The 57,671-nt window shown below is 63.5% G+C and carries 44 protein-coding genes and 3 pseudogenes (1 of these 47 running past the window's edge); 32 read left to right on the top strand and 15 right to left on the bottom strand.

Annotated features, from left to right (window positions below; genetic code table 11):
• Window positions 1-1,816: the 5' portion of an MmgE/PrpD family protein gene (locus M3I54_RS02505; RefSeq protein WP_254332777.1), read on the bottom strand. It extends 32 nt beyond the left edge of the window; 1,816 of the gene's 1,848 nt are visible here — the first part of the coding sequence; it begins with the start codon at window positions 1,814-1,816; the stop codon falls past the left edge of the window.
• Window positions 1,809-3,542 (bottom strand): MmgE/PrpD family protein, encoded by a 1,734-nt coding sequence (locus M3I54_RS02500; protein ID WP_254332775.1) that lies wholly within the window; start codon window positions 3,540-3,542, stop codon window positions 1,809-1,811. Before M3I54_RS02500 ends, M3I54_RS02505 begins: the two co-directional genes overlap by 8 nt.
• Window positions 3,543-3,901: 359 nt before the next feature.
• Between M3I54_RS02500 and M3I54_RS02495 the strand changes: the two genes are divergently transcribed.
• Window positions 3,902-4,585 carry a GntR family transcriptional regulator gene (locus M3I54_RS02495; RefSeq protein WP_254332773.1) on the top strand — a complete coding sequence of 228 codons (684 nt, stop codon included), beginning with the start codon at window positions 3,902-3,904 and terminating at the stop codon, window positions 4,583-4,585.
• Window positions 4,586-4,746: 161 nt separating this feature from the next.
• On the top strand, window positions 4,747-6,081 hold the full coding sequence (gene argG / locus M3I54_RS02490; RefSeq protein WP_254332771.1) for an argininosuccinate synthase: 1,335 nt from the start codon (window positions 4,747-4,749) through the stop codon (window positions 6,079-6,081).
• A gap of 253 nt (window positions 6,082-6,334) precedes the next feature.
• Here the strand turns inward: argG and M3I54_RS02485 are convergent, their stop codons facing one another.
• Window positions 6,335-7,717, bottom strand: coding sequence for a replication initiation protein (locus tag M3I54_RS02485; RefSeq protein WP_254332769.1), 1,383 nt, complete (start codon window positions 7,715-7,717; stop codon window positions 6,335-6,337).
• 1,358 nt (window positions 7,718-9,075) lie between these two features.
• On the opposite strand from M3I54_RS02485, the gene M3I54_RS02480 reads away from it, so the two are divergent.
• The 3 genes from M3I54_RS02480 to M3I54_RS02470 all read left to right on the top strand — a co-directional run bounded on the left by M3I54_RS02480 (window position 9,076) and on the right by M3I54_RS02470 (window position 13,873).
• Window positions 9,076-10,284, top strand: a complete 1,209-nt coding sequence (locus M3I54_RS02480) for an AAA family ATPase (protein ID WP_028208684.1) — start codon at window positions 9,076-9,078, stop codon at window positions 10,282-10,284.
• Complete coding sequence (locus M3I54_RS02475) at window positions 10,281-11,279, top strand: ParB/RepB/Spo0J family partition protein (RefSeq protein WP_254332767.1); 999 nt, start codon at window positions 10,281-10,283, stop codon at window positions 11,277-11,279. Before M3I54_RS02480 ends, M3I54_RS02475 begins: the two co-directional genes overlap by 4 nt.
• A 2,351-nt stretch (window positions 11,280-13,630) precedes the next feature.
• Window positions 13,631-13,873 carry a hypothetical protein gene (locus M3I54_RS02470; RefSeq protein ID WP_254332765.1) on the top strand — a complete coding sequence of 81 codons (243 nt, stop codon included), beginning with the start codon at window positions 13,631-13,633 and terminating at the stop codon, window positions 13,871-13,873.
• Window positions 13,874-13,888: 15 nt separating this feature from the next.
• Here M3I54_RS02470 and M3I54_RS02465 read toward each other — a convergent pair whose 3' ends face one another.
• Window positions 13,889-14,224 carry a hypothetical protein gene (locus tag M3I54_RS02465; RefSeq protein ID WP_254332763.1) on the bottom strand — a complete coding sequence of 112 codons (336 nt, stop codon included), beginning with the start codon at window positions 14,222-14,224 and terminating at the stop codon, window positions 13,889-13,891.
• Here M3I54_RS02465 and M3I54_RS02460 point away from each other — a divergent pair.
• From M3I54_RS02460 to M3I54_RS02445, 4 genes are all read left to right on the top strand, one after another.
• Complete coding sequence (locus M3I54_RS02460) at window positions 14,210-15,460, top strand: DNA repair exonuclease (protein WP_254332760.1); 1,251 nt, start codon at window positions 14,210-14,212, stop codon at window positions 15,458-15,460. The genes M3I54_RS02465 and M3I54_RS02460 overlap by 15 nt on opposite strands.
• A 3-nt stretch (window positions 15,461-15,463) precedes the next feature.
• Window positions 15,464-18,934 carry a YhaN family protein gene (locus M3I54_RS02455; protein WP_254332758.1) on the top strand — a complete coding sequence of 1,157 codons (3,471 nt, stop codon included), beginning with the start codon at window positions 15,464-15,466 and terminating at the stop codon, window positions 18,932-18,934.
• Between the two features lie 233 nt (window positions 18,935-19,167).
• On the top strand, window positions 19,168-19,680 hold the full coding sequence (locus M3I54_RS44755) for an H-NS histone family protein (RefSeq protein WP_302058806.1): 513 nt from the start codon (window positions 19,168-19,170) through the stop codon (window positions 19,678-19,680).
• A 132-nt stretch (window positions 19,681-19,812) separates the two neighbouring features.
• Window positions 19,813-20,610 carry a sulfite exporter TauE/SafE family protein gene (locus M3I54_RS02445; RefSeq protein WP_254332756.1) on the top strand — a complete coding sequence of 266 codons (798 nt, stop codon included), beginning with the start codon at window positions 19,813-19,815 and terminating at the stop codon, window positions 20,608-20,610.
• Window positions 20,611-20,622: 12 nt separating this feature from the next.
• On the opposite strand, the gene M3I54_RS02440 is transcribed toward M3I54_RS02445, so the two are convergent.
• Both M3I54_RS02440 and M3I54_RS02435 read right to left on the bottom strand, forming a co-directional pair.
• Window positions 20,623-21,948, bottom strand: a complete 1,326-nt coding sequence (locus tag M3I54_RS02440; protein WP_254333010.1) for an MFS transporter — start codon at window positions 21,946-21,948, stop codon at window positions 20,623-20,625.
• 305 nt (window positions 21,949-22,253) lie between these two features.
• Window positions 22,254-23,663, bottom strand: coding sequence for a GGDEF domain-containing protein (locus tag M3I54_RS02435; protein WP_254332755.1), 1,410 nt, complete (start codon window positions 23,661-23,663; stop codon window positions 22,254-22,256).
• Between the two features lie 279 nt (window positions 23,664-23,942).
• On the opposite strand from M3I54_RS02435, the gene M3I54_RS02430 reads away from it, so the two are divergent.
• Genes M3I54_RS02430 through M3I54_RS02415 form a run of 4 tightly spaced genes read left to right on the top strand, consistent with a single transcriptional unit; the run spans window position 23,943 to window position 29,955 of the window.
• Entirely contained in the window at window positions 23,943-25,829 is a 1,887-nt protein-coding gene (locus M3I54_RS02430; protein ID WP_254332753.1) for an SPFH domain-containing protein, read from the top strand.
• A gap of 36 nt (window positions 25,830-25,865) precedes the next feature.
• Window positions 25,866-26,942, top strand: coding sequence for a protease modulator HflC (gene hflC, locus M3I54_RS02425; RefSeq protein ID WP_254332751.1), 1,077 nt, complete (start codon window positions 25,866-25,868; stop codon window positions 26,940-26,942).
• The gene (hflK, locus tag M3I54_RS02420) at window positions 26,939-27,973 is read left to right on the top strand and encodes a protease modulator HflK (protein WP_254332749.1); all 1,035 of its coding nucleotides are present in this window, start codon (window positions 26,939-26,941) and stop codon (window positions 27,971-27,973) included. Before hflC ends, hflK begins: the two co-directional genes overlap by 4 nt.
• Window positions 27,970-29,955 (top strand): cation-translocating P-type ATPase, encoded by a 1,986-nt coding sequence (locus M3I54_RS02415; RefSeq protein WP_254332747.1) that lies wholly within the window; start codon window positions 27,970-27,972, stop codon window positions 29,953-29,955. The genes hflK and M3I54_RS02415 overlap by 4 nt, the downstream gene beginning before the upstream one ends.
• A gap of 9 nt (window positions 29,956-29,964) precedes the next feature.
• On the opposite strand, the gene M3I54_RS02410 is transcribed toward M3I54_RS02415, so the two are convergent.
• Complete coding sequence (locus M3I54_RS02410; RefSeq protein WP_254332744.1) at window positions 29,965-30,873, bottom strand: LysR family transcriptional regulator; 909 nt, start codon at window positions 30,871-30,873, stop codon at window positions 29,965-29,967.
• 107 nt (window positions 30,874-30,980) lie between these two features.
• On the opposite strand from M3I54_RS02410, the gene mdlC reads away from it, so the two are divergent.
• The 5 genes from mdlC (at window position 30,981) to M3I54_RS02385 (ending at window position 37,865) form a co-directional block, all read left to right on the top strand.
• Window positions 30,981-32,624 (top strand): benzoylformate decarboxylase, encoded by a 1,644-nt coding sequence (gene mdlC / locus M3I54_RS02405; RefSeq protein WP_254332743.1) that lies wholly within the window; start codon window positions 30,981-30,983, stop codon window positions 32,622-32,624.
• A gap of 49 nt (window positions 32,625-32,673) precedes the next feature.
• Window positions 32,674-34,125: an aldehyde dehydrogenase gene (locus M3I54_RS02400; RefSeq protein ID WP_254332742.1), complete on the top strand. Its 1,452-nt coding sequence runs from the start codon at window positions 32,674-32,676 to the stop codon at window positions 34,123-34,125.
• 9 nt (window positions 34,126-34,134) lie between these two features.
• On the top strand, window positions 34,135-35,058 hold the full coding sequence (locus M3I54_RS02395; protein WP_254332741.1) for a ketopantoate reductase family protein: 924 nt from the start codon (window positions 34,135-34,137) through the stop codon (window positions 35,056-35,058).
• Between the two features lie 74 nt (window positions 35,059-35,132).
• Window positions 35,133-36,518, top strand: coding sequence for an MFS transporter (locus tag M3I54_RS02390; RefSeq protein ID WP_254332740.1), 1,386 nt, complete (start codon window positions 35,133-35,135; stop codon window positions 36,516-36,518).
• A gap of 210 nt (window positions 36,519-36,728) precedes the next feature.
• Window positions 36,729-37,865, top strand: a complete 1,137-nt coding sequence (locus M3I54_RS02385) for a porin (RefSeq protein WP_254332739.1) — start codon at window positions 36,729-36,731, stop codon at window positions 37,863-37,865.
• An 80-nt stretch (window positions 37,866-37,945) separates the two neighbouring features.
• Here the strand turns inward: M3I54_RS02385 and M3I54_RS02380 are convergent, their stop codons facing one another.
• Window positions 37,946-39,094, bottom strand: a complete 1,149-nt coding sequence (locus M3I54_RS02380; protein WP_254332737.1) for a branched-chain amino acid ABC transporter substrate-binding protein — start codon at window positions 39,092-39,094, stop codon at window positions 37,946-37,948.
• A gap of 401 nt (window positions 39,095-39,495) precedes the next feature.
• Here M3I54_RS02380 and M3I54_RS02375 point away from each other — a divergent pair, with 401 nt between their 5' ends.
• The 3 genes from M3I54_RS02375 (at window position 39,496) to M3I54_RS02365 (ending at window position 43,164) form a co-directional block, all read left to right on the top strand.
• On the top strand, window positions 39,496-40,326 hold the full coding sequence (locus M3I54_RS02375) for an intradiol ring-cleavage dioxygenase (protein ID WP_254332735.1): 831 nt from the start codon (window positions 39,496-39,498) through the stop codon (window positions 40,324-40,326).
• A 170-nt stretch (window positions 40,327-40,496) separates the two neighbouring features.
• A complete protein-coding gene (locus M3I54_RS02370; RefSeq protein WP_254332733.1) occupies window positions 40,497-41,711 on the top strand; it encodes an alpha/beta fold hydrolase in 1,215 nt (404 codons plus the stop codon).
• A 100-nt stretch (window positions 41,712-41,811) separates the two neighbouring features.
• Window positions 41,812-43,164, top strand: a complete 1,353-nt coding sequence (locus M3I54_RS02365) for an epoxide hydrolase family protein (RefSeq protein ID WP_254332731.1) — start codon at window positions 41,812-41,814, stop codon at window positions 43,162-43,164.
• A gap of 132 nt (window positions 43,165-43,296) precedes the next feature.
• On the opposite strand, the gene M3I54_RS02360 is transcribed toward M3I54_RS02365, so the two are convergent.
• Both M3I54_RS02360 and M3I54_RS02355 read right to left on the bottom strand, forming a co-directional pair.
• Window positions 43,297-43,599, bottom strand: coding sequence for a DUF4148 domain-containing protein (locus M3I54_RS02360; RefSeq protein WP_254332729.1), 303 nt, complete (start codon window positions 43,597-43,599; stop codon window positions 43,297-43,299).
• A gap of 305 nt (window positions 43,600-43,904) precedes the next feature.
• Window positions 43,905-44,672 carry a sulfite exporter TauE/SafE family protein gene (locus M3I54_RS02355; RefSeq protein WP_254333008.1) on the bottom strand — a complete coding sequence of 256 codons (768 nt, stop codon included), beginning with the start codon at window positions 44,670-44,672 and terminating at the stop codon, window positions 43,905-43,907.
• Window positions 44,673-44,761: 89 nt separating this feature from the next.
• On the opposite strand from M3I54_RS02355, the gene M3I54_RS02350 reads away from it, so the two are divergent.
• Window positions 44,762-45,643 (top strand): LysR family transcriptional regulator, encoded by an 882-nt coding sequence (locus tag M3I54_RS02350; RefSeq protein ID WP_254332728.1) that lies wholly within the window; start codon window positions 44,762-44,764, stop codon window positions 45,641-45,643.
• A gap of 49 nt (window positions 45,644-45,692) precedes the next feature.
• A pseudogene (locus M3I54_RS02345) lies at window positions 45,693-45,856 on the top strand (cell division protein FtsK); the annotation flags it as partial.
• 140 nt (window positions 45,857-45,996) lie between these two features.
• Here M3I54_RS02345 and M3I54_RS02340 read toward each other — a convergent pair.
• Window positions 45,997-46,338: a BON domain-containing protein gene (locus tag M3I54_RS02340; RefSeq protein WP_254332727.1), complete on the bottom strand. Its 342-nt coding sequence runs from the start codon at window positions 46,336-46,338 to the stop codon at window positions 45,997-45,999.
• Between the two features lie 756 nt (window positions 46,339-47,094).
• On the opposite strand from M3I54_RS02340, the gene M3I54_RS02335 reads away from it, so the two are divergent.
• Entirely contained in the window at window positions 47,095-47,301 is a 207-nt protein-coding gene (locus M3I54_RS02335) for an Lrp/AsnC family transcriptional regulator (protein ID WP_254332726.1), read from the top strand.
• Here M3I54_RS02335 and M3I54_RS02330 read toward each other — a convergent pair.
• Window positions 47,262-47,552, bottom strand: coding sequence for a hypothetical protein (locus M3I54_RS02330; RefSeq protein ID WP_254332725.1), 291 nt, complete (start codon window positions 47,550-47,552; stop codon window positions 47,262-47,264). The genes M3I54_RS02335 and M3I54_RS02330 overlap by 40 nt on opposite strands.
• Before the next feature lie 333 nt (window positions 47,553-47,885).
• Here M3I54_RS02330 and M3I54_RS02325 point away from each other — a divergent pair.
• Together M3I54_RS02325 and M3I54_RS02320 are read left to right on the top strand one after the other, a co-directional pair.
• Window positions 47,886-48,137 (top strand): annotated as a pseudogene (locus tag M3I54_RS02325) (hypothetical protein); the annotation flags it as partial.
• Between the two features lie 35 nt (window positions 48,138-48,172).
• Window positions 48,173-49,618 carry a DEAD/DEAH box helicase gene (locus tag M3I54_RS02320; protein WP_254332724.1) on the top strand — a complete coding sequence of 482 codons (1,446 nt, stop codon included), beginning with the start codon at window positions 48,173-48,175 and terminating at the stop codon, window positions 49,616-49,618.
• Between the two features lie 70 nt (window positions 49,619-49,688).
• On the opposite strand, the gene M3I54_RS02315 is transcribed toward M3I54_RS02320, so the two are convergent.
• Complete coding sequence (locus tag M3I54_RS02315; protein WP_254332723.1) at window positions 49,689-50,591, bottom strand: LysR family transcriptional regulator; 903 nt, start codon at window positions 50,589-50,591, stop codon at window positions 49,689-49,691.
• Between the two features lie 195 nt (window positions 50,592-50,786).
• On the opposite strand from M3I54_RS02315, the gene M3I54_RS02310 reads away from it, so the two are divergent.
• The 3 genes from M3I54_RS02310 to M3I54_RS02300 all read left to right on the top strand — a co-directional run bounded on the left by M3I54_RS02310 (window position 50,787) and on the right by M3I54_RS02300 (window position 52,910).
• Window positions 50,787-50,924 (top strand): DUF3563 domain-containing protein, encoded by a 138-nt coding sequence (locus M3I54_RS02310; protein ID WP_254332720.1) that lies wholly within the window; start codon window positions 50,787-50,789, stop codon window positions 50,922-50,924.
• 246 nt (window positions 50,925-51,170) lie between these two features.
• A complete protein-coding gene (locus M3I54_RS02305; protein ID WP_254332718.1) occupies window positions 51,171-51,527 on the top strand; it encodes an STAS/SEC14 domain-containing protein in 357 nt (118 codons plus the stop codon).
• Between the two features lie 507 nt (window positions 51,528-52,034).
• A complete protein-coding gene (locus tag M3I54_RS02300; protein ID WP_254332716.1) occupies window positions 52,035-52,910 on the top strand; it encodes a LysR family transcriptional regulator in 876 nt (291 codons plus the stop codon).
• 517 nt (window positions 52,911-53,427) lie between these two features.
• Here M3I54_RS02300 and argC read toward each other — a convergent pair.
• Window positions 53,428-54,357, bottom strand: coding sequence for an N-acetyl-gamma-glutamyl-phosphate reductase (gene argC, locus M3I54_RS02295; RefSeq protein WP_254332714.1), 930 nt, complete (start codon window positions 54,355-54,357; stop codon window positions 53,428-53,430).
• Between the two features lie 129 nt (window positions 54,358-54,486).
• On the opposite strand from argC, the gene M3I54_RS02290 reads away from it, so the two are divergent.
• Both M3I54_RS02290 and M3I54_RS02285 read left to right on the top strand, forming a co-directional pair.
• Window positions 54,487-55,371 carry a LysR family transcriptional regulator gene (locus M3I54_RS02290; protein ID WP_254332712.1) on the top strand — a complete coding sequence of 295 codons (885 nt, stop codon included), beginning with the start codon at window positions 54,487-54,489 and terminating at the stop codon, window positions 55,369-55,371.
• A 313-nt stretch (window positions 55,372-55,684) separates the two neighbouring features.
• Window positions 55,685-56,200, top strand: coding sequence for a DUF2867 domain-containing protein (locus M3I54_RS02285; RefSeq protein ID WP_254332711.1), 516 nt, complete (start codon window positions 55,685-55,687; stop codon window positions 56,198-56,200).
• Between the two features lie 73 nt (window positions 56,201-56,273).
• Here the strand turns inward: M3I54_RS02285 and M3I54_RS02280 are convergent, their stop codons facing one another.
• Entirely contained in the window at window positions 56,274-57,008 is a 735-nt protein-coding gene (locus tag M3I54_RS02280; RefSeq protein ID WP_254332710.1) for a GntR family transcriptional regulator, read from the bottom strand.
• A 516-nt stretch (window positions 57,009-57,524) separates the two neighbouring features.
• Here M3I54_RS02280 and M3I54_RS02275 point away from each other — a divergent pair.
• Window positions 57,525-57,671 (top strand): annotated as a pseudogene (locus M3I54_RS02275) (helix-turn-helix domain-containing protein); the annotation flags it as partial.

The following is a 57,671-nucleotide window of genomic DNA, read 5'->3' as shown; positions in this document are numbered from 1 at the left end:
CGTTCGCGACGTGCTCCAGCGCGTTGATCCGCGCGATCAGTTGCGCGGTCTTTTGCTGGCCGAGCACCGGCTCCATGAGATCGCGCGCCTTTTCGTTCACCTGGGCGACGCTCAGCGGGTTCTCTTTCGTGCCGGGCGGAAAGCGCGTGTAGTGGCTCACGGTGCACCCGTCCGTCAACGTCATTTCAACGATGCCGCCACGCGGCGCGGCCGGGTCGCGCAGCTTCGGGTCGGCAACGACCGTCACTTTCGCGCGTTGCGCCTGGATTTGCGGATCGTGCATGAGCGAGACGTCGTGGCTGTCCGCGAACGATACTGCGCCCTTGACGAGCGCCAGCGCCACCATGTGGGCGCAGTTGACGTCGGGCATCGCGCTGTCGCCGACAATACCTATGGCGTCCGGTGGCACCTTCTCCGCCACCGTGCGCACCTCGTCCGGCGTGAGCTGATATTGCCGCGGCAGGGTGAGCAAGGCGTCGAGCGGCGATTGAATCGGATAGCCCACCGAATACGTCTTGATCGCCGTTTCCGTCACGAAAAAGCGGCTGCCGAGCTGGTCGATCATCGCTTGCGGCTGCGGCTTCGTGGAAAGCGCGATGAAGAGATTGTGCGTACCGTCGAGCACATCGGCCACGCCGGTCATGCCTGACTGCACCATCGTCGCCGCCATCACGCCGTTGCGCGCGCCCATGCCCGCGAAATCGAAGGCCTTTTCGATGTGGTCGCGATCCTTCACCCAGCTCCATAGCCCCGATACCTGTTGCGCCGCGTACGAGATCGCATAGCGCGTCTGGCGTTCGTCGAGCCGCGCGAGCCCCGCGGCCGCGCCAAGCGCGCCGAACGTCGAGGCCGTGCCTTCCGCGCTGCGATGCGATGCGCGCACGAGGTCCGGGCCGAGCGCCATGAGGAGCCGGCAAGCCGTGTCGTAGCCCAGCGCGACGGCACGCACGAGCGCCGCGCCGGATGCACCCTGCGCTTCACCTAGCGCGAGCGCGGCGGGCACCGTAGAGCAGCCGGGGTGCGCCTTCGTGACGGGCTCGAAGTCGTCGGTCTCGTCGGAGTGCGCGCACATGGCGTTGGCGAGCGCGGCGTTCACCGAGCTCGTGCGCAGGTCCGAGCCGACGACCGAGGCCTGCGGCGTGCCGCCGAGCGAGCGCACGTATTGCGTCGCCAGCATGCCAGGCCGCATGCGCGACCCCGACACCATCGCGCCAAAGGTATCGAGAATGTGGTTCTTGCATTCGACCAGCACGGCGTCAGCGGCCGCCTTGCCGGTTTCCAGCGAACCCATGGCTTCGCCCACGTTGCGCACGAGCCCTGCGGCCTGCGTTGCGGCGATGCCGAGCGCGTGGCGCGTGCGCAGCGCGTCGAGCCCGAGGAGGCGCGCAGCCGCAAGCGTCGCCCCCACGATCCCGAGAGACGCGGCCACGTTCCAGCGAGCACGAAACGCATCGTCGTCCACGGCGGCGCCTAGCCGCGCCGAAGCGCGCGTGCCGACCGCGACAGCGGCGGCGATGTCCTCTTCGGCGGCCTCGAGAGACTCGCCGAGCGCAAGCGCTGCCGCCACGGCGGGCACGGCCGTCGAACCGGCATCCAGCATGGCGAGCGCGGCGCCGAGCTGCCATGCACGCGAGCGCGCATCGGTGGCCTGCCCAAGCATGGCGCTCAGCGGGCTGGCGTCGCAGGGCTGCGCTGTGCAGCGGCGCGCATTCGCCACGGCGCTGCGCGCGGCCTCCAGTTCGCGCTCGCCAGGCTTTGCTTTGGCAAGCGCCACGAACGCATCGGAAACGGCGGAGTGAGCGGCGGGGTTATGCATGAGCCAGATCCTTGTTCGGCGTGCAAAGGGCGAAGAACGCATCGAGACTCGCAGCGCGCTCCACGTTCGCGACTGCAGCGGCAATACGATCCGCCGCGCCCGCGCCAAGCCGCGGGTCGATCAGCAGACGCACCTTGTCGAGCAGTTCGTCGTCAGTCAGTGGCCGCGCGAGACTGCCGCGCGCATGTTCGACGTGATGCGCGACAACGCTGCCGTCGCGAAGCCGCGCCTCGATGTACACCTCGTCGCGGTTCACGGCGGCGTCGGGTGCGAGCTTTGTCTTCGCGCGCAGCGCCTTCACGTCGTCGCGCGTCACGCGGCTATCGTCGTATTGCGCGAGGCCCACCTGAGCGTCGCACAGCGCGGCGGCCACACCATGGATCGCGCTGAAACGCGCCTGCAGGCCGTCTTGCGGCTGTGGATTACCCATCAATTCCGGCACGAGCGGATGGCAGCGCAGCACGATCGCGTCGATCGAACCGGCATCCGCAATGCGATCCGCAATCGCGAGGCCAGCATCGATGGCAGGATGCGCGACGATCCCGCACGGATACGGTTTGTAGGTGTTGAACAAAAGCTCCCAGCGCTCGCCGAAATCGCCGTTCATGCGCTCGAACTCCACCTTCGTCGAGAGCGATCTCGCATAGCCGCCCGGCGCTTCGAAGATGTCCTCTGCGGCGCGCTGCCCATGCTGGGCGAGCCGCGCAGCGTCGATGCCATTGGCAGCCGCTTTGCCGGGATGAAAAGGCTTGGTCATGGTGCCGAATGCCTCGCGCTGCCCGACGAACATCGAGGCGGCAATCGATACGGCTTCCTTAAGTTTGACTTCATCGAGGCCGAGCAAGAGCGCCGCCGTGACCGCACAACCAATCACGCCGCACGTGCCCGTGATATGCCAGCCCCGGTCGTAGTGCTCAGGCGAGATCGCCACGCCCACGCGCAATTGCGCCTCGCAGCCCAGCGCGAACGCCGTGAGCGCCTGCGCGCTCGTGGGTTGGGTTTGCGGCGCGAGCGCGGTGAGTACGGCGAGCGTGGCCGCAGCGGGATGGATCACGGTGACAAGATGCGTATCGTCGAAATCGTCGAGGTGGCCGGCGAAGCCGTTCGCCAGCGCGGCGAAATGCACGTCGATGCGCTCCGTACGGCCCAGCACGCCCGCCTCATGTGCGGCGCCAAGATCGCGCGCAGTAGCGAGGATCGCTTCCACGCCCGGATGCATGCAGGCGCCGACCGTTGTGCCCGCAACGTTGATGAACGAGCGCTTCGCTTCCTTCAGGACGTCGGCGGGCAAGGGACGCTGTGCCAGCGCATACAGGCCCTGCGCGAACGTGGCGGCGACGGAACCACTCATTGCGACAACTCCTCTAGACGTACACCGTTGGTTTTCGGCCCCCACACGCCAACCGCCACGACGATCACGACCCACCGGCACCGAAGTGAGAATGACGAGGATGCTGAACGCCGTGTAGCGCCCCAGCGCGTCGCGCGGCGGCGAATGCTGGAAAGCGGCGATGAAGCTCGCCACGGAGTACGTCAGCATGGCGAACGTGAACACGATGCGCCGCCCAAAACGGTCGGTGATGCCACCCAGTGCCATCGTGCCGACGAACATGCCCGCGAAGAACGAACCGAGAAAGCTGGCGAAGCCGTTCACGTCGAAAAGCCCGGCGGTGGTGGCGCGGTACAGCCCGCTGTGGATGAGGCCCAGTGAGATATAGGCCGCCATGAACATTTCGTAGAACTCGAACCATCCCCCACCGCGATGCGGGCGACGAGCCCGCGGAAGTATCGCGTGGGCGGCAGCCAGTCGAGCCGCGCCGAGACGCTCGCCTCAACGTGCGTTGAGCCGGCAATCTCAGTTCCCATGTAGATGGCGTCTCCTTGCCTGACGGGTAGCCGATTGGATTGTGTTTTAGTGTCGACAGTTAGAATCAGTATATGGCGACTCTCTGGTTTTCACAGAGAGATTCTTGCCTTAGTGTATACACTTAAGTATCCGAGCTGCGACTTCGCAAGCGAAGCCGGCACTGGATTTGTTACAATCGACGGCGCTGCGCCCGGTCGCGGCGCCTCGGGGGAAAGCGCATGGATGAAGATGTCGGCGTAATGGCCGCCCCGGAAACGGGCGAGCCGTCGAGCGTGGCCGAGATCGTCGACTGGGTGGCGCGCGGCATCATCGAAGGCCGGCTGCGTCCCGGCGACGACCTGAATTCGGTCGATCTCGCCAAGCGCTTCGGCGTGAGCCGCACGCCCGTGCGCGAGGCGCTTTTCGCGCTCACGCGCGAGGGACTCGTCCACTGGTCGCCGCGCCGCCGCCCGCGCGTGGCCGCCATGCAGTTGAAGGAAGTGCGCGAGATCTACGCGCTGCGCGCCCTGCTCTACGGTCAGGTATCGCTCGCGATCGTCGAGCAGGCCACGGACGAGGACATCGCCGCGCTGTGGCGCGCGCATGGCAAGCTGGCCGAAGTTGCGGCCAGGGGTGACGTGGACGGCTACTTCTGGGCCAACGTCGCGTTTCGCGACGAGGAACTGCGTGTGAGCCGCAACGGCATCTTCAAGGAGGTGCTGGACTCCATGCGCATGCGCACGAACCGCCTGCGCCACCTGAGCACCTCGCTGCCGGGCCGCCTGCAGCGTTCTTGCACCGACCATCAGCGGCTGTGCGAGGCGTACGCCGAACGCGATGGCGTGCTGGCCGCGGCGCTGAACCGTTCGATCGTGATGGGCGCACTGCATGCGATCGAAGGCGCCTGGGACAGCCTGCGCTGAGCACCTGCCCTCGCTGCGCCCCTTTTTATTAACGCGGATGGCGCGTCGAACGGGGCCTGAGGCCCTCCCCGCCAGGCTTGCCGAAAGGCCGGGGATACAACATACTTGACGATTCGACCGAATTCCTTCCGCATTCTCGTTCTACCGGGTTCTTTCTCATCATGAGCACAATTCTTGAAAGCCTTCCGACCGGCCAAAAGGTCGGTATCGCCTTCTCCGGCGGCCTCGACACCAGCGCCGCGCTGCACTGGATGAAGCTCAAGGGCGCCGTGCCTTACGCCTATACGGCGAACCTGGGCCAGCCCGACGAAGACGACTACGATTCGATCCCGCGCCGCGCGACCGAATATGGCGCCGCCGGCGCGCGCCTGATCGACTGCCGCGCGCAGCTCGTGGCGGAAGGCATTGCCGCCCTGCAATGCGGCGCATTCCACATCTCGACGGCCGGCGTCACGTACTTCAATACGACCCCGATCGGCCGCGCTGTAACGGGCACGATGCTCGTGGCGGCGATGCGGGAAGACGGCGTCAACATCTGGGGCGACGGTTCGACCTACAAGGGCAACGACATCGAGCGCTTCTACCGCTATGGCCTGCTCGTCAACCCGGACCTGAAGATCTACAAGCCGTGGCTCGACCAGCAGTTCATCGACGAACTGGGCGGCCGCTCGGAAATGTCGGAGTTCATGCGCCAGTCGGGTTTCGAATACAAGATGTCGGCCGAGAAGGCCTATTCGACCGACTCGAATCTGCTCGGCGCAACGCACGAAGCGAAGGACCTCGAAAGCCTGGAAAGCGGCATCAAGATCGTGAATCCGATCATGGGCGTGGCGTTCTGGCGCGACGACGTCAAGATCGACCGCGAAGAAGTGACGATCCGCTTCGAGGAAGGCCAGCCGGTCGCGCTGAACGGCCAGACTTTCCCGAACGCCGTGGAACTGCTGCTCGAAGCGAACCGGATCGGCGGCCGTCACGGTCTGGGCATGAGCGACCAGATCGAAAACCGCATCATCGAGGCGAAGAGCCGCGGCATCTACGAAGCCCCGGGTCTGGCGCTGCTCCACATCGCCTATGAGCGCCTCGTGACGGGCATCCACAACGAAGACACCATCGAGCAGTACCGCGAGAACGGCCGCCGTCTGGGCCGCCTGCTGTACCAGGGCCGCTGGTTCGACCCGCAAGCCATCATGCTGCGTGAAACGGCCCAGCACTGGGTGGCGCGCGCCATCACCGGCGAAGTGAAGATCGAACTGCGCCGCGGCAACGACTACTCGATCCTCAGCACGAAGTCGGACAACCTCACGTATCAGCCGGAGCGTCTGTCGATGGAAAAGGTCGCCTCGACGTTCTCGCCGCGCGACCGTATCGGCCAGCTGACGATGCGCAACCTCGACATCACCGACACGCGCGAGAAGCTGCGTGTGTACTCGAAGGTCGGTCTGCTCGCGCCGGGAGCGGCTTATACGCTGCCGCAACTGAACGACGAGAAGAAGTAAAGCGTCGTCGCATTGTGAAGAAAGGGAAGGCACTGCGCCTTCCCTTTTTTTATGTCTGCGTGGGTTGGCGCCTGGCGTTTGAGTTACCCACAGATTTCGTTGACAAGCTTGTGGAGAACGCCTGGGACGAGTGCCTAACCCGTTGATCGACTGGATGTTTTCTGCTGCGTGAGCGTCGGAGGCAGTGACGGGCTGCGGGGCGCGCTCTCAATACGCCCAGCGGCGTTTCAGCCGTCAAGCGTATTGCAGACACTCACTGCACGGCAAGCTGCTTCATTTTCCCGTAGACGAATTGCCCGAAGTACCACGACAAATCGGAGTGGTTGAGGATATTCACGTCGGAGAGCGCCCCCGCCTCGAGCTTCAGGCGGCGCAGCATGAGCTTGCCGGCCTGCGAGGCGATGTAGAGCCGCACCAGCTCCTTGCGGGTCTTCTCGTCGGCCGATTCGAAGTGCTCGCGGCCTTGCTTGACCTCCTCGTTGCGCTGCGACCGCGCCTCTTCGTCGCGCGCCGCGATGCTCTGCTTCACCGCCGTGGTCGCCACCGTCCTGGCGGTCTCCTGAACGGTCGCCGCCACGGCCAGTTCGCTCTGGATCGCCACCATCTTGCGCTCGGCCTCCGAGACCTGCCAGTCGTGGCTCAGCGCCTTCATCAGATAGCCCGCAGGGCTCTTGGTCACCTTGCCCTGGTTAAGCCGGAAACGCGTGTATTCGATAGCCTGCTGGATGCGCTCGTCGGTCCAGCTCATGCGATGCTCCGCGATCACGTCGAACTGCTTGTTGCTAAGGCCAAACTCCTCCTTGAGCGTGAGCAGCAGGTCGTGCGCGTCGGGCTGCCGGGAGAGAAGCGCGGCGACCGTGTCCTTGCGCTTCATCCGGAAGCGGATCTTGTTGATTTTGCGCGAGGTTTCCGAGTCGGCCCGGGTTTCGTAGCTGAGGTCGATGTCGGATAGCTCGTTGATCTGGCGCACCGCCGGATCGAGGTACTTGGGCCGGAAATGCTTGAACTCCGACGCGCTCGTACCGAGTTTGCCGGGCCAGCGCCGCATGACGTCGAGCTCGATCCAGTCGGTCAAACCGGCCCCCACGAAGGGCAGCACGTAGTCGTAGATCGCGCGCGCATAGGTCTGCGAGAACGACGCCGTGATGCACAGGTTCAGCCAGTGATGCTTGTCGGGCCCGGTGATGTGGCGCAGCATGAGCGGCGGAATGCGGAACTGGATGCGCCCCTTGCCGATCTTGACGCTGCCCATCAGCTGCTCGGAAATCCACTGGTCGTCTTCGCTGGGCGAGCGGTCGGGCGGCGTATCGGTGACCTCGATCAGCACGCGCTGCGCCTCCTTGATGACGCTCTGCAAATGGCGCACGTTGCGGCTTTCATAGCGCATGAGCCACTTGAAGTAGTTCAGGTCGACGTCGTAGGTATCGCGCGGCGCGGGTTCCTGGGCGGCAATGAAATAGGCGGCGTCGATGAAACGGCGCGAAGACAGCCCAAGCCCATTGATGGCGACGAACACGTTGTTGCGCTGAAAGCCGATCTCACGCGTGCTCTCATTGATCGGCTGGCCGGACATCTCCTCAAAGAGACCCAGCGACATCTGCAGTGTTGTAGTCCTTCGCCCGCTCTCCTCCGACATACGCACGCTCTCCCCGTCGACATTGGCGGGCACTCTATCACTACGCAAACACAAGTCAACACAATAACCGTTACCTCAAACAGGCACCCGATTCGGCTCGCGCACAAAAAACGTACCTGGCCGCACAAATATCTCTACAGCGACAGCACATAAAACGGAACCTGGCCGCACATAAAACGGTGCCGCGAGCACATAAAACAGTGCTTTTGAAGGGCAAGTCCTTGAAATGAAAGAAAACTAGTGCGTACGTTAGTTGGTTGGTAGGTTTTTATCTTTAAGTAAACAAACAAACCGCTCGCCAAAAAAGATGCTCAACGCGAATTCTGACGTGTTGTGTCTCGCGATGCGGTCAGGGAATTCGAGGTGGATTAGCTTCAAAGCCCCGTGTATGAAGGCTCACAGCCTTGAGGCATTTGAACGCGATCTGCCTTTCGCCCGGCGAAGCGCGTGGAAGGGTAACGATTTCTGTGCGGCTCCGGTGGTTTACGGGAGTGATTTATGTGCAGAAGGTCTATTAGGCGAGCGGAGATCGAGTTGAATGGGGTGACGAGTGGTCGGAAGGGTGCTAACCAGGGGGTGACTCTTCGGCAGGAAGATCAAGGCAACGGATTTTGTGCACCGGCCGAGGTACCCCGTGATAGCAACGTTTTTTGTGCACATCCTGGAAAGCGGAGCGGAAGGCAACGGTTATTGTGCGGTCGAGGTGTGATGGTTCAGTCGTTCGTCGATTGTGCGAGGTAACGAAATTTGTGCAGCTTTAGCGTGGAAGCGCATCCTGCTGGAATTCGACCGCCGGGAGATGACGAAATGGCGGTCGTGCTGGGCGCAGCGAGGTAATGGGGCAACGGTTTTTGTGCAATGCGGCGGTGGGGCGCGCGCAGCAAGGCTTGCTCGGCGTGTACGGTAACGGTTTTTGTGCAATCGTGGCCGGCTAAACTGGGTAACAGAAATCTCGAAGCACAAAAATCGTTACCTGGCCGCTTGAACGGAGAGTGCCGACGGATCAGGCGGTGGAACTGCACAAAAACCGTGACCGCGCAGTACGCATGCGAGCGACGAAGCCAGCACGGGTTGGATCCACGGCTGGATTTGCACAAAAACCTCGACCCGCGCAGTTGCTGGAAGTGCTCTGGCCCCGGTGAGTTGCACAAAAAATAGGCAAATCAGAGGAAAAGGGCCTACAGCGGCCGTGGTGGCGTTGCCGGTTTCGCTAGGACTTTGCCCTTAGGAATGTCCCACGAGGGCAATACAAGGCGTTTTGAAGGGTCATTTTTTTTCATATCGCCCTCAATTAGTGTGTTTTCATACGCTTTTGCTGTATTCTACGCTTTATCCAAATTCTGATAAAAAGCGTATTAATGGCGAAAACTATCGAATTGCCGTCGATCGATCGACGTGTGGATCTTTCCGCGATCACTGAATTTGCCGAAGAGGCTGGCCGTCTGTCTGAAGAGCTTCGGGAGATGATGCTGGCACCGCGGCCGCGAAAGATGGCGCCCACATTTACGTCCGCTCAGGTTGCGGAGATGTGCGGCATTGATCGCATCAAACTGAACAACCTGCTCGCCACCCGCGAGGGTCTCCCGCAAGGCGTGGCGCAAGGGTCCGGGCGAAGCCGGGTCTTCACCCTGCCCGAAGCGAGAACGTGGGTCCAGCAGGTCTCCGATATTTATCAGACACCGCTTCATACCGGCGTGCGCGATGCCGACGGCAAGGTGATCCTCGTTGCCAACTTCAAGGGCGGCTCGACGAAAACGACCACGACCATGTGTCTCGCCCAAGGCTTGACCTTGCGTGGCCGCAAGGTGCTGCTGATCGACCTGGATCCGCAAGCGTCGCTGACGGAGCTCTGCGGTCTGTATGCCGAAAAGGAAGTGACTGAGGATAGCACGGTCCTCCCGTTCATCTACGACCCGCATATGGAAGGCGGCCTGCTGAATTTCGTGCAGGAAACCTATTGGGACGGGCTTGACGTCATTCCCGCGCACCCCACGCTCTTTTCCGCGGAGTTCCATATTCCGGGTACCGTGATCAAGAACCCGGGGTTCAAGTTCTGGGACCTGCTGCGCCAAGGTGTGGAGGTGCTGCGCAAGCAATACGACTACATCATTCTGGATACGGCGCCGTCACTGTCCTATCTCACCATCAATGCGCTCATGGCCGCCGACGCGATGGTCATGCCGCTCGTGCCCGAAAGCCTGGATTTCATCAGTTCGGTGTCGTTCTGGAGCCTGTTTTCAGACCTTGCGCACACGATCATGGAACGCGGCGACGAGAAGACGTACGACTTCGTTTCCGTCCTGCTTTCGAAGGTCGATTACGGCAAGACGTCGTCGGCACCCGTCGTGCGCTCATGGGTGCAGCGGACCTACAAGGACTGGGTGAACGCGCTCGAGGTGCCAGCCAGCTCCGCGATGAGTAACGGCGCACTTGCCATGGCTACCGTGTTCGACATCAGCAAGGGAGATCTGGCTGACAAGACGGTGGCGCGCGTGCGTCAGCCGCTGACTGATTACGTACAGTGGATCGACGATCTCTACGTAGAACAATGGAGGGCCGGCAAGTGAGTTCATTCCGCGACAAGATGGCTGCGAAGACCGCTGAGCTCGGCTCGTCTTCGGAGCGGCCAGCCGCCGAACGGCCGGCGGCAGCCGTCGCTCCGGCCGAGCCGCGCCGCAGCAGTGCGTTCAAGACCGGGCCTGGCATGCTCGGCGCGTTGGCGGTGGCGCAGCAGCGCATCCACGAACTGGAAAACACGAGCGACAAGCTCATGCTTCCGGTGAACGCGATTCAGCCGAACCCGTGGCAGCCGCGCAAGATTTTCAGCGACGAGGGCCTCGCCTCGTTGGCTGAATCGATACGCGAAGTCGGGCTCGTCGAGCCGATCGTCGTTCGGCGCGCGGAAAACGGCTATCAGCTGATCGCCGGCGAACGACGTCTTCGCGCACATGCCCTGATTCAGGCGCAGGACATTCGTGCCTCCGTGATCGAGTGCTCCGATCAGGACATGGCAGTGCTCGCGCTCGTGGAAAACGTCGGTCGCGAAGACCTCACCGATTATGAAATTGGGCAATCGCTGCGCCGCGCCGAGCGGGAGTTTCCGACTCGCAAGCGCATGGCCGAGGCGTTGGGAATGTCGCGCAAAGGCCTGTACCGTTTTTTGGCCTTTGAAAATCTCCCGGAATTCATCCGACGCGATCTTGATTTGAATCCGCGACTGCTCGGCGGGTCGGCTGCCGACGAGGTTGTTTCGGCAATCAAGAAGTACGGCTCGCCCGGTCTATCGGCAGCGCGCGAGTTGTGGCCGGCCGTAGTCGCCCGGACGCTGGATCAAGGCAAGCTGGCCGCGGCGATCGGAGCGCAAGCCGACCGGGGGGAATCGACCGAAAGCGTATCCGAGCGCAGCATCGAGAAGATCTTTTCGGGCAAGAGCCACGCCGGCAGCATTACCAAAGACACCAACAGCTTTACAGTGAAGCTCAAGACGGGCGTGTTGTCGGATGCCCAGGAAACGCAAATTCGAGAGCTGATTAGTCAGCTGTTCAATGTGAAGCCCGGCTGATTGAGCCTTGAGGTTGTTGGTGTGGATGGAAGCCCGCTTCGGCGGGCTTTTTCTTTTTGTGGCTTAGGCTGTGTGTCGAGTTGACACACAGGTGCCCGTTAGACGAGAGCGTTGTGCGGGGGACGAGCGTGTGTCGAGTCGACACACCGGCAAAGTCGATCGCGGCGGGAGGGAGCGGGCTGTGAAAATGCCGTGCGTGGCTGGATTCCACTTGCGGCTGAAGCATTGAGGCTCCGTACTGGAGATCAGCGCGTCTAGCATGGGGACCGGTTGAACTGCCTCGTGTGTCGATTCGGCACACAAAGCCGCGAGGGCGTTTGCCTTGCGTCGTGCAGTTGAGTGAGCGTCGAAAATGACTGTGCCGCCCGCCCGCGAATGGGTCGTGTGTCGACTCGACACACGACCGATCATGCTCGTCGAAAGCCGAAGGATACGGCGGCATCGAACTACTACTTGGAGGAGGACGACACGGCTTCCGTCGACGCGAGGCGTACTCGAAAACCGGGAGCGGTGGTCCTCGAATTCATTTGCGTGGCCACTGTGTCGAGTCGACACACGCGGACCGGGGTTGCAAACCGGGCGAGTTATGGGAACGCACGAAAACAAGCATGAGGATGAGGTCAGCTCCCCTGCGCCTTCATCGTGCTGTGGGCGTGAGGACGATCCATCGCTTGCTCGCGCGCATGCGGACTTGCCAGCCGGGGCGGTGTGTCGAGTCGACACACAATCGCTGCTCCCTCGCCGTCGCCGCCTAAGGGGACGGCAACCTAGGGCATGTGCCATCGTCGGCGGGGCGAGAACACGGCATGAAGTCTTCTCCACGGCTGCGCACATCGTGCGGTGTGCGGGATGATGACCTATCGTTCGGGTGCTGAGTTGTCGGCCGAGGCGGTGTGTCGAGTCGACACACGGTCGTGGCCTCCCCGCCGTCGCGGCCTGATGCGACCGTGATCTGAGATATGCCACATCGGTGACGCGCGCGGTTCGTGAGGAAACGTATGCATCCGAAGCGCGTGGCGACACCCCTCACACGCGAAAAGGCGATCAGCTTTCGCTGCTGCCCCTGGCGTTGGCCGCCACGGTTGCGATAGGCGTAGCCAGCGCGTGCGTCGCCTGCCCGTGTGTCGACTCGACACACCGCCGTCGTATCTCTCTGCGGCCTCAAATAAGGAATAGCTGCTCGCGAGTGGAAAACGATGCTGTCTCAGCGGCTGCGCCTGATATCAAGCCGCTTTGAGGAACGGGAGGCATGACATGTTTCGCATGCCTCCCAAAGAACAAGCGCTGCTGCCGATAGGAGGAGGACCATTGCATGGCGCAATGGAGACGCTCGCACGGCGCATCGGCCACGACTAATACTTGCTGTTGCTGGGCGCCGTGTGCACCAACTGCCTCGGTGTGGCCAACTCCTGGTTCGACCTTCGAACCGCCCCCACAGGGAGTTGTCCATGTGGGCTGGAGGCCTGGCCTCCCAACATCGCCGACCTCGATTTGCCCCAGCCACGTTCTTGGCGATGAGCGCCACCGACCACAAGCCACATCAATTTTCACGGCTTGCGGTCATGCCGACGCGCCCAACTAGTCAGTGTACGAACGCTGTCCACTCGTTTAGCCGACGTCTTGGCGGCGACAGACTTGCACCAAGTCCCCTGCGTCCGTCGCATACGCGTTGCGTCGAGATTCCGACCCAGTTGCCTCCGGCAACGCCGAAACAACGCGGCCCAGTCATCTTCACTTGAGGCTTGTCTTGAGGAGGACCGGCAGGCAAGCGAGCAGCCTGCATGTCAGAGGAGAGCCTGATGCGCGTGGTGTGGGAGCGAGGCAATACCGCTTGTCACGGTAGCGTGCCACGGCGCTTCATCCCCGCGTTCGGCACTTCAGGTTGTTCGATTATTCGCTGGTCAATCGGCAAGCGACAGTGGAGCATTACCGTTCTCCGCCGAATAGCTCGCCTTCGCTTTTTCACGAGCCTCGCTTTATAACTGCAACTAACCGTCATTGCGAATCAGTACCGCGGAGGACGACGCCTGCACTGCAGGACATGCGCGCCCGGTGCTCCCGCCGCTCCAAACGAGAAAGCAAAGTACCGATCAGCGCGCGAACATCGAGGAAATACAACAGAGAGAGGAGCAACCTAGGTAAGCGAGCCAGCCGGACACCGACCTCCGCGAGGAGAACAACAGACGCATTGCTGAAAGCTAACCGGCCTCAATCCTGGCGTGAAACATTTCCCACTAAACTGAGAAATCGGCGAAACTCTTACCCTGTGGGCGTTTCACGATGGAAACAATCCAAATTCTAGTACTTGTTTCACGGGCATGGCGGCTCTCCGACCCCGAAACACTGCCAGAATGGTCGTCAACAAGCTAAAGCCTGTCGCGTCGGCGGAAATCGTATATTTCAATACGTATTTTGTAGTTTCCGATGAGGCGGGCCGCGCCAAGCGAAAGCAACCGTGCAGAGAGCAGCCTGCACGACTGCCCATCGGTACAGTATTGCTGACCCTGTTCGGCCGTCGCCGCAATCATCGCTGCGGCGGTTCTGCGACTCGTTCGAACATTGCGGCCCACAGCACTGAATTCGAGACGAAGTGATCTGCGAGCAGCGCTTCATCTGGGTTCATGTTTCGCGATGCTTTGCAGCGTGGTCTCGCGGAGGAATTCATCGCGCAGGAATCCAACCAGCGTCTTGATGTTCGCATCACGCAACTCGCGCGACACAAGCAACGCGCCTCGGCGCACCACGTTAGCCGAAGCAGACCCGTCCGCGTCGATTAAAATTGGGCCCCATTGCCGAGCCACATTCCAGGGCTTCAACCCGGGCTCATCGTCATGCTCAAATCGCCAGCGCGCATGACGCGCCGCCCGCGCGATAAAGCAGCAATCGCCCTTTCTCCATTCAGCGCCCGCAAACACCATAGAGGACACGTCGTGAAGTTCATCCACGCGGCAGACCTACACCTCGACAGCCCGCTACATGGCCTGAGCGCCTATCCCGATGCGCCGGCCGCCCAATTGCGCAATGCCACGCGCGAGGCGTTGCGCCTGCTCGTCGATCGTGCCATCGAAGAGGAGGTCGCGTTCGTCGTCATTGCCGGCGATCTCTACGACGGCGACTGGAAGGACCACAACACCGGCATCTTCTTCGGCCAGCAGATGGGACGTCTGCGCAAGGCCGGCATTCGCGTCTTCGCGTTGTGGGGCAACCACGACGCGGAAAGCGAAATGACCAGGAAGCTCACATTGCCGGACAACGTGGTGGTGTTCAGTCATCGCAAGCCTGAAACCCACGCGCTGCACGACATCAAGGTGGCGCTGCACGGACAGAGCTTCAAGGACAAAGCCGTGGTCGATAATCTCGCCGTGGGCTACCCGTCGCCGGTTTCCGGTTATTACAACATCGGTGTGCTCCACACCGCGCTCGAAGGCTACGCCGCACATGCGACCTACGCGCCATGCACGCGTTCCGAATTGCACGCGAAGGGCTACGACTACTGGGCGCTCGGCCATGTCCACGAATTTCAGCAGTGGTCGGAAGAGTCGACCATCGTCTTCCCGGGGAATCTGCAGGGCCGGCACATCCGTGAAACGGGGCGCCGGGGCGCCGTGCTCGTGAGCGTCGAGGCCGGCCGCACGGAGGTCGAGCGTCTATACCTCGACGTGCTGCGCTGGGAGTCGGTGCGTGTAGACGCGAGCGACTGCGAAAGCGTTGCGGATCTGTCGCGCAAGATTGGCGCTGCGCTCGAAGCGCTGCTGTCCGTCGATGCGCATGTGCCGCGCGCGGTGCGCGTGACGGTGACGGGCAAGTCGCCGGCACATGGACTCTTTTTCGGGCGCGCCGCGCAATTGCGCGCCGAAGTGCTCAATCAGGTCGGCATTATCGGCAATGACAAGCTGTGGCTGGAAAAGGTCAAGCTCGAAACGAGCGCGGCCGATACGGCTGCTGCACAAAACGAGCAGATCGAAGCGCTCGCCGATCTCAAACAGCTGCTCGAAGCCGCCACGCAAGACGCCGAATTTCTCGCGCTGCTCGAACGCGATTTGCGCGCCTTCGTCGGTAAAGTGCGCAGCGAGGTGAAAGAAGACGCGCCACTGCTCGAACTCGCCCGCGAGAGCAAACTCGCCGCGCTGGTGGAGCAGGTCGGCCCCGCGCTGCTTGCGCGCCTTTCCACGGGAGAATGACCGGTGCGTCTCAAGCAACTCGATTTGATCAAATACGGCAAGTTCACCGATACGACCCTGCCGTTTCCCCACGCCGCGCACGATTTCCACGTCATCGTGGGGCCGAACGAAGCGGGCAAGTCCACGGTGCGGACCGCTGTGTCGGAGTTGTTGTTCGGCATGCGCCTGCAAACGCCGCTCGATTTCCTCCACGGCACGCCGGAATTGCGTATTGGCGGCGTACTGGAAAGCGGCGCGGCCGAACAGCGTTTTCATCGCGCGCGCGGCCGTAACTCGCTGCGCACCCCGCAGGACGACAAACTGCCCGACGACTTTCTCGCCGCATTTCTCGACGGCGCGAGCAAAGAGTTCTTCGAGCAGATGTTCGGCCTCGATCATGCGCGGCTGGTTGAAGGCGGCCGCAGCATTCTCGACGCATCCGACAAGCTCGGGCAGGTGTTGTTCGAATCGGCGGCGGGCGTGGGGAGCCTCGGGCCCGTGCGCGAGGAACTGGAGAACCGTGCGGCCGAACTTTGGGCTCCGCGGCGCAGTGGCAGTGCGTACGCACAGGCGGAAACGTCGTTCGCCGAGGCCACAAGCGAACTGAAGGCCGCGCAGGTGCGCACGCGCGATTGGGTCGAGAAGAAGGACGCGCTTGAAGCGGTCGAACAGGCTATCGAGCGTTTGCGTGCCGAACAGCGCAGTCTCGAATCGCAGCGCTCGAAGCTCGAACGCGTGCGCCGCCTCGCTCCCTATATAGAAGAGCTTTCGCTCAAGCAGAACGCGTTGGCCGCATTGGGCGAGGTCGTCGATTTACCGCCCACCGCTTATGCCGATCTGTTGAAGGCGCAAGCCGACATTGCCGCCGAGCGCAAAGTCCAGGAAGCGCGCCAGGCCGATCTCGCAGGCAAGCAAGCGTCACGTGAGGCGATCGAGCCTGATCGTGCGGCACTTGCGCTCGCCGCCGAAATCGACGCGCTCGACATGCTGCGCGGCGAATGCGTCAATCATCCGCGCGAATTGCTGGTGCGTGAAACCGAGATCCGCAACCATCTCGACGCCGCATTCGCTGCTGCCGCCCAGCTAGGCTGGCCGGGTGACGAAGTCGCATTGCGCGCGGCGTTGCCCGGCGCGCTCGCGCTGAAGACGGTGACGAACCTGCTGCGCGATCACGGTCTTCGCGAGCAAGCGCTCACGACGGCGCGCGAGGCACATGACGAACAGACGCGCAAGCTCGCACAATTGCAGGAGCAGCTAGTGCGCCTGCCGGGCATCGACGTGCCGCATGCGTTGCACGCCGCGCTCGACGATGCGCGCGAATTCCGCAACAGTGTGACGAAGGAAAGCGCGCTCGAGCGCGAACTCGCGGATGCGCAGCGCACGGTCGAAGAGAAACGCCAGCTGCTGGGCCAATGGAACAAGCCAGTGCCAGCGCTGCGCGCGCTCGACCTGCCATCGGCCACGCGCCTGACTGAACTGCAAAAGGTAGAAAGCGAGCGCATGAGCGCGGTGGTCGCAGCGCGAGAAGCGGCCGCGGCCGCGCAAGAGGATATCGAGCGTTTCGAGTTGCAGGAGAAGCATTTTACGCAGGGCAACAAGGTTGTCACGACCGCGGAAGTGCAGGCGGCGCGCACGCGCCGCGATAGCGCGTGGGACGAAGTCAAAGAGGCGCGCATCAGTCTCGCGGATGGCGCCCCCGCAGTGGACGACGCGATGCGCCTGGCCGACGAACTCGTCGACGCGCAGCTCGGCACTTCGCAGGCGGCGGCCACATTGCAGAACTTGCGTCAGCAAGTCGAAACGACGCGCGCGAATGCGCAGCGCAAGCTTGCGGCGTTAAGCGAACGCGAGCGCGAACTCGGAGCCTTTCGCAATACCTGGACGCAAATTGCAATTGACGCGAAGCTGGCTGGCATGCCGCTTGCAGATCTGGGCGCGTGGCTCGCGAATCGCGAAGCGGCGCTCAATGCACAGAGCGAAAGCGACCGCCGCGCGAGCGAGCTTGAAGCGCGTCGAGCGGCGCGCATCGCCGCGCATGCGGCGCTGCTCGAAACCCTGCGCCCGGTGGCGCTGGTGAACGAAAACGATGCGCTGACGACATTGATCGGCATGGCGGAAACAGTCGTGCAATCGGCTCAAAAGAGCGCCGTGCAGCGAGAAAGTCTGGAAGCGCAGATTCGCGACGCCGAACGCGCGAGCGAAAGCGCGCAATCCCGCTTGACGATTGAGCAGGATGCCTACACAAAGTGGCAGACGCAATGGCGCGAGGCGCTCGCGCAAGCGAATCTCGCCGCGCGCGCGGCGACGCTCGCGGCGGCGGAAGGCGCCGTCGAACTCGCCAATTCCATTGCAGCCGCTTTTTCGGACGCCGAAGCACCCCGCAATCGCATTCGCTCGATCCGCACGCAATTAGCGATGCTGGAAACCGACGCGCGCCGCCTCGCCGAGGCGCTCGCGCCCGAATGGCCCGCGTCGAGCGACGGAATCGACGTGGCGCGTCAGCTCGCGGCGCGACTCGCAACCGCGCGCGAAACGGCGAAATCCCTCGCCCAGGCCGATGCAGACGTGCAGGTTGCCCGCACGCGCGTGGCCGATGCAGCAGCGGCGGTGGCGGGCGCACAGGCGCGCATCGAGCCCATCCTCAAGCTCGCGGGCGTGAACGAAATCGACGCGGCATTGCCGCTCGCCGAGCGTTCCGACGCCCGTCGCGCGCTGTCGAAAGCGATCTCGTCGGCGCGGGACACGCTCGTGCAGGGTGGCGACGGACTTGCGCAGGAGGCTATCGCCGCGGAGATCGCTGAGCAGCCCATCACCGAGGTGCCCGCGCTGCTCGCGACCGTGAACCAGAAACGCGAAACGGGCGAGCGCGCGTTGAGCGAGTGCCTGCAGCAACAGGTGAGCGCGAGGCAGGCGTTCGACGCGATCAACGGCCAGGCCAATGCCGCGCTCGCCGAAGCAAAGCGCCAGGAAGCCCTGAGCGCAATGGGCGAAGCCGCGGAGCAATATCTCGAAGCCGCGACTGCGAGCCGCCTGCTCAAATGGGCAACGGATCGCTATCGCGACCAGAAGCAGGGGCCGATGCTGCGTCGCGCGGGTGAAATATTCAGCGGACTCACGCTCGGTGATTTCGCGAGGCTCGTGGTGGATAACGAACGTAATCCGCCCGCGTTACATGCGCGGCGCAACAACGGCAAAACCGTGGAAGTGAGTGGAATGAGTGAAGGCACGCGCGACCAGCTTTTTCTCGCGCTGCGCATCGCGGCCCTCGAATTGCAGCTGGTGAACAAGGCGGCGCTGCCTTTCGTTGCCGACGATCTCTTCATCAATTTCGACGACGAGCGCGCAAAGGCCGGTTTCGCGGCATTACGGAATCTCTCCACCAAAACCCAGGTGTTGTTTCTCACGCACCACGATCACCTTTTGCCGATGATTCGCGAGATATTCGGCGCTCAGGTCAATGTTGTCGAATTGCAGCGCGCGCCTCTCGTCGCGTAGCGGCGCGAATGTTGCTCAATGAAAATTCATGGGGACTTTGTTTGCGGAACGATCAATAGTCTGATCAGGAAACATGTTTTCCACTACAAAACATTCGTTTAAATTTGCCAGCATGCGTGATTTGACTTCATAATCACCTTGTCTTTCGCGACGCCCCGGCCGACAAGATCGCGATTCGATCGGCCAGTGATGGTTGAAGGGTGTCCGTAAAAACCGTGAATAAGGAGGTGTGAATGGTCACCCTGGATGCAATTCAATCGAAGATCGCAAAGCTGCAAAAGCAGGCCGAAACGATCGTGGAAAATCAAACGTCGGTCGGTCTCACGAAAATTCGCGATCTGATGGCCAGACACGGCCTGAGCGTGGCCGACATCGAACGCTTCATCGGCAAGAGGCGTGGCCGCAAGCCTGGCAAAGGCGTCAAAGCCGCAGGTGCAAAGCGCACCGTTGCGGCTAAATACGCCGATCCGAAAACGGGCGCCACGTGGACCGGCCGCGGCCGTGCGCCGGCATGGATTCGCGACGTGAAAGACCGTTCGAAATTCCTGATCGACGGCAGCGCGGCAAAGGCCGCCACCAAGGTCGCACGGAAACCGCGCGCCAATGCGGCAGCGGTGAAAAAGACCGTGGCGAAGCGCGCCAAGGCCGCGCCCGCGAAGAAAGCCGCACCCGCAAAGCGGGCTACGCGTAAAGCGGCAGGTCGTAGAGCCGCCGCAACGCCGGCACAAGCCGCAGCGGCTGCTTAATAAAGTCGCTCAGAAAAGCGCATAAGCGAAATTCGCTTGCGAACTGGTGGCCGCGCCGGCGTTTCGACGCCCGCGGCCACTTTCACATGAGTGGCGCGAAACGACGCGCACCTATTGCCCTTATTGTCACCGATGTCCGGCCTTTCTTTTTCCTCGGGCCTTCTCGCGCCCCATCTGCAGTCGCTCGACATACTTCAATTGCTCGGCATTGCGGTTGCGCTCGTGCTGGGCGGTATGGTGAAGGGCGTGACCGGCATTGGCGTGCCGCTCGTGGCCATGCCCATCGTTACGCTTTTTTTGCCGGTCAAGGAAGCGGTGCTGCTGCTGTCCATGCCGATCATTCTCGGCAATATTCCGCAGGCGCTGGAGGGTGGCGAAATGCTGCCTACCTTGCGCAATATCGCGGCGCCATTAATTGGCACCGTGATTGGCAATGTGATTGGGGTGTCTGTGCTGATCGCGCTGGAGCCGCATCACGCCCAGATGGCCTCGGGCGTGGCGTTGATCGTGGCGGCGGTGCTTTTGCTCGTCTCGCCGCGATTCAAACTCGCGCCTGCGCTCGCGAGGCCAGTGGGTTTCGCGCTCGGCTTCGGGGCGGCGCTCATGGAGAGCATTGCCGCCGTGCCGGGGCCGTTGCTCGCCATGTATCTGATCGCGTCGGGCGCCACGGGTCGCGCCTTCACGAAACAGATTGCGATCATTCTCGTCGTTTCGGTTATCACGCTCATTGCGACGTTCAGCCACGGTACGCACGCCAATCTCGTCGATCTCGCGATTTCGGCGGCGGCCAGCGTGCCCGCCATCGCGGGCATGCTGCTCATTCGACCGTTGCGCGACAACTTGCATCCGCTCGCTTTTCGCGTGGTCGTGCTGGTGTGCGTGCTGGCCGCAGCTGTACAAATGATCGTCAAATCGCACGTATTGTTTTGACGATCGCCTGACTCAATGGCTGATCGCTTCGAGCGAGAGCCCTCGCGTAACCGGCCCAAGCAGAATCATCACGATGCCCACGATCATCGAGGCGCCAATGAACACCGCTACGCCAGGCACACCGTAATGATGAAGCAGGATGCCGATGGCGAGCCCCGCGAACGCAGCGGCAATGCGGCTCCACGAGTACACGAAGCCGACGGCGCGAGCGCGGATACGCGTAGGGTAAAGCTCGGCCTGATAACCGTGATAGGCGTAGGACATCACGTTAGAAGCGAGCGTGAAGAGCACGCCCAGCACGATCAGGACCCACGGCTGCGTGGCTTGCGCGAATAGCGTAATCACCACCGCCATCATGAGGAGGCCGCCGACGATCTGCGTCTTGCGCTCCAGCTTGTCGGCGAACCACACGCCAATCAGCGGCCCGAACGGATTGGCGATGGCAATCACAAAGGCGTACGCAAGACTTTGCGTGATGTGGACGCCACGGGCGATCAGCAACGTCGGCACCCATGCGGCGAAGCCGTAAAAGCCGATCACCTGCGCCATGTTGAAAATCGACAGAATCACCGTGCGCCGCAAATACGGCGCACGCAGCACTTCGCCAAGCGAGCCGCGTCCGGCCTTTTCAAGCGAGATCGCTCCGAGCGGCGGCAAAGGCGTGCCCGTTTCGGCGGTGACGCGCCGCTCGATGTCGGCAACGATGCGTTCCGCTTCGTCCTCGCGGCCATTGCGCGCAAGCCAGCGCGGGCTTTCGGGAATACTGCGGCGCAGGAACCACACCACCACTGCGCCTACCGAACCGATCAGGATCACCACGCGCCAGTAGTCGAGGCCAATAGGATGGGAGTCCTTGAGGATATAGGCGAGAAACGCGACCACGGGCACCACGCTGAACGTGATGAACTGGTTGACCGCATAGGCCCGGCCGCGCTCGCCGCTTGGGATCAGCTCGGAAATGTACGTGTCGATGGTCACGAGTTCGATGCCAATGCCGATACCGGCGATGAAGCGCCAGATATTGAGCGCCTGGCCGCTCGTCTGAAACGCCATGATCGCCGTGCAGACGATGTACCAGATCAGCGACCACGTGAAGATGATGCGACGACCGAACCGGTCGGCGACCTGGCCGAATGCGAGCGCGCCGACCCACAGCCCGGCGAAGGTCGAGAATACGAAGGTGCCGAAGCCGGCCACCTTGAGCGGCCCGAGTGCGGAAAAGAAGCCGAGCGATTCCGGTGTGAAAAGACCCGAATGCACCATTCCGGGCGCGACATAGCCCGTGAAGAAGAGGTCGTAAAACTCGAATACGCCGCCGAGCGACAGCAGAATCACCATCGACCAGACGGTGCGCGACGGCGGCAGCCGGTCGAAGCGGGCGGCAATTTCCGCCGATTTTTCAATGGACATCCCGATTCCTCATTACATTTTGAAAGCGTGTGGGGACAAAATGTGCATGGATCGGTGTATTTGCATGGGTTGCGCGCGACGTATGCAAATGCCGAAACAGGCCATAGCACGCACTTTATTGATGCCGCGACGTGGAAGCACCTGGTTGAAACCCAAATGCGTTGCGCTTATGGCAATACCGCGTTTCGCAATGCCCCCTATGCCAACGCAAGAAGCGACGAATCGGCCACGCTTTATGCGATGCTCGCGCCCGCGTGGCTCACGCGGTTGCGGCCAGCGTGTTTGGCCGCATACAACGCGGCATCGGCGGCTTCGATCAGCGCATTGGGGGACGAGGCAACGATCGCGTCGCGGGTGGCGCAGCCCGCGCTCACCGTGACGAGGCCGCCTGCTGCGGGAGAGGGAATGCCGAGCTGCTCGACGGCGGCGCGTGCGCGTTCGGCGAGCGCCGCGGCTTCATCCGCGCCGGTATCGGGCAGGACGAGCGCGAATTCTTCGCCGCCGTAGCGCGCGACGAAACCGCGTGGCGGGTGCAGCGTGCTCGCAAGCGTGACTGCGAGCGCACCCGCTACGGCGCCGAGGCAGGCGTCGCCGTGCAGATGGCCGAAAGCGTCGTTGTAGTGCTTGAAGTGATCGACATCGAGCATCACGAGCGAGAGCGGTTGGCCGCTGCGCGCGGCGCGCTCGAAGGCCTGGTGGAACTGCTCGTCGAAATAGCTGCGGTTGTAGATGCGCGTGAGCGCATCGCGCGCGGAGGCGCGGATCAGCGTGGCGTGTTCTTCGGCGAGCTGGCGATAGAGCGCCGTCACTTCCCACACCAGCACGCACACGAGCACGCCAGGCGCGAACATGCTGAACACGCGCGCGACATACCAGCCCACGGTGAAGCGCTCGATGCTGAGCGTATTGAGCGCGGCGTCGACGAGCGAGGCGAGCAGCGCCACCACGATCCACAAATCGAGCACGAGGCGCAGCCGTCCCTTGAGCAGCACGAGCGCGATGGCGATCAGGTTGAGCGCGCAAATCACGAGGCCCGCGAGATTGTTCGCGATGGCCGACGTCGGCGAAGGACCAGGCGACGGCGCAGCGTTCGCAACGTCGTGGAACGGCGATGCGAGATCGACGTGCGTGACGAGCACGCCCAGCAGGGCGGCGACTGCCGCCGGGCCGGCGATCAGCAGCCAGCCGCGCGCGTCGAGACGTTCGCGGGCGAACGGCGGGGCGGGCAGGCGCTTTCTCACCAGTTCGGCCACGATGACGAGCGCGGGAAAGCCTGCGTGCCAGAACACCCACATCCATGCGGCGCTATACGGGAGCGCGCCGAACAGCCCCGTGCGCGCGAACACGCCAGGAAACATCAACAGCTGCAGCGCGACGGTAATGGCCGTGAACGCGTAGGCGCCGCCCAGCGCGGCGAGCATGGCCACGCGCGTAGCCGCGAAACGCGCGCCCAGCAGGAACGCCGCGATGCTCGACGTGGTGAACACCGTGAGCGCGCACATCGGCATGAACGGGGCGATGCCAGGCAAAGCGTCGCGCGCACGCGGCGCCGCGAGCGCGAGCGTGAGGAGGATCGCAAATGCGCATACGCTGGCGAAGAGCGCCTGCCTGCGTGATGCCGGTCCGATCAGCAAGCCGTCCATATGATGACTTTGGGGTTGATGCGCAGCTCGAGAATTGTGATCGTGGCGTGACAGCGTGAGGGGCCGCTCGCGTCCGGAAAGCAGACAAATTTGACTGAAGGTATTGTGCTCCGAATCGGCTAAATAGTGGGGCACGGATGCGCGCGCCCAGTTATATTGAGTTTCGGTTTTGAGCGCGTTACATTGGGCGCGCGAATTTCAGCGTCGCGCGATCGGTGGTCGTATCCGAGGGTATGTCGAGCGGGCCTGTTTCGTGTAATTTGTATGTAAGGATTGCTGATGATGCATCGCGTAGCGCGCGACCACCGCGAAGGATATGGCTGGCTCGGCGGTCGTGGGGGCCAGACGCGGCTTGGCTGGTCCGCGTTGGGGTTGGCTTGCGTGTTCGGCGCGCTGGCTTTCGTTGCCGCTCTGCCGTTCGACGCGCGCATGTGCGCCGTCATGTCGAGCGCGTGCCTCAATCTCTTCATCGTCGTCTTCGGCACGCGGCTGTTGGCGGCGCGCGCGCCGGCCGGCGAACCAGTCTCGAAGACTTTGCTGCGCCTCTTGCGCCTCGCGTTCCAGCGCAATTCGGAGGCCGCCGACATGCGCGGCCTGCTGCAGTCGCTTCCGTGGCAAGTTTGGATCGCGCCGCTCGCCGCACTCGTTTCGCTGGCGTTCGCCGCCTCTGCGTGGACGTCTCCCGCCTTCGCGCCAACGGTTTCGCAACGTGAATCTGCGCCTTTTCTCGTAGCGGGCGCCGCTACGCTCGTCATCGCTTTTGCTGCGCTCGTGGCCGAGCGCTTTCATGCGCAGCGTGGCGCGCAATCGCGCGAATCCGCCGCGCTCGCCGGGCTGTTGCGTGCGGTGCTCGTCGCTGCGTTGAGTATGGCGGCTTCGGTAGCGGCGTCGGCTTATGCGGGCGAGCCGCTTACGTGGCTCGTGCGTATCGTCGCCCTGCTTTCTGGCGCGATTGCCGTCGAACTCGGCCTGCGTGCACTGCTCGCTGCGTTGGGAAAGCCCGACGAGGGCCGCTTCCTGCATAGCACCATCGCGGGCGTGCTGAGCGTGCAGGCACGTCCGGTCGCCGCGTTCAATGCCCAATTGCGTATGCGCTATGGCATCGATCTGCGGCAGAACTGGGCGCTCCAAAGTTTCGCTCGCCTCCTGCCAGGCGCGCTGGTGGCCATGGTGGCGGCAGGCTGGCTGCTCGGCGGCGTGACGATCCTCGGCCCCGATCAGCGCGCCGTGTACGAGCGCTTTGGCGCACCTGCCGCCGTGTGGCAGCCGGGCCTGCATGCGGGCCTGCCCTGGCCCTTCGGTCGCGCGCGCGTGATCGACAACGGCGCGGTTCATCAACTGATCGTCTCCGGCAGCGCGAACGACAGCAGCCGCGCCGCGCCTCCCGTTTCCGCAGATGGCGACACACCCGCGCAATTGAATCGCCTTTGGGACGTGGCGCACCCCTGGGAGACGACTCAGGTGATAGCGGGCACGAGCGGCGCTCAGCAGGCGTTCCAGATCGTGAGCGCGGACGTGCGGCTCGACTATCGCGTCGGCCTCACGGACGCGGCGGCGCGCGCCTCGCTCTATCGCGCTGTCGATATGGACGACACGGTGCGCTCGATCGCGAACCGCGAGGTCGTGCGTTACCTCGCGTCGCGCACGCTGCCGTCGCTGCTCGACACGCCGCAAACGGCCATGGCCGGCGCGTTGCGCGGCGCCGTGCAGCACGAGCTGGACCGGCTCGCGAGCGGCATCGAGGTCGTGGCCGTAGTGATCGAGAGCGTGCATCCGCCCGCGGGCGCGGCCGCCGCGTATCACGGCGTGCAGGCCGCGCAAATTCGCGCGCAGGCCAGTGTGGTGCAGGCGCACGGCTTTGCGGCGGCGGCGCTCGGGCAAGCGCAGCAGCAGGCGATCGAGATCATCGCGCAGGGCAGCGCGAACGCGGCGGACACGCTTGCTGCCGCGCGCGCCCAGCAGATCGGCTTCGACGCCGATGTGATCGCGCAGCAGCTCGGCGGCCCGGCATTCGGCTTCGAGTATTACCTGCACAGCCTGCAAAAAGGGCTGAAGAACGCGAGCGTGACCGTGATCGACGACCGGCTCGCGAGTGGCAGCCGCGCGACGATCGACCTGCGCACGTTGAGCCCGGCCACGGCGGCAGGCATGAAAAAGGCGTGGTAGCCCGTTACCCCATAGACAGAGCAAGGTGATTCGAACGTGAGCCTTTTGCATACGCACGGCGATGCGCATTCTCATCATCATCATGACCACGGCGCAGGCGGCGCAGGCGGCTCAGGTGGATTCGCGCGCGTGAATCCCCGGCGTTTTGCGTTGCGTGTGGCGTTCGCACTGTTCTGCGTGATCGTCGCGCTCATCGTGGCGAGCGTCGTGCAGGTGCGCGAGGGCGAGGCCACCGTCGTCACGCGCTTTGGCGACCCCGTGCGCGTGCTGCTGCGGCCCGGTCTCGCGTGGCGCCTGCCCGCGCCCATCGAGGCCGCGGTGCCGGTGGATCTGCGGCTGCACACGACCTCGAGCGGCCTGCAGGACGTCGGCACGCGCGATGGTTTGCGCATCATCGTGCAGGCCTATGTGGCCTGGCGCGTGCCCGCCAACTCAAACGACATTGGCCGCTTCGTGCGCGCGGTGCGCAACGAACCCGACGAAGCCGCGCGCCAGATTCGCTCGCTGGTCGGCTCGGCCTTGCAGACTACATCTGCCGGCTTCGATCTCGCGTCGCTCGTGAATACCGATCCGTCGCAGGTTCGCATCGCTGCATTCGAAGAGGCGCTGCGCCGCCAGGTCGATGCGCAGGTGTATGCGGCCTATGGCGTGCACGTTGTCCAGGTCGGGCTCGAACGCCTCACGCTGCCCGCCATGACGCTGGCGGCGACGGTCGATCGCATGCGCGCCGAGCGCGAGACCGTGGCCGCGCAGCGCACGGCCGAAGGCCTGCGCGAAGCGGCGCAGATCCGCTCGGACGCCGATCGCGACGCGCGCGTGCTGATCGCCGACGCCAACGTGAAAGCCGCCGATATCGAAGCGCAATCGCGCAAGGATGCAGCGGCGATCTACGGCAAGAGCTACGCCGCCGATCCGCAGCTCTATACGATGCTGCGCTCGCTCGACACGCTCGGTACGGTCGTCAATAGCAACACGAACCTGATCTTGCGCACCGACGCCGCGCCGTTCCGCGCGCTGGTGCAGGGGCCGCCTGGGCTCGGTGCGGCCACGGCGCCGTCGGGCTCGGTCGTTGCGCCCGCAACCACCGCGCGCGTACGCGGGCACACGCCATGAGCACGAGCGACAACTTCCCGGCGCTCGGGCCCGGCGCACAGGCGGTGCGTCTGTCGTTCTGGTTCGTGGCGGCGCTGGCCGTGCTGGCCGCGCTCGCGTGGGCCACGTCGAACGTGCGCCGCATTCCCGCGGACAGTAGCGCCGTCGTGATGCGCTTTGGCGCCTACGTGCGCAGCCAGGGCGCGGGGCTGCTCGTCGCGTTGCCGCGTCCGTTCGAAACGGTGCTGCTCGTACCGGGCAGCGAGCGTGTGCTCGAACGGCGCATCGTCTCGCTCACGCGCGATCCGGGTGCGCCGGCGCAATTGAGCGATGCAAGCGACGCGCTCGCGGGTTCCGGCTACGTGCTCACGGGCGACAACGGCGTCGTGCAGGTGAGCGCCACGTTGTTCTACCGTGTGAGCGACCCTTACGCGTATGCGTTGCAGCTCGAGCATCTTGACGCCGCGCTCGAGCGCATTGTCTCAGCCGCGGTCGCGCAAACTGCCGCGCAACGCGACCTCGATTCGATCCTCGTCGCGCGCCCGGAGATGGTGGCCGCCGATCAGCAAATGGCGGCGCGCCGCGAGCAATTGCGCGGCGATCTCGCGCGCGCGGTCCAGCGTCAGCTCGACGCGCTGACTGCCGCGCATGCGGGGCTCGGCATCGAGGTCTCGCGCATGGATCTGCAAGCGTCGTTTCCGGCCTTGGCCGTCGATGCGTTCAACGCGGTGCTGACTTCGCTGCAGAACGCCGAGCGCGATGTCGCGCAGGCGCGCACGCTTGCGGAAAAGACGCGGCAGCACGCGCAGCAAAGCGCCGACCGCATCGTGCAGGACGCGCAAGCCAGCGCTGCGGAGCGCGTGGCGACGGCGCAGTCGGAAACCTCGACGATCGCGCAGCTCGAAGCGGCACTCGGCGCGAACCACGATCCGGGGCTGCTTGCGCGCGCGTATCGCGACCGCGTGCAGGCGGTACTTGCGCACGCTGCCCACGTGACGACGCTCGACCCCAACGACGCATCGAGCCTCGTGCTGCCGGGGCGCGCGCCATGACCACGCCCTACGAAACGCCGACGAGTCATCGCGCGCCCGGCGCCGCTCATGAAGCCAAATCCGCGCACGCACACGGCCGCGCGCACGAAGGGCACGAAGGTCACGGAGGGCCATCCGTCGCCACGCTCGTCATGTCGAACGCCGAGCGCCGCGCCATCACGCGCCACACGTTGCTCGCGCTTTTCGCGGGCGCGTTGCTGCTGCTCTCGCTCGCGTGGCCGCATCTGGCGCCCGGCAACGCCACGCTTGCACAAGTGCTGGCTGCGGCGGCCTCGCTCGTGGTCGCGCCGCCCGTGTTCGCGGGCGCGTGGCGCAGCCTCAAGACGCCGAGTCTGCACGGCGTGACCGACCGCCTCATCGCGCTCGCCATGCTGGGCGCGTGGGCCGTGGGCGACATGACGACGGCCGCGCTCTTGCCCATCGTGATGACCTTCGGCCACGCGCTCGAAGAGCGCAGTGTGCTCGGCTCGCAGGAAGCGATCCGCGCGCTGGGCCGCCTCACTGCCGGCGACGTGCGGCGTGTGAGTGCCGCGGGCGCGATCGAGACCGTGCCCTATGACGCGCTGCGCCCCGGCGACGTCGTCGATGTGCTGCCTGGCTCGCGCGTGCCCGCGGACGGTATCGTGCGGCACGGCCGCTCGGCCATCGACAACGGGCCGATCACGGGCGAATCGTTGCCGCAGGACGCGCGCGAGGGCGCACGCGTATTCGGCGGCGCGATGAATCTGGACGGCCCGTTGCGCGTGGAGATCACGCACGTCGGCGAGGCCTCGACGCTGGGCAAGGTCGTCGAGTTGATGCAGCGCGCCGAGGCCGCGAAGCCGCCCATCACGCAGGCGCTCGAACGCTATATGGACGCCTATCTCGCGCTCGTGCTGCTGATCGCGGCGATCGTGTGGTTCGTGAGCGCGAACGCTTCGGCCATGCTGGCGGTGATCGTCGCCGCGTGCCCATGCGCGCTCGTGCTAGCGGCGCCTTCCACCGCGATCGCCGGCATTGCGGCGGGCGCGCGGCGCGGGATCTTGTTCAGGAATGCTGCCTTTATCGACGTGCTGGCCGAAATCGATACGCTCGTGATCGACAAGACGGGCACGCTCACGCACGGCGAGTTGCGCGTGACGACGGTGGCGCTGCAGCCGGACGCGGACGAAGCCAGCACGCTGGCGCTGGCCGTGCAGCTCGCCCAGGTCAGCGCGCATCCGGTGTGTCGCGCGCTGTTGCGCTACGGCGCGCCGGGAACGCCGCAAACCGGGCCGCCCCCGCACGCGCGCGAACTGCGCGGACTTGGCGTGCTCGCGACGATGCCGGAAGGCGACGCCGTGCTGGGCCGCCATGACCTGCTCGAACAATACGTGAGCGTGCTGCCGCCCACGCCCGCGGAGCTGGAAGGCCCGTGCGCAGGCATCGCGCTCAATGGCAGGCTGCTCGCATGGTTCGGTTTTGCCGACACGGTGCGCCCGGAAGCGCGCGAAGCGTTGGACGGGCTGCGTGCGCTCGGCATCGAGCGTGCGACGCTGCTCACGGGCGACCGCGAGCGCGTGGCGCGCCGCGTGGCGGCCGAAGTGGGTATCGACACCGTGGTGGCGCATGCGCTGCCGCACGACAAGCTCGACTATGTGCTAGGCGAGATCGGCGCGGGGCATCGCCCGATGGTGGTCGGCGACGGCCTGAACGACGTGCTCGCGATCAAGGCCGGCGCAACTAGCGTGGCGATGGGCGAGCGCGGCATCGATATCGCCGTGGCCGCCGCCGATATCGTGCTGCTCGCCGACGACCTGCGCCGCGTGCCGGACAGCGTGCGCCTCGGGCGGCGCTGCCGGCGCATCGCGACGGGGAATGCGGCGATCGGGCTCGGGTGGACGGTGGCCGTCATCACGCTGGCGGCGCTAGGCGTGTTGAGCGCCGTGGCGAGCGCGGTGCTGCACAACGTGGGCACGTTCGTGGTGATCGCGAACGCGGGGCGTCTCTTGCGTGACGAATGACGAACGGCGTTAGTGCGGCACCGCCGTCAACGTGCGCAACTGCTCCAGCAGCTTAACCGCCGGGCTCGGCAGAATGCCGTGCCGCCGGCGAAACGCGGTGAGCATGCGCCGGCCCTCTACCCCCGGCATGTCCAACGTATCGAACACACCCGCCTTGCTTTCCGTGAGGTACATCGTCGATGCCATCCAGCTCAGGAACCCCGAGCGCGCCACGAGACTCTTGAGCGCCGTGATCGAGCGCGTTTGCACCACCACGTTTGGCAGGCCCAGCCCTTGCGCAGCGAAGGCCTGCTCCATGTGCTCGAACGGCGCCGTGCCGCGCGGCGGAATTGCCCATTGCTCGTTCAAGGTGTCCGCGAGCGTGAGATCGGGCTTCGCGCGCAACGGATGATCGTGCGCCGCCACCACGTAGCTGCAATCTTCCCAGCGGCAATCGCCAATGGCCGCAATTTCGTCGGTATCGGGCACGGCCATGCTGAGCGCGAGATCGATCTCGCGTTTGACGAGCGCATCGGCGAGCCGGTCCCACACGCCTTCGAGAATCTCGACGCGCAGCCCCGGCCAGCGCCGCAGCACGCCGCTCACGGCGAGCGGCAACACGAGGCTCGCAATGCTGCCCACCGCGCCCACGCGGATCGTGCCGCGCGCGAGGCCGCGCATGGCGTCGATTTCCTCGCGCGCCTGCTCCGCTTCGCGCTGCAGCAGGATGGCGTGCGGCAGGAGCGCCTCACCCACAGCGGTGAGGTGCATACCGCGCGAATGCCGCTCGAAAAGCGGCGCGCCCACTTGCTCCTCGAGGCGGCGGATCGCGCGCGAAAGCGCGGGCTGGGTCACGTGCAGCGTTTCCGCCGCGCGCCCGAGACTGCCCGCGGACACGATGGTCGCGAACGCCTGGAGTTGCTGGAGGTTGTAAGTCATGCCCAAAGGTAATGCCTTTTCGCGAAATCCGCAATTTTCGGTTACCCGTAGCGTCGCGATAATGATCCTCCATTGAACGACGCGCTTTTTTCGACAGGAGGCCTTGGATGACTGGCAGCACGCCTCAGCAGAACCAACTGAAGCAGGACACCACGCCGCCCGGCGGTGCCTATACCGTGCGCGACGCGGTCATCGACTTCGCACGCCGCGTGGGCATGACCTCGGTCTTCGCGAACCCCGGCTCGACTGAGCTGCCGATGTTCCGGGACTTTCCCACCGACTTCCGCTACGTGCTCGGCCTGCAGGAAGCGGTCGTGGTCGGCATGGCCGACGGCTATGCGCAGGCCACCGGCAACGCGGCGCTCGTGAACCTGCACTCGGCGGCGGGCGTGGGCAACGCCATGGGCAACATCTTCACGGCGTTTCGCAACCGCACGCCGCTTGTCGTCACTGCGGGCCAGCAGGCGCGCTCGATCTTGCCGTTCGACCCGTTTCTCGCGGCCACCCAGGCCACCGAGCTGCCCAAGCCCTATGTGAAGTGGAGCATCGAGCCGGCACGCGCGCAGGACGTGCCGCTCGCGATTGCACGCGCTTATGCGATCGCCATGCAGGAGCCGCGCGGCCCGGTATTCGTTTCGATTCCCGTGGACGACTGGGACCAGCCCGCCGAACGCGTGCCCGAGCGCGCGCTCGCGCACACCACGCGCCCCGAGCCCGCGATGCTGGCGAACATCGGCGCAGCGCTCGATGCGTGCGCGCGCCCCGCCTTCGTGGTGGGCGGCGCGGTGGATCGCGCGGGCGCGGCAGACGAGGTGGTCCGGCTCGCGGAGCGCCATCGTGCGCGCGTGTTCGTCGCCCCCATGACGGGCCGTTGCAGCTTTCCGGAAAAGCATCCGCTGTTCGCGGGCTTTCTTCCCGCCATGCGCGAGCGCATCGTCGAGCTGCTCGGCGGTCACGATCTCGTGTTCGCGATCGGCGCGCCGGCTTTTACTTATCACGTGGAGGGCCACGGGCCGCACGTGCCGCCGGGCGCCGCGCTGTGCCAGTTGATCGACGACCCGAACACCGCCGCGTGGACGCCCGAGGGCATGGCCGCAGTGGGCAATGTGAAGCTGGGCGTGCTAGATCTGCTGGAGCGGCCCACGCCGGCCGTAGAGCGTGCGATGCCCGCGCCGCGCGCCGTGCCGCCGCGCGCCACGCCACCGACCGTGCCGGGCGAGCGCATGTCGGTCGCCTACACGCTGCAGACGCTCGCCGAAGTGCGCGACGCAGGCACGACCGTCGTCGAGGAAGCACCCAGCTCGCGCCCGGTGATGCAGACGTATCTGCCCTACGAGCGCCCCGGCACCTTCCTCACGATGGACAGCGGCGGCTTGGGCTACGGCATGCCCGCCGCCGTGGGCGTGGCGCTCGCCAAGCCCGGCGAGCGCGTGATCGCGCTGATCGGCGACGGCTCCAGCATGTACTCGATCCAGGCGATCTGGAGCGCGGTGCAGCTCGAGCTGCCGATTACCTTCGTCATCCTGAACAACACGCGCTACGCCGCGTTGCAGGACTTCGCGCCGGTGTTCGGTTTCGCGTCGACCGACCCCGTGCAGGGCACCGACCTGCCGGGGCTCGATTTCGTCACGCTAGCCGCGGGCATGGGTTGCCCCGGCGTGCGCGTGAGCGAGGCGGGGCAGTTGCGCGATGCGCTTGGCCGCGCGCTGGCCGGGCAGGGCCCGATGCTGGTCGAGATGCTCGTCGCCTGAACGGTGCGCGCGCAACCCATCGATTTCACATAAAGCGAGGAAAAAGGACATGCAAACCGTATCGATGCTGATCGACGGAGAAGCGGTGCAGGCACGCAACGGGGCGACGTTCGAGCGCCGCAATCCGCTCGACGGCACGGTGGCGAGCCGCGCGCCCGCGGCTACGGTGGAAGATGCCGTGGCCGCCGTCGATGCCGCCGCCGCCGCATTTCCGGTGTGGTCAGCCATGGGCCCGAGCGAGCGGCGTGCGCTGCTGACCCGGGCCGCGCATGCGCTCGAAGCCAAAGCCGAAGCGTTCGCCGCTGCGATGGCCGCGGAAACCGGCGCGTCGGGCATCTGGGCGGGCTTCAACGTGCATCTCGCGGCGGCGGGCCTGATCGAGGCCGCCGCGCTCACCACGCAGATCGGCGGCGAGCTGATTCCCTCCGACGTGCCCGGCAGCCTCGCCATGGGCGTGCGCCAGCCGGCCGGCGTCGTGCTCGGCCTCGCGCCGTGGAATGCGCCCGTGATCCTCGCGGTGCGCGCCATTGCGCTGCCGCTCGCATGCGGCAATACCGTCGTGCTCAAGGGTTCGGAGATCTGCCCGGCCACGCACGGTCTCATCGTCGCGGCGATGCAGGAGGCGGGCCTGCCGCGCGGCACCGTCAACTTCGTGACGAATGCGCCCGCCGACGCGGCGCGCGTGGTCGAAGCCATGATCGCGCACCCGAGGGTGCGCCGCGTGAACTTCACGGGCTCCACGCGCGTGGGCCGCATCATCGCCGAAACCTGTGCGCGCTATCTGAAGCCATCGGTGCTCGAACTGGGCGGCAAGGCGCCGCTCGTCGTGCTCGACGACGCCGATATCGAAGCGGCAGCGCACGCGGCCGCGTTCGGCGCGTTCGCCAATTCCGGGCAGATCTGCATGTCGACGGAGCGCATCATCGTCGACGAAAGCGTCGCCGACGCCTTCGTCGCGCGTCTCGGCGAGCGCGCCCGCGCGCTGCCCCTGGGCGATCCGCGCAAGGGCCCGGTCGTGCTCGGCTCGGTGGTGGACATGAGCACCGTGGAGCGCTGCAACGCGCTAATCGACGACGCACTCGCCAAGGGCGCGACGCTCGTATGCGGCGGCAACGCCGACAGCACGCTCATGCCCGCCACGCTGCTCGACCACGTCACGCCTGAGATGCGCATCTACCACGACGAATCGTTCGGCCCCGTGAAGGGCATCGTGCGAATGCGTGGCGAGGACGCCGCGATTGCCTGCGCGAACGACAACGCGTACGGGCTTTCGTCGGCGGTGTTCAGCCGCGATACGGCGCGTGCGTGGCGCGTCGCGCAGCGCATCGAATCGGGCATCTGCCACATCAACGGGCCGACCGTGCACGACGAAGCGCAGATGCCGTTCGGCGGCGTGAAGGAGAGCGGCTTCGGGCGCTTTGGCGGCAAGGCGGGGATTGCCGAATTCACCGAACTGCGCTGGATCACGCTGCAGACAGCGCCGCGCCACTACCCGTTCTAAGGGCGCGCCATGCATATCGTCATACTCGGCGCGGGCGCGATGGGCTCGCTGTTCGGCGGCCTGCTCGCCGTTGCGGGCCATCGCGTCACGCTGCTCGACGTCGATGAAGCTCACTTGCTCGCGATCAACGAAGCCGGTCTGCGGCTCACGACCGATGCGGGTGAGCGCGTCGTCTCGAATCTCGAAGCGTTGCGGCCGGAGGCGGCGATCACGCCAGCCGATCTGTTGATCGTCTTCACCAAGACGCTGCACACGCACGCGGCGCTCGGCGCGGCGCACGCCGTGCTCGGGCCGCAAACCGCGTTGCTTTCGCTGCAGAACGGTCTCGGCAACGCCGAGCGTCTCGCGCAGTTCGCCGACCCGGCTCGCGTGATGATAGGCGTGACGACCTGGCCTGCCGACAAGAACGGCCCTGGCCGTGTGAGTTCGCACGGCCAGGGCGTGATCCGCTTGATGAGCGCGGACGGCGCGAATTCGCCGATGCTTTCCCGCACGGTCGAAGCGCTCAACGACGCCGGCCTCGCCTGCAGCGCGGACGCCGATGTCTGGGCTGCGATCTGGGAGAAGGTCGCGTTCAACGCGGCGCTCAACAGCCTGTGCGCGGTGACGGGCTGCACCGTCGGCGAACTCACGAACGTGCCGGACGGCGAAACGCTCGCGCTAAAGATCGTCGCGGAAGTCGCGGCGGTGGCGCACGCGCACGGCGTGGCCGTGAACGAGGCGCATGTGGCCGACAACGTGCGGCATGCGCTCGCGCATCACCGCGCGCATCGGCCTTCGATGCTTCAGGACGTGCTCGCTCGCCGCAAGACCGAGATCGAGGCCATCAACGGCGCGGTCGTCGAGGCCGCGCGCATACGTGCTATCGCCGTGCCGAATACGGCAGCGCTGCTGCATCTCGTGCGTCTCGTCGATGCAAAGGAATCCGTATGAAATAGGCAATAAGCGTCGCGACACCATGACAAACGAATGACTGCGCGTTCACAGCGCAGCAAAGGAGACAACTCATGACTTATGCCACGCCCGCCCCCGCCTCGGGAGCGACGCCGCACGAGAGCGCCGCCATCGCCGGCGGCACGGTCGATATCGGCCGCACGCTCGACGACGGCACGTATTCCACGCTGCAGAAAATCGCCGTGGTGCTGGCGGCCTTGTCGATCGTCGTCGATGGCTTCGACAGCCAGTTGATCGGCTTCGCGATTCCGGTGCTGATCAAGGAGTGGGGCATCACGCGCAATGCGTTCGCACCCGTCGTGGCGGCGGGGCTGATCGGCATGGGCTTCGGCAGCGCATTCGCCGGCCTGTTCGCGGACCGCTTCGGACGCCGCTGGGCCGTGGTGGGCAGCGTGCTGGTGTTCGGCACTGCGACCTGCGCGATCGGCCTCGCGCCGAACGTGGCGGCCATCGCTGCGCTGCGCTTCATTGCCGGCTTTGGCATTGGCGGCGCGCTGCCGAGTTCGACGACGATGACAGCCGAATTCACGCCCGCGCGCTTTCGCACGTTCGCGGTGACGGCAACCATCGTGTGCGTGCCGCTCGGCGGCATGCTGGCGGGCATTTTCGCGGCGCAAGTGCTGCCGGTGTACGGCTGGCGCGGGCTCTTTTTCGCGGGCGGCGTGCTGCCCCTCGTGCTCGCCCTCGTGCTGCTCGTGGCGCTGCCCGAGTCGCCGCGCTTTCTCGCGCGCCGGCCGAAGCGCTGGCCCGAACTCGTGCGCCTGCTCGGCCGCATGGCACGCGAGGTTGCCCCGGACGCGGTGTTCACCGACGCGCGCGAGCAAAGCGCCGAAAAGCACGTGGGCTTCACGGCGCTCTTTCGCGACGGCCGCGCGCGCGACACCGTGGCGATCTGGTGGGCGTTCTTCATGTGCCTGCTCGCCGTGTACAGCGCGTTCAGCTGGCTGCCCGCCATGCTGACGAGCGAAGGTCTGAGCGTCTCGCTCGCCGGTTACGGACTGAGCGCGTACAACCTGGGCGGCGTGATCGGCGCGTTGCTGTGCGCGCTCGCCATTGCGCGCTTCGGCTCGCGCGGGCCGCTCCTGCTGTGCTGCGCGGGCGGCGCGGCGAGCGCCTGGGTGATGCTCGGCGTGGGCGCGACCCAGCACACGGGCTTGCTCATTGCGGGTCTCGGCCTGCACGGCCTGTTCGTCAACGCGGTGCAATCGACCATGTACGCGCTGTGTGCCTACGTCTACCCAACGGGCGTGCGCGCGACGGGCACGGCCTCGGCGCTCGCGTTTGGCCGTGGGGGCGCGATCCTGAGCGCGTTTGCCGGAGCGGTGGTGATTACCGCAGGCGGCGCGGCGGGCTATCTGACGATGCTCGGCGCAGCCATGGCGCTGGTGCTGATCGCGCTAGCCGTGGTCGGCCGTCATATCCCCAGGCGCGCGGGATAGCGCCGGATTTGACCCATTCCTGAGACTGGACGATGGCGCGGCCCCGCGCCATCGCGTCTGGTCGGCCAGTTCGTTCAATCAAGAGTCCTAAAAAAGCCACGCGTAACAAGGCGGCGTGGCTGCGTACTGCCCTTTTACGCGTCAAATCGAAAACAACGGCCGGCTGGCGGCGAGTCCGCGAGACCGGAACACCAGGAGAACACGGAGATCATGAAACTTCGGATCGCAGCAGGGCTGGCTTGCGCGGGCCTCAGCGCGTCGGCGTTCGCGCAGAGCAGCGTCACGCTTTACGGCATCGTCGATACCGGCATCGAATACGTCTCGCACGCGAACGCGGCGGGCGACAGCGTGGTGCGCATGCCCGGCATTACCGGCGAAATGCCCTCGCGCTGGGGCGTGCGCGGCAGCGAGGGGCTGGGCGGAGGGTGGTCCACGATTTTCGCGCTGGAGAGCGGCTTCAACATGCGCGGCGGCACCTTGAACCAGGGCGGCCGGCTGTTCGGGCGCCAGGCGTGGGTGGGCATGAGCAGTCCCTATGGCAGCCTGACGTTCGGGCGTCAGTACACCATGACGTTCTGGGCGATCGCCGACGCCGACTTGCTCGGACCGGATATCTACGGCGGCACGGCCTCGTTCGACCAGTACCTCCCGAGCTCGCGCAGCGACAACACGGTCGTCTACAAGGGCAGCTACGGCGGCTTCACACTCGGCGCGACGTGGTCATTCGGGCGCGATTCGGCTGGCACCGGCAATTCGCCGGGCCAGGGCACCTGCGCGGGGCCGGTGCCGGGCAGCGCACAGTCTTGCCGCGAATGGTCGGCGATGCTGCGCTACGACCGCAATGGCTACGGCGTCGCCGCGGCGTGGGACGAACAGCACGGCGGCCCAGGCGCGGCGGCGAACCTGTACGACGGCACGCCGACCTTCGCGCTGACGAATCCGGGCGACACCGACGTGCGCATCCAGCTCAACGGCTACGGCCATATCGGCGCGCTGCGCATTGGCGGCGGCTGGCTGGGCAGGCGCGTCGACACGGTTTCGGCTGAAACGCCCAACGTGCATACGGACCAGTTCTATCTCACGGCGCAGTATCCAGTGACGGCGGCCTTTATCGTCGATGGCGGCGTGTACCACATCGTCAATAGCGACCACGACACGCGCGGCACGATAGCGGCGCTGCGCAGCACGTATCAGCTTTCCAAGCGATCAGCCGTTTATCTGCAGGGCGCGTATTTGTGGAACAGCGCGAAGGCGGCCTACACGGTGAGCCAGGGCGGCGGCGGCACGACGCCCGCACCGGGGGCGGGGCAACTGGGGATCATGGCGGGTATCCGGCATAGCTTCTAGGGATGCGGCCGCCAGTGGCAGCGCAACCCCTCGCTTTGCACGCGGACCTCGCCTGAAAGAGGCGAGGTCCGCGTGGGCGATCAGAGACCGCTTACCGTCTTGAGCGTCACCCACTGGCCGTTCTTCACCTGATAGACCGTGGACGAACCGTTCTTGAGCGAGCCGTTCGCGTTGTACTCGATATGGCCGGTAATGCCGTCGAAGGCGATGCTTTGCATCTTCGCGCGATAGTCGTCGGGCTTGGTCGAATTGGCGGCCTGCATCGCCTTGATGGCGGCCCACGCCGCGTCGTAGCCGAACGGCGCGTACGAGAGCACGTCCACGCCGTACTTCTGCTTGAAGCGGTCGGCGAACTTCGCGCCGACCGGCGTGCTGTCGAGCGGCCGGCCGTACTCCCACGCCATGGCGCCTTCGGAAACGTCGCCCGCGAGCTTGACGAAGTCCACATCCTTCACGCCGCCGCCGCCCACGTACTGCGCCTTGATGCCGAGTTGGGCCATCTGCTTCATGATGCCGGCCGCCTGCGGATTGAGGGCGCCCACGAAAATCAGATCGGGATTCTTGCTCTTGATGTTCGTGAGTTGGGTCTTGAAGTCCGTCGCCTGGTTCGTCGTGTACTCGCGGTCGACGATCTCGCCGCCGTGCGCCTTGACGGCCTTCACGAATTCGTCGGCTTCGCCCTGGCCGAACGCCGTGCGGTCGTCGATGACGGCGATGCGCCTGGCCTTCGTCGTCGTGACCGCGTAGGCGCCCGCAGTGCCCGCGTTTTGCGCGTCGCTCGAGATCACCATGAAGATGTTCTTGAAGCCGCGGCCGCTGATGACCGGGTTCGTGGCGGCCGGATCGATGTCGGGCAGGCCCGCCTTTTCGTACAGCTCGGAAGCGGGAATGGTCGTGCCCGAGTTGAAGTGGCCGACGACGACCGAAACGCCTTCGTCCACGAGTTTTTGCGCGACCTGCACGCCCACGCGCGGGTCGGCCTGATCGTCTTCGGCGACGAGTTCGAACGAGACGGGCTGACCGTTGATTTTGACGCCTTGCGCCTTGGCGTCGTCGAGGGCCATTTTGACGCCGTCTTCCAGGTCTTTGCCGTAATTGGCGTTCGGTCCGGTGAGCGGCGCGGCAAAACCGATTTTAACGACGGTATCCGCGCGCGAGGCGAGCGGTGCAACGGCAAGAAGTGCTCCAACGGCAACTGCGATAGGGGTAAGAGTCTTCGCAAAACGCATGTTGTTTCCTTTGTCGGCAAGCATGGGTTCACTGCTGTGGCGTGCATACCGGCCGGGCTCGCCCGAGTTGCCCGCTTCGCGCGGTCGGGGCGGCGGCCGGTTCACGACTCTCTTGTTCGCGTCGACTGCGTGTTGGGCTCCTCCAGAATAGGCGTGGTATCGATCGAACCGCTCCGCATGAACAACGCCGGGGCGAAACACTGAGAGCGACTATAGGAAGCCAATATCGCTTCGTCTTGGCCATTCACGACGGTTTCCATGCGCATTTCTGCACAGCCGGCTAAATCGAGGCAATCAGGACAAACACGCCTGCCGGCGCGAAATAAGGCGTAATAGAAATGTAATTGTCATGCGCGCCGGCTCCGGTAAAGTCCCGCCATCACGCGCAATGCAGCACAACAATGACATCACGCCTGTCACGACGAGCATTCATCAAACTGACGATCGCGGTCGGCACGACCGTGGCGACCATCAAAACTAGCCCTGCAGCCTTAGCGAACTCGGCGCCTTGCCGGCTGACGCCCGAGCAGGAAGTCGGCCCTTATTGGATCGACGGCGATTTCGTGCGCAGGGACGTCCGGGAGGGCAGGCCGGGCGTCCCGTTGACGCTCGATGTCGTGCTCACCGACGCGAGAACGTGCGCGCCACTCATTGGCGCCGCGGTCGACATATGGCAGTGCGATGCGATGGGAGCCTATTCGGGCTACACGAAGATGGCGCTCCCGCCCCCGCCCGATTTCGGTCCGAAGGCGCCTGGCCGCCCGCCCGCGGGCTGGCACCCCGGTCCGCCGCCCACGCCGCGGCCCAGCGACCATGAGACCTTCCTGCGCGGCGTTCAGCACACCGATCGTGCGGGCATCGTCACGTTCGAGACCATCGTGCCGGGCAACTATCCCGGGCGCACCAACCACATTCATTTCAAGGTCCGCACGGCAAGCGCGTTGCAACCGGAGCGCACGCATGTTTCGCACGTCGGCCAGGTCTTCTTTCCGGAATCGTTGATGGTGACGTTGATGCAACTCGATCCGTATCGGGGCCACGCGATCCAGCGCACCACACAGAGCGACGACCCGGTATTCGTCGATCAGTCCGGCTCGACGATGATCGCAAGCGCGAGTCCGTTCGCCCTCGATGGCCGCGCAAATGGCTTGCGTGCACGCGTGAACGCGGTGGTCGATCCCGATGCGCAGCCGCAGCCTGTCGAACCGCTTCCGGGGCCTCCTGCGCGCTGACTCCGACCGCACCGAGAGCAGCGTCCGCTTGCGAGTAGGTCTGACGAGATCAGACGCTCGCAACGACACGGTTGCGTTCTGTATCGCAGTGTATCTGCCTGCCGCACGGATACGTGTAATCACAAAAGCCCCCCTTCCTCGACACATTCGGGATACGTCTGCGCGCTCAAATGCGCCCATTGCGCGGGCCAGTCCACGCGCTCTCGCAGGCATCGCAGGCAAGTAACGGCAGCGCATGCCCCAACTTCCTGATTGTCGATGTTGCATATGCAACGTCAAAAAGCGCGGTCTGTGCCCGTACCCACCGATGGAGACCTACCTTGAAAGTCATATCGAAGATTGCCACTGCCAGCGCTGTATTGGCAGCGCTGACATTACCCGTTTCGTCGAGTTACGCGCAGGCGCTGTCCAGTGTCGGCGCGGGTGCGACGACCCTGCATAAGTCGACTCCGGCGAAGAATGCGAGCGTATCCGATGCGGCGCTGGTGAAGTCGTTGCCCGGCTTCAGAAACGGCTACGCCGAGGTCGACGGGGTACGCCTGCACTACGTCGTGGGCGGCAAAGGTGCGCCGCTGATCCTGCTGCCGGGCTGGCCGGAAACCTGGTGGACGTTCCACAAAATCATGCCGTCTCTGGCCGAACAGCACACCGTCATCGCCGTGGACTTGCGCGGTATGGGTTCATCTTCGAGACCTGTCGACGGGTACGACAAGAAGACCATGGCCCGGGATATCTACGAGCTGGTTCAATCATTGGGCTATGACAAAGCCAGCGTCGCGGGACATGACATCGGCTCGGCGGTGGCATTCGCGTATGCCGAGAACTACCCGCAGGCCATCGACAAGCTCGTGATGATGGAGTTGCCGCATCCGGACGACAGCCTGATGTCGTTCCCGCTGCTGCCGGCGCAAGGCGCCTTCAGCGACAAGCTGGGCACGGCGCGCCCGTACCTGTGGTGGTTCGCGTTCAACCAGGTGCAGGGGTTGCCGGAAAAGCTTCTGGCCGGCCGTATCCGGGTGGAGCAGGACTGGCTCTTCAACTACTTCCTCCTGGACGCGGGCTCGATAGACGCGCGCGACCGCGCCGTGTACGAGCAGGCATACAACACGGCTGACGCGATCCGTGCAAGCAATGCGTGGTATCAGGCCTTCCCGCAGGATGTGATCGACAACAAGGAATACGGCACCTTGCAGATGCCGGTTCTTGCATTGGGTGGTCCGGCTTACGGATGGATGAAGAAAGTCGTTGCGCAAAAGACGGCGAATCTGACTGCTCTGAAGGTGGAGAACAGTGGCCACTTCATCCAGGAAGAGCAGCCCGAATTCGTTGCGAGAACAATGATCGATTTCCTGCAGGGCGATCAACAGAGCGCACCGAAAAGCTGATCTGGGCGGCTGCGCTGCCCCGCGGCCATCGCAATCCAAAGCGCGTCAAATCACGCTGCCATCAATCGAGGACCTGGCTTTATCGCCAGTGGGAACACTTATGTCGGACGATATTCTTCTCCCTTCGCCGTCTCGCCGCCGCTTTGTTAGCGTGGCCGCGGCTGCCGTTGCTGTCGGCTCGCTGAGTCAGCTGGCTTTCGCGCAACAAAGTCAATCCATCACTGACGCAGCCGCGGCACCTGGCGGCGACAAGACCGCTATCCGTGAGCTTCGCATCCAGGTGCCGGAGTCGCAGTTGACCGACTTGCGGCGACGCATCAAGGCGACGAGATGGCCGGACCGCGAAACGGTCGCGGACGATTCGCAAGGCGTGCCGCTTGCGATGATTCAGGAAGTCGCGCGTCACTGGTCGACCGATTACGACTGGCGCAAGGTGGAAGCGAGACTGAACGCGTTGCCGAATTTCGTGACGGAAATCGACGGGGTGGACATTCATTTCATCCACGTCCGCTCGAAACATGCGAACGCGATGCCGCTCGTGGTCACGCACGGATGGCCAGGCTCGGTCATCGAGCAGCTCAAGATCATCGATCCGCTGGTTAATCCGACCGCGTATGGCGCGAGCGCATCGGACGCCTTCCATCTGGTGATTCCGTCCTTGCCTGGTTATGGATTCTCCGGCAAACCCAAAGAGACCGGATGGGGACCGGAGCGTACGGCGCGCGCCTGGGTCGTGCTGATGAAGCGCCTGGGTTATGCGAAGTTTGCCGCGCAAGGCGGCGATCTCGGCGGCATCGTGGCGAACGTGATGGCAAAGCAGGCGCCGCCTGAGTTGATCGGTATTCACGTCAACTTTCCCGCGACGGTTCCGCCTGAAATAGCAAAGGCGCTTTTGGCCGGCGATCCGGCGCCCGCCAGTCTCTCGGCTGACGAAAGGCTCGCTTACGGCCAACTGAGCACCTTGTCGAAGCGACGCGCCTACGCCCTTGAGCAGGGCACGCGTCCGCAAACGCTCTCTGGACTGGCGGACTCACCCATCGCGCTGGCGAGCTGGCTGCTCGATCACCCGGACGGCTATGCGCAGCCGGCGGCGGCGCTCACATCGGCGGTGTACGGGCGCACGATCAACGGACACTCCTCGGGTGACCTGACATTGAACGACGTCCTCGACGACATCACGCTCTACTGGCTCACGAACACGGGGGTTTCAGCAGCGCGCTTCTATTGGGAGTCGCACTTCAACTTTTACGCTGCCGCTGACGTTTCCGTCCCGGCCGCCATCAGCGCCTTTCCCGGCGAGAGCCATCAGGCCCCGCGCAGCTGGGCGGAGCGGGCGTATCACAACCTCATCTATTACAACAGGCCCGACAAAGGCGGTCACTTTGCGGCGTGGGAACAGCCAATCCTGTTCGCGCGAGAGGTTCGCGCGGGCTTGAGGCCGCTGCGCACGTAACTGACCTGAAGGAGGCTTCGGTCTCCTCTTTTCGGGCTCCTGAACGGCGCGAAGCGCATAGCACGAAGCTCCACGCCGTCCCAGGTAGAGACGGCATGCTCTCCGTCGCCCGATCTGGTCAGACGAAAGGGCTTACGACCCGCCAAAGAACACGGGCCTCATCCCACTCGGGCTGGCCGGACGGCCCATCTGCGACGAGCCGTTCATTGCAGGGCCGTAGCCGCTACTTTGTCCTGCGGCAGATGCGTCGGTGGCCTGCATATTGGCAGGAAAGTCGACAGTATTCGCATTGGCCGGATTGAAGCCGGCTTGCTGAAGCTGAACGATTTCGGCCTGCACTTGCGCGCGCGTCAGCCCCCCGTCCGACTGCGCCAACGATGCAATTGGCACAGCAATGACGGCGACCGCGCAAACTGTGTGGACTAGCGTCTTCATAGTGGCCCACCTCCGGGGTGAGTTAGACCGGCTGACTCGTGCTGCAAACGGCCCGTTCATCCGAACCCTGGTTCGACCCCTTGCCAGACTTTGCAGCGCTCAAACGTTATCGTTGTCGTCTATTTCGATCGTATGCGTGAGTGGTCGTTTTGACCTCCATCATTTGATGGAGACTCAAAAAGCTGCGGCGTATCGATGCCCAGGGGGTTACCGCCGAGGCCTGCGCAACTGAGCCGCGAGACTGGCCAGGATGGCCAGTGTTCCCACCGTTTCCAACAAGGCGCAAAGCATGGTGTCCTCACTGATTAGCGATGCAGCAGCATGGGCGCGTAGGTTTTCACGAAGAACACCAGCGTGATGCAGGAGGTGACTAGCAGCGTGATGGCGCGGATGATTCGCGGCGGCGCCCGGCACCCGATCCGGGCGCCACTGTATCCCCCGATGATTGCGCCCACGAGCATGACCAGCGTCTCGGGCCAGTGCACCGCGTTGGCCACGATGAAGGCAAGTACCGCCACCATATTTGCCGCACTGACCAGCAGCGTACGCGGTGCGTTGAGATGCTTCAGGTCGGAGTTGTCGAGCAGTCCCCATATCGCAATCATCATGATCCCGACCGCGCCGCCAAAGTAGCCACCATAGACGCCGAGCATGAACTGAACAGCCAGTACCGCGTTCGCGTGAATGTGCCAGCGTGCGCGCAACGCCTCGCCGATGCGCCGCCCGAACGCGAGCGCGATGGAAGCGACCAGAAGCAGCCATGGCAACACGAACGTGAACGCTGCTGGTGACGTCCACAGCAACAGCAGCGCGCCGGCAAAGCCGCCGCAGAGCGTCGTAGCCAGCAGCGCGCGAAGCGACACGGCGCCCACCGGTCGCAGTCCATCGCGATATGCCCACGCGCTGGCCAGGCCGCCCGGGAACAGCGCGACCGTGCTGGACGTGTTCGCCTGAACCGGAGGCACACCCGCAGCGATCAGCGCCGGCAAACTGACGAATGAGCCGCCCCCAGCCAGCGCGTTCATCGCTCCAGCCGCCATTCCTGCGGAAAAAACCAAAGCCATCGTGTTCATGGAAGCGATATTAGTCGTCACGTCGTGCTCTCACAATCTGGCATTTCCGGTGCTAGACTTCGGAAACTCCGAAGAGATGACAACTAGCTATGCGCTTCGACTTGACGGACATGCGCCTGTTCCTGAGCGTGGTGGAATGCGGGAGCCTGACGCAAGGTGCTCGCACGATGCATCTGGCGCTCGCGTCGGTGAGTGAACGCATTGCCAGCATGGAGGCGGCATTGGGCGCACCGTTACTGGAACGCAACCGTCGTGGCGTGCGTACTACCGCTGCGGGAGACGCCCTGGTCCGCCATGCCCGTTCGATCCTGGGCCAGGTCGAAATGATGCGTGGCGAACTGCGAACCTACGCAACGGGCTTGAAAGGCCGCGTCAGGTTGCTATCGAACACCGCCGCTATGGCGGCGTTCCTGCCGCCGCAGCTTTGCCGATTTCTGGCAGCGCATCGCGACCTGTCGATCGACCTGGAGGAGCGGCCCAGTGCGGACATCGTCCAGACGCTCGCGGACAGGCGCGCAGATCTGGGCGTCGTCGCGGACATAACGGACCTCGGCACGCTGCAGACGCACCTGATCGCCAGTGACCAGCTCGTCGTGGTCGCCAGCCGTTCACATCGCTTCGCCCAGCAACCGGACGTAGCCTTTGCCGATATGCTCGGTGAGCCAATCGTAGGCGTGGCAGACACGGCGCTCGAAACACATCTCGCGGAGCGTGCATCGCGTCTGGGACGCCAGCTCGACTACCGCATTCAGTTGCGCAACATCGAACATGTGGCCATGCATGTCGAAGCAGGGATCGGCATTTCGATCCTTTCCGATGGGCTAGCCAGAAAACTGCGCAGTGACGTGGTCGTGGTGCCGCTGTCGGAGGCGTGGGCTATGCGGCGGCTCTATCTCTGTGCGCGCGACTTCGCCGCCCTGACTCCGCACGCGGGCCTGCTCGCGCAGCAACTGCGGCAGTGCACGCCATAGATCTACATCGTCGTTGGATGACCGGCTGCTGGAGACAGCGAAACCGGAGCTCATCAAGGCAAACTTTCCAACGCGCGTGCCGTTACAGCCGTCGTCAAAGATCGATTCGCGCAGGATCTTCGACCAGCGGGGGGCGCCAAGTCGCTCCTCGGCGAGGGCGACATGCTATTCCTGCCTTCCGGCACCCACGATCCGCAGCGCGTTCGTCGCGCAGATGGATGCTGCGGGACGGGTGTCGTCGATGGTGATCCCGGTGGTCGGCTGAATAAAGGGAACTGTCGCGGGAATATCAGGGGGAACGGCGAAGCCGCACCCTCGCGCAAACGAAAGGGCGGCCCCGCCAAAGGCCTGGCTTACTGACCCGGTTCTTTGATGCTCAGTGCGTTCTTGACCGAGGTCACGCCGGCAACGCCCTGAGCGACTTGAGTGGCCTTGTCGATCTGCGAGGAATCCGGAACGGTGCCTTCCAGCGTCACCGCGCCGCCGCGAGCGCGAACCAAAATGTTTTCCACTTTGATGTCCTTTGCGTGATCCAGCGCGGCACGCACTTTCTTTTCCAATGCGTGGTTGGCCTGCTTCGATGATTGCGAAGTGGCCGGCGCCGTGCCCGTATCGTTCCCCTGCGCCCATGCGCTGACCGAAACGGCGACGATCAATGCGCCGCCGGCCAGCTTGATTGCCTGAATAGCCTTCATTCACTTTCTCCTTTTTCAGAGTTGCGACGAATCCGAACGGTGGTCTCACAGGTACACAAACGGAGCGTTGGACAAACTATGACTACTCGTACTCAGTGCAAGAGTGCTAAGGGCATTATGGTGTGGGACCGATTTCACCAAACCTGCATTGCAACACAACCGCCGCGCCGGCCCGCAGGAGGCGACGCGTTTCCAATTTTACGTTGTCGCCGCCCAAACGCAGAGTGGGGCAAGTGCAATTCTGGCGCCTACTGTACAGGAAATGGCGGAATCCGCCGAGGCCGCGCAAGCTTGTCGACGGCTAACCTTTCCACGTAACAAACGTCACGTGTACGCCCGAACGCCGCCTGTCCACCGAAGAGCAGCCGAGCAGCAGTTCAGGATCAACTACGGCCGACCGCTTCGGGCAGGATGTGGCCATTGAAGGGTAATAGGTCTTCGGGGGGGCATCAATGAGCTCGATTCAATCGGGATCGATACCTTGCCGCAGGGGCTGACCATCGACCTGGCCCGCATGCCGGTCTGCTTGCCCCTCGCATCCAGATACTGCTTCTGGATGCGAAGGTATCCTTATAGAAGTCGACCCACCTATCGAGGTTCTCTGGCCTCACGATATTCGAAGTGTGATCGATTACTTCGATCGCAGCCCCGACAACCGACTTAGATTGGCTCGACCGACACGGAAGGGAAATCCCCGACATGAAGCAGTCGTAACGTTCCGCATACGACCGTCCGACGGACCTGAAGCTGGTCAAGATGCTGCTGCGAGACGGCAGGGCGCCCTACAAGTCGCTTGCAGCCGAGGTGGGGCTCACGGCCCAGGCATGTTCGCGAGACACCAAACGTCGTCGAGACACTACGGGTAACCGGGTCCGACAGCTACAACCTTCAGGTGCTGGCCCGGTCAAGCGTGGAATGCGCGCTCAGGTAAACGCAACCTCTGCAAGGAACGTTGCGAAGTAGTCGTCGTCCAGCCATCCAGAAACATGCGTTGACGCCTCGATGCGCTGGATTTCTTTCTGCCCTTTATCAGTCAGGATAGCAATCTGGAGTGTCGGGAGAAACTTCGTACTGGGCGGAGGTTTCTGGTCAATGGTCTGGATCAGACCCTGCGAGCGAAGCAACGTGAAAATTGCCGGTCGCTTGTGCCACGGTATTTGTCGATACAAAGCAAGTCGAAGAGCTTCAAGTACAGCGCCATTGTTGACTTCCATGAGCATCCTTCTAGTGTTCGACTGAAACGACGTCCTGCTGGCTCTGAGCAACCACGGTAGCACATGAAACGGTTTTGTACGATGACACACAGGAAACCTTTCGTCTCCAGCGATGAAAGGGTCTGTAAGGATGGGAAGGCGTCGGTTCGCTTTGTATCAAGTACACAACCGGTGTGACCCGCTTCGTCGCCGCCGGCGCAGGTGCAGATGGGACCATGCCGCGTCGGACCGGGCCGCCCGCACGACGCCTCCCAATTCACCGCTCATATGGTGCCCGAGAGTGCGACGGGTGCGCGATCTACGCGCTCTTGTCCACTGTGATCGTTCCGGGTACGCCGTTCTTATCAATCCACCGCGGTGGAGCAGGACCATCGAGCGATCAAACGCGTCGTACGACCAATGCCGGGATTGAAGAATTTTCGTTGCGCCCGCATCATTTTAGGCGGTATCGAACTCACGCACGTAATAGCGAAAGGGCAGATGCAGAGTGACGGTGGACGGCATAGTTCAGTCGCCGAACGATTTCAGTGGCGATCAACGCCGATCTTTTTGACCCTTGATCTGCGCGGCGCAGTCAGGCGGTAACCGCTAGAATTGCGGTTTTAGACCGGAATACGCCAATGTCTTTTGCCTTGCTTGGCCTGATCGATCCCTTGCTGCGTAATCTGCAGGGCCTCAATTACCAGACACCTACGCCGGTGCAGGCCAAGGCGATTCCTGCTGTGCTCAATGGCAAGGACGTCATGGCCGCGGCACAAACCGGCACTGGCAAAACGGCGGGTTTTGCGCTGCCGCTGTTGCAACGGCTGGTGCAACACGGCCCTGCGGTGGCCAGCAACCGCGCGCGTGTGCTGGTGCTGGTGCCCACGCGTGAACTGGCTGAACAAGTGCTGCAAAGCTTTATCGATTACGGTAAAGGCCTCGATTTACAATTCCTGGCCGCTTACGGCGGTGTGAGTATCAACCCGCAGATGATGAAGTTGCGCAAAGGCGTGGATGTGCTCGTTGCCACGCCGGGCCGTTTGCTAGATCTCAATCGCCAGAACGCAGTGCAGTTTGATCAAGTACAAACGCTGGTGCTGGATGAAGCCGACCGCATGCTGGATCTGGGCTTTGCGCGCGAACTCAACGCCGTCTTTGCTGCCTTGCCCGCTCAGCGCCAGACCCTGCTGTTCTCTGCCACGTTTACCGATGATATCCGCGCCATGGCGGCGAGCATTCTGCGCGGCCCGGTCAATATCAGCGTCAGCCCGCCCAACGCCACGGCCAGCAAGATCAAGCAGTGGGTGGTGCCGGTGGATAAAAGGAACAAGCCTGAGCTTTTCATGCACCTTGTGGCTGAGAACAACTGGCAGCACGCGCTGGTGTTCGTCAAAACCCGCAAGGGTGTAGATTACCTGGCGGCCATGCTGGATGAAGCGGGCTATGCGATCGACACTATCCACGGCGACAAACCGCAACCCGCCCGCCTGCGCGCGCTGGAGCGCTTCAAGGCGGGCGAAGTCCAAATGCTGGTAGCCACCGATGTGGCTGCGCGCGGGCTGGATATCGACGACCTGCCGCTGGTGATCAACGTTGATCTGCCGATCGTGGCGCACGACTATGTGCACCGTATTGGCCGTACTGGCCGCGCGGGCGCCAGCGGCGTCGCGGTGTCCCTTGTGTGTGCCGATGAAGCACCGCAACTGGCTGCGATCGAAGCGCTGATCCGGCAAACGCTGCCCCGTGAAGAAGAGCCCGGTTTTGAAGCCGAACACCGCGTGCCGCAAACCAGCGCGACGGGCCAGATCATCAAGAAACCCAAAAAGCCCAAGAAGCCCAAAGTGCCGCAAGCTGCGCCGGGCGCCCTGCAGGTGCTCAGCAAAAAACCGCGCCCGCAAAGTGGCGAAACCAAACGCAAGCCTGCGGCGCAGCGCGCTGTGGCCGCGGGTAAAGGCACAAGCTTGTCCAGCGGTAACTCATTCAGCGCGCAAAAGCCACGCAGCAAACCCGCTAGCAAGCCAGCTGCGGGTTCACGTAAACCGGCTGGCAAACCCGCTGGTGGCCGCGGCAAACGCCAACCCTGATCCGTGGGGATGAGTAACGCCGGCCTTGTTCGGCTCACGGACGCTTGGCGGCGCAATCATCGCGATGCAGTTAACCGAGAAGTCTCGATGCCGTCGCGACGATTTCCTCGACGAACACTTTGACCATTGGATGGTTGCGCTCGCCGCGTCGATAAGCGACGTAGATTTTGCGGTGAACCTCTGGCCTCAGCTTCACCCAAGCCACGCCGCGCGGCGAGCGTAGCCTCCTGAGTCCGGGGACGATTGACACCGAGCAGCCGGAGGCCACCATCGCTTCGATCATCTCGGATCCACGGCATATGGCGTTGGTCCGAGGCTCGTACCCGGCGCGGCGGCACAAATCGACGACGAAGCTGCCGAAGGGGCCGCCCTTCGATTCGATTGCCCAGGTTTCGTGCCTGAGATCGGCCAGGCTAAGTGACGGTTTATTGCTTAGCGGATGGTCAGTCGAGACTGTGACGTACCACACATCCTCGGCCAGCGGCACTATCGCAACATTCTCCCGAATATCGGCCGCCACGATTGAGAGATCATCGATCAAGGCGATGTCCGTTCTCCAGGACCGCAGTGCCGCGACCCCGTCAACCGCTTCCAATTCTTCAATTGCGATCTCAAGGCGCGGATACGCGTGCTGCAGCGCCTTGACCGTGTCGGGGAGTACAACCGATGCGATCGACGGAAACGCGGCGACCCGCAGCTCGCCGGCGATCTCACGCCGAAGCTCTGCCATTTCCGAGCGAGCCTCGTCCAGCACAACCAGCACCCGCTCGGTGTAGCCCACCAGCGCGTGACCGGCGGGAGTCAGTCTGACCCCGCGGCCGATGCGCTCAGTAAGCGTAACGCCGGCCTCCTCTTCCAGTTGTGCGATCTGCTGTGACACGGCTGACGGCGTGAGGAACAGGGCCTCGGCGGCGGCGGACATCGTGCCACACCGCGCCAGCTCCAGGAGCGCCCGCAGGCGACCGATTTCCACGGTGCCTCCCTCCGGAAAAACGGGTTAATTCAACAAAATAGCTAATGTATTGCATAAGAAACGATAAGTATACGTAAGCATATTTGCCGCCTACGATTGAATCGTCGAACAGCGCCAGAGAACAACCGCGAGACCCATACGTAGCGCCACGTCCGGCCATCTGCATCACTGGTAAGCAACCTCCTGGAGTTTATTATGTTTGCATTCCTTCTCACACGGATTGGACGCTGGTTCGATCGCGCCGAACAACGCCGCAACGATGAGTACCTTGCGGGCGCGCGCGACCTTGCCGAGCTCGAACGCCGCGAGCGCTCGCTGGAAAGCTCCTGCTGACTGCGGTAATGGCCGACGGCATCGGGCGGCAAACGGCCACGGCGCGATGCTTGATGTGTGGCGTGAACGTCCGCAGGCTTATGTGAAAGGGGCGTTCGTCACGCACGAGTGCCGACAGGCATCAGCAGCGAGACGCAATGCTCAAAAGCTAACCGAGCGTGGAAAGGGGTACCATAAGGAAGCCTCTGAACGCCAGGCTCATCCGTGCCTGAGCGCGTAACACCTCGCTGGCTTGGGGGTCCCGCCATGATCCTGTATCACACCACTGCCGATTCGCCGGTCATCGAAATATCTGTCGAAGGCAAAATCACCGACCACGAACTGCGCGAAGCCATCGAGCGCATGCGTGGTGATCTTGAACTGAACGGTAAGACCCGTGTGCTCGAACGCATTGAGCATTTCAGCGGTATCGAGCCGAAGGCGCTGTGGACCGACATGACGCTCGGCGTCTCCGTCGCCCGCAAGGTCAAGCGCGCCGCGGTGGTGGCCGACGCGGGCTGGATTCACGCCACGATGCATTTGGCGCGATTCTTTACAAAGGCTGAAATCAAGGCGTTCCACGTCAACGAACTCGAACAGGCCCGAGCCTGGATCAACGACTGAACGTCCTCTCCAGCCGACCTTGAACGACTGGAGAGGCGTATCACTTCTGCGCGTTTGTTTGTCCACCCGAATGGCCGCTTTCGCGTACCTTCGGTGACCGCTCAGGCTCGGCTCACGCCTTTCGCATAGTTCGCACACCCGAAATCATTGTCCTGCTCGTCCGTCGGGCGCGCTCAACGCGGCCAGTACCTGCGAGAGACGACAGCGAAGCTTACGGCGATCGCACCTGTCGCCGCGCGAGGATGTGTCTCGTGCGTCACGTCGCAGTAGCGAGCACGGCGACTGCGCCCCTTACGCGAATCGGAGTTGCTGACCGAGGTCGTGTCGGTTTCGCTGTCGACCGCCGTTTTGCCGATGGCGTCAGATTCAAGGGCCGTCTGGGGGCGGTCAGTCATCAAGCTTCGAATTGGCATTGCGGATGATTCTCGAGAGGGACACGTTCGTATTGAACTCTTCGCCGATCGATCAGTAAAATGAATGTTCTTACCAGAATGATTACTTTTCCGAATGGAACTGAAATTACTGAGGACGTTTCTGACGGTTACCGAGCTGCGCCATTTCAGTCGCGCGGCGGATGCGCTGCACATGAGCCAGCCGGCACTCAGCAAGCAGATCGGCGCATTGGAGACGAGCCTCGGTGGCAGGCTGTTCGAACGCGGTCGGCACGGTGCGCAGCTCACGCCATTTGGCGAGACCTTCCTGGCCGATGCGCAGGCGCTCGTACGCGACGCGGATGAAATCCTGTTGCGTGCGCGAGAAGCAAGCGGCGGCCGGCATGGCCATCTGCGCCTCGGGATCTGCTTGTCCGTACTGACGATCGTGCCGAGGCTTATCGCTGATTTCCGACAGCAGCATCCTGCTGTCACCGTCACCCTGAGCGACCTCTCTTCTGCAGAGCAAACTCGCCGTCTTCTGGCGGGCAAGCTGGATGCGGGTTTCCTTCGCTTGCCATCCGCGGATGGTCTGTCATCGTTTAAAGTCGTAGACGAGGGACTTGCGCTCGCATTGCCGCCACACCTTCCGTACACACGCCTTCCGGCGGATCTCGACGTGTTCAATGAAATCGGCTTCATCTCGCTGCTGCGCACACGCGGGCCGGGGCTCGCTGCACAGATCGACCGATGGTGCGTCGAACATCGCTTTGTGCCGAACGTGACGCAGCAGGCCGAAGACATCCAGTCGGTCCTTACGTCGGTCGCCGCGGGAGTGGGCATTGCGTTCATTCCTTCTCGCGCACGACACCTGCTGCGGGATGCTACGGTATTGCCGCTTCATGGCAAAAGCGCGAAGTGGCGCGTGGGACTCGCATGGCCTTCCGTTCGGGAAGATCCAGTTACGGCGCGCTTTGTTGCGTTCTTACGCGCCGCAATGAAAGGCGGCTAATGGACGCGTCGCTTTTGTTGCCGCCGTTTCGGCATCCTCTTCTTGCGTATGCGGCTGCAAACGTCACGACGCTTCTGGATAATGCGGGGCGGGATTTCTGCCGTGGCTTCAGAACTTGTGTACCACGCCGACCCCAATGCCGCGCGTGTCGCTGCCGGGAGTGACCGCAAGGCCCGAATACGCGGTGCCGGAGAGCGCCCCCAGGTCGCGCGCGCAACTGGAGCGCGGAATGATCGCGTGCAAACCCGGTCTCAACAGGATTCGCGCGGCATTGCCTGAAAACTGGCAGGCGGCCGATCGGCCTGGAACAAGTCTGGATAGGGAAACAACGACTATGCGCTCGTGCGACCGCCCGGACGCGCTTCGTTGCTCGTCGCCGCATACTACGATGCGCCAGGCGTCAACATGCAGACTCGCGAAACGGTCTTGCGCGAAGCGGGCGCTGCATTCGTTCAATGGGCCACGAGTACGGCATGACGTCCGCCGTCATACGGAATCGAAAATTCGATCTTAGCCACTATTGCCGCGTGAGCATGAGGTTCAGGTTCTGAACCGCAGCGCCGGATGCGCCTTTGCCAAGATTATCGAAAACCGCGGACAGCAGGACGTGCCCGTGTTCCACGTCATGGAATACGCTTAAGTGCATGTCGTTCGTACCGTTCAGCACTTGTGGATCCAGGTGTTTTAAGGCCCTCGATTCGTGCAGCGGCAAGACTCGTACGTGAGTTACCTCGGCATAGTGGCGTGCGAGGCATGCGTGTAACGTGGCGCCATCCACGCCGGGTGCCAGCAGGCGCAACGCCAGCGGCACCGTCAGCACGATGCCCTGGCGGAACGCTCCGTACGCAGGGACGAAAATCGGACGCTGCGCAAGCCGGGCGTGCTGCTGGATTTCCGGCGTGTGCTTGTGCGCGAGTTCCAGGCCGTAGACCTGGTATGAAGGCGCGTTGGCAGCTCCCGGGCCCTCATGTTCCTCCACGCCGGCACGCCCGCGTCCGGAGTAGCCGGATACCGCATGAATGCTGATCGGGTAATTGCCCGGTATGAGCCCGGCCTGCACCAACGGACGCAGCAGGCCAACTGCACCGGTCGGATAGCAACCAGGATTGGTGACCCGACATGCGTTCGCGATTTGCTCAGCCTGCCTCGGCGTCATTTCCGGAAAACCGTAAGTCCAGTCCGGCTGTGTGCGGTGGGCGGAGCTTGCGTCGATCACTCGGACAGCAGGATTGACAATGGCGCCCACAGCCTCGCGCGCGGCGGCATCCGGCAAACAGAGGATGGCGATGTCGCAGGCGTTGATGGCTTCTGCGCGACGCCGCGAATCTTTGCGCTCCGCAGCGGCAAGTGTGAACAGTCTGATGTCGGTCCGGTTGCGCAGCCGCTCGTGGATTTGCAGCCCGGTGGTGCCTTGGTCGCCGTCGATGAAAACTACGGGAGAACTCATACGTGGATGACTCCGCTGACTTTGGGTTGTAACAGGTAAAACGAGCCCCTATGTTGCGCGGACGGCTAGAATAGATAAAGTTGAATTTCATAACGCAAACATTCAGTTTTTCTGAATCTGGACGCCGTCATGCGAGAGATCAGCCTGGACCGCTTGCGCACTCTGGTCGCCGTTACCGACCGTGGTTCATTTGCCGATGCGGCGCGTGCATTGCACCTGGCGCCACCAACGGTCAGCCTCCACATCGCCGAACTCGAAGACCGCATTGGGGCGCCACTCCTGTTACGCAAGCGCGGACATGTGGGGCCGACGTCGATAGGCGAGGTGCTGGTGGAGCGCGCGCGCCAACTGCTGGCCGACGCGGAGCAGGCGTTAGACGATATTCAACGCCAGGTAGAGGGGCTCGAAGGGCGTGCGCGCATCGGCGCGTCCACGGGCGTGATCGCGCACCTGCTGCCGCAAGCGCTCGAGGTCTTGCGCGAGCACCATCCCGCCATCGACATTCAGATTGCAGTGCTGACTTCGCAAGAAACCCTGTCCCGGCTGGTGGATGGAACGCTGGATGTCGGGCTGGTCGCGCTGCCTCAGCCCCCGGTAGCTGGACTCGTGATAAAGCCTTGGCGCCGCGACCCTGTGATGGCCTTTGTGCCGGCGCATTGGCGGTGTCCGGCCCGCGTTACCCCTGAATGGCTCGCCGCCCAACCTCTCATTCTCAATGACGCGACCACGCGTCTCTCGCGTCTGACTGCGGAGTGGTTCGCGACCGGAGGGCACCATCCTGCGCCGCGCATTCAGCTCAACTACAACGACGCGATCAAGAGTCTGGTAGCGGCAGGTTACGGCGCAGCGCTGTTGCCCCATGAGGCCACTACGCCATTACCCGACAGCCGCGTTGTCATGCGTCCGCTGCGCCCAGCGTTGTGGCGACGGCTCGGTATTGCACATCGTACGGGGTATGTTGAGCGTTCCACGCAACACGTACTTGATGTGTTGTGGGATTTGCGATTGGCGTAGGCTGATCTTACCCACGAACCGTGGACACCTTAAATTTGGCGTTGGTCAATGTTTCAAAGGGCAGTGCCGCCAGGAGCGGACATTCGACCGCGCGCCTCGAATCGGCGACAATTCTGGGAAGCAAGTAAGCCGCCCAATCAAACCGCGATGTTCAAGAAGCCGCTCGCTGAAGCAATAAAAGAAGGTTTTGTCGGCAAGCTGCTCCGATCCTAATTACAGCCGGCTGCGCCGCCGTTGTGCAGGTTTGAGTCGGTCCGCATTTAGCCCGACAATTGCCGCACCTGTTACGCTGGAAATTGCACCTGGGGTACTCATGACAAACAAAGTCTTGCTGATTCCTACGCCGACGGCGGCGATACGTGCGTCAGGATTGACGAACATTGATTTCGCCGATGGTTATTCCGGTCAGGCAGATCTAACCTACGTCGACGCCGAACAAGCCGCGCGCGCCGTGTTCGCCGATCCGCCACACATGGTCCGATGTCTAATGGCTTTGCGTAACCGAATCGTGGCGCCGTTCGGACTCAAGGCAAGTATCGACTTTAGCGATCGCGGGCTGGGGAAAATTGACGTGTTTCCGATTATTTCAAGTACGGGAACTGAAGTCGTCGTCGGTGGTAACGACAAGCATCTGGATTTTCGGATCTGGATAAGCATTCAACCGAGTCTGAATGGATCGGAAGTGAAGATTTCAACGTTGGTCAAAATCAACAGTCTCCTGGGACGGCTCTACTTGTTTGTCATCATGCCATTTCATAAGCTCCTGTCTCGCTCGCTGCTGGAACGGGCGGTCAATCGGCGCGACAACGTGTCTCCGGAAGCCATGTAGGTCAAGCGGAAAGCGTAGCCTGGGCTAGCGTCCAGATCTGCTCCGAACAACAAGCGACCGTTTGACTTACCAACTAGCGCTTCAATTCAACGACGAAATCGTAGTAATCGTTGATGCACCAGGTCTTCGTGAGTTCCACCGCCACTTCACCGTGGGTATAGCCCACGCGGCTTACCAGTAGCAAGGGTTCCCCGGCCTCGATTGAGAGTTGTCGCGACAGCTCGGCGGTGGCAATGGCAGCTCGGAAGTGCTGGACCGCGCGAAGCACCGGTTTGCCGATCCGGTCTAGATAGGCATAGAGCGAGTCTCCCATCTCGTTCACGTCGGAAAGCACACCGACAGGGAGCGTCGAGCGGTCCAAGGACACGATTGTCGTATCTGCCTTTCTGAGTCGTGTAAGGGAAAGCACCTCATCGTTAGGCCGCAAACCAAGGGCCACACATTCTTCGTGTGACGGCTCCCGCCGTTGAGTATCGATCACTTCACTCGTCGGTACGAAACCTTTCGGCCGGACCATCTCGCTGAAGTTGCCCAGATTCGAGAGGGGCTGCGCAAACCGGGGTGCGATGAAAGTGCCCTGCCCACGATTGCGCAGGATCGTGCCTTCTTCGTCGAGTACCTGCAGCGCCCGTCGCGCTGTCACGCGGGAAATTCCCAACGTGTCAACGAGCGTCCGTTCGGACGGCAGCGCTTCACCCGCGAGCCACTGCCCCGCCTCGATGGCAGCCGTCAGCTTGCGTGCGAGCTGCATGTACAGGGGCGTCGCGTCGCTCTCATCCAGCGTCAAAAGGCGAATTCGGCGGTCCATCACGCGTTCCCCCGGGTAAACACTATCGAAAACAATACCACTAAGTACACGACTTGGCCTCGTGGATTTCCTTGATAGCCCATATTTTACCTTGACGGAAAGAATTTCATTGCCTAACAATAAAGGTATTGAAGTGGTATTGTGAAAAGGGCGCAATGGAGGAGGCCGTGAAGGATCGGCATTGATGCAGGTGGAACGGGCACGAGGGTCGTTTGTGCAGGCGAAAGTGGAGTGTTTGCGTCAGCCACCGGTGGGCCGGCAGCGCGGTCGCGAGGCATTGACGCAGCGTGGGAAACGATCGATGCAGTTTGCGGCATGGCGTTTTCGTCCGTGGGGCGCACGTTCTCGTGGTCTGACTGCTTCGTGACGATCGGGATGGCCGGTGCACATAACGCGGATTGGCGGCGTCGCTTCTGTGGGGGCTACGTCCTAATGTCGTGTTCTGGCTATTTACAGATGTCGTGTTTTTGAGCGCTGGCAAGCTGGCAGACTGCTGCAACCGCTGCGGGGCCTGCCATGAAGCCGGACACGACGCTGGTGAGTTTGAGCATGCGCGAACTGGACAGACTGAAGGTTATACAGGCCGTCGTTGAGACGGGCCTCAAGCCCGGCCGTGCCGCCGAACGGCTGGGTCTGACAGTACGTCAGATCGAACGGCTGGTG

The organism is Paraburkholderia sp. CNPSo 3274 (assembly GCF_024206475.1).
Lineage (GTDB): Bacteria > Pseudomonadota > Gammaproteobacteria > Burkholderiales > Burkholderiaceae > Paraburkholderia.
Note: the sequence above shows the minus strand (reverse complement) of the source record. Positions and strands in the feature narration are given on the sequence as shown.

What these genes read in the sequence shown, in the direction of transcription:
- M3I54_RS02500 (WP_254332775.1), bottom strand. Translation starts at nt 3,542, where the DNA reads ATGGCGGCCTATATCTCACTGGGCCTCATCCACAGCGGGCTGTACCGC.
- M3I54_RS02495 (WP_254332773.1), top strand. Translation starts at nt 3,902, where the DNA reads ATGGATGAAGATGTCGGCGTAATGGCCGCCCCGGAAACGGGCGAGCCG.
- argG (WP_254332771.1), top strand. Translation starts at nt 4,747, where the DNA reads ATGAGCACAATTCTTGAAAGCCTTCCGACCGGCCAAAAGGTCGGTATC.
- M3I54_RS02485 (WP_254332769.1), bottom strand. Translation starts at nt 7,717, where the DNA reads ATGTCGGAGGAGAGCGGGCGAAGGACTACAACACTGCAGATGTCGCTG.
- M3I54_RS02480 (WP_028208684.1), top strand. Translation starts at nt 9,076, where the DNA reads ATGGCGAAAACTATCGAATTGCCGTCGATCGATCGACGTGTGGATCTT.
- M3I54_RS02470 (WP_254332765.1), top strand. Translation starts at nt 13,631, where the DNA reads ATGGTCGTCAACAAGCTAAAGCCTGTCGCGTCGGCGGAAATCGTATAT.
- M3I54_RS44755 (WP_302058806.1), top strand. Translation starts at nt 19,168, where the DNA reads ATGGTCACCCTGGATGCAATTCAATCGAAGATCGCAAAGCTGCAAAAG.
- M3I54_RS02445 (WP_254332756.1), top strand. Translation starts at nt 19,813, where the DNA reads ATGTCCGGCCTTTCTTTTTCCTCGGGCCTTCTCGCGCCCCATCTGCAG.
- M3I54_RS02440 (WP_254333010.1), bottom strand. Translation starts at nt 21,948, where the DNA reads ATGGTGATTCTGCTGTCGCTCGGCGGCGTATTCGAGTTTTACGACCTC.
- M3I54_RS02435 (WP_254332755.1), bottom strand. Translation starts at nt 23,663, where the DNA reads ATGGACGGCTTGCTGATCGGACCGGCATCACGCAGGCAGGCGCTCTTC.
- M3I54_RS02430 (WP_254332753.1), top strand. Translation starts at nt 23,943, where the DNA reads ATGATGCATCGCGTAGCGCGCGACCACCGCGAAGGATATGGCTGGCTC.
- hflK (WP_254332749.1), top strand. Translation starts at nt 26,939, where the DNA reads ATGAGCACGAGCGACAACTTCCCGGCGCTCGGGCCCGGCGCACAGGCG.
- M3I54_RS02415 (WP_254332747.1), top strand. Translation starts at nt 27,970, where the DNA reads ATGACCACGCCCTACGAAACGCCGACGAGTCATCGCGCGCCCGGCGCC.
- M3I54_RS02410 (WP_254332744.1), bottom strand. Translation starts at nt 30,873, where the DNA reads ATGACTTACAACCTCCAGCAACTCCAGGCGTTCGCGACCATCGTGTCC.
- mdlC (WP_254332743.1), top strand. Translation starts at nt 30,981, where the DNA reads ATGACTGGCAGCACGCCTCAGCAGAACCAACTGAAGCAGGACACCACG.
- M3I54_RS02400 (WP_254332742.1), top strand. Translation starts at nt 32,674, where the DNA reads ATGCAAACCGTATCGATGCTGATCGACGGAGAAGCGGTGCAGGCACGC.
- M3I54_RS02395 (WP_254332741.1), top strand. Translation starts at nt 34,135, where the DNA reads ATGCATATCGTCATACTCGGCGCGGGCGCGATGGGCTCGCTGTTCGGC.
- M3I54_RS02390 (WP_254332740.1), top strand. Translation starts at nt 35,133, where the DNA reads ATGACTTATGCCACGCCCGCCCCCGCCTCGGGAGCGACGCCGCACGAG.
- M3I54_RS02385 (WP_254332739.1), top strand. Translation starts at nt 36,729, where the DNA reads ATGAAACTTCGGATCGCAGCAGGGCTGGCTTGCGCGGGCCTCAGCGCG.
- M3I54_RS02380 (WP_254332737.1), bottom strand. Translation starts at nt 39,094, where the DNA reads ATGCGTTTTGCGAAGACTCTTACCCCTATCGCAGTTGCCGTTGGAGCA.
- M3I54_RS02375 (WP_254332735.1), top strand. Translation starts at nt 39,496, where the DNA reads ATGACATCACGCCTGTCACGACGAGCATTCATCAAACTGACGATCGCG.
- M3I54_RS02370 (WP_254332733.1), top strand. Translation starts at nt 40,497, where the DNA reads ATGCGCCCATTGCGCGGGCCAGTCCACGCGCTCTCGCAGGCATCGCAG.
- M3I54_RS02365 (WP_254332731.1), top strand. Translation starts at nt 41,812, where the DNA reads ATGTCGGACGATATTCTTCTCCCTTCGCCGTCTCGCCGCCGCTTTGTT.
- M3I54_RS02360 (WP_254332729.1), bottom strand. Translation starts at nt 43,599, where the DNA reads ATGAAGACGCTAGTCCACACAGTTTGCGCGGTCGCCGTCATTGCTGTG.
- M3I54_RS02355 (WP_254333008.1), bottom strand. Translation starts at nt 44,672, where the DNA reads ATGAACACGATGGCTTTGGTTTTTTCCGCAGGAATGGCGGCTGGAGCG.
- M3I54_RS02350 (WP_254332728.1), top strand. Translation starts at nt 44,762, where the DNA reads ATGCGCTTCGACTTGACGGACATGCGCCTGTTCCTGAGCGTGGTGGAA.
- M3I54_RS02340 (WP_254332727.1), bottom strand. Translation starts at nt 46,338, where the DNA reads ATGAAGGCTATTCAGGCAATCAAGCTGGCCGGCGGCGCATTGATCGTC.
- M3I54_RS02335 (WP_254332726.1), top strand. Translation starts at nt 47,095, where the DNA reads ATGCTGCTGCGAGACGGCAGGGCGCCCTACAAGTCGCTTGCAGCCGAG.
- M3I54_RS02330 (WP_254332725.1), bottom strand. Translation starts at nt 47,552, where the DNA reads ATGGAAGTCAACAATGGCGCTGTACTTGAAGCTCTTCGACTTGCTTTG.
- M3I54_RS02320 (WP_254332724.1), top strand. Translation starts at nt 48,173, where the DNA reads ATGTCTTTTGCCTTGCTTGGCCTGATCGATCCCTTGCTGCGTAATCTG.
- M3I54_RS02310 (WP_254332720.1), top strand. Translation starts at nt 50,787, where the DNA reads ATGTTTGCATTCCTTCTCACACGGATTGGACGCTGGTTCGATCGCGCC.
- M3I54_RS02305 (WP_254332718.1), top strand. Translation starts at nt 51,171, where the DNA reads ATGATCCTGTATCACACCACTGCCGATTCGCCGGTCATCGAAATATCT.
- M3I54_RS02300 (WP_254332716.1), top strand. Translation starts at nt 52,035, where the DNA reads ATGGAACTGAAATTACTGAGGACGTTTCTGACGGTTACCGAGCTGCGC.
- argC (WP_254332714.1), bottom strand. Translation starts at nt 54,357, where the DNA reads ATGAGTTCTCCCGTAGTTTTCATCGACGGCGACCAAGGCACCACCGGG.
- M3I54_RS02290 (WP_254332712.1), top strand. Translation starts at nt 54,487, where the DNA reads ATGCGAGAGATCAGCCTGGACCGCTTGCGCACTCTGGTCGCCGTTACC.
- M3I54_RS02285 (WP_254332711.1), top strand. Translation starts at nt 55,685, where the DNA reads ATGACAAACAAAGTCTTGCTGATTCCTACGCCGACGGCGGCGATACGT.
- M3I54_RS02280 (WP_254332710.1), bottom strand. Translation starts at nt 57,008, where the DNA reads ATGGACCGCCGAATTCGCCTTTTGACGCTGGATGAGAGCGACGCGACG.